We start from the raw sequence: 56,229 nt of genomic DNA, 5'->3' as shown, positions 1-56,229 counted from the left end.
AGGCAGACCTGAAGCCAGCTGCGGCAGTAATCGTGGCAACGGTGCGCGCGCTGAAGAACCACGGCGGCGTGAAGAAGGCGGACCTTAATGTTGAGAACCTTGAAGCGCTGGCTAAAGGCTTCGCGAATCTCGAGAAGCAGATTGAGAACGTTCAAAAGCATGGTGTGCCTGCGGTTGTGGCCATCAACGCGTTCCCGCTTGATACACCAGCAGAGCTCAAGTTCGTCGAAGACCGCTGCAATGAGCTGGGCGTCAACGTCGTTCTGTCCGAAGTCTGGGCAAAGGGCGGCGAAGGCGGCGTAGAGCTTGCGAAGAAAGTCGTCGAAGTGGCAGAGAGCGGCAAATCCGCTTACGCGCCGCTGTATGACCTGAGCCTCACGGCAGTGGAGAAGATCGAGAAGATCGCAAGAGAGATCTACGGTGCGGACGGCGTAGAGTTTACGTCCAAAGCACTTAAAGATATCAAGAAGTTTGAAGAAGACGGCGTAGGTCACCTTCCAATTTGTATGGCGAAGACGCAGTACTCCTTGACAGATGACCCAACGAAGCTTGGAAGACCAAGCGGCTTCAAGATCACCGTGCGCGAAGTCAAGGCGTCCGTAGGCGCGGGCTTCCTGGTAGCCCTTGCGGGGGAGATCATGAGAATGCCTGGTCTGCCTAAGGTGCCATCCGCGAACCACATTGACATCCTCGAAAGCGGAGAAATTGTAGGCCTGTTCTAAACTATTGTCCAACCATTTAAAAGGAGGCGTCAAATTAACATGAAGTATGATTTAATTGTCAAGAACGCGCTAATTCCAGCAATGAATGGAAACGACACCCTGATGACCAATATCCTGGTCAAGAATGAGAAAATCGCAGGATTCCTGGAGTCTGTCGAGGGCCTTGAGGCAGAGCGTTATGTAGACGCTGGCGGAAAGCTTGTCCTCCCTGGCTGTATTGATTCCCACACGCACTACATGGATCCGGGCTTTACACACCGTGAAACCTTCCTGACTGGTACAAGCCAAGCAGCGGCGGGTGGCCTGACAACCATTATTGATATGCCTTGCTGCTCTTTCCCAAGATCTGTTCTGGATGTCGATTCCATGAACGAGAAGCTCGACGCTATCAAGCCGCAAGCTATTGTCGACTTTGGCCTCTGGGGCGGCGCAACGGGCGACATGGTTCGAGACGGCAAGCTCGCGGATGTCCAGGCTCAGGCTGACGCCGGCGTCCTCGCCTTCAAAGTCTATATGACCCCTTCCGTTCCAACCTTTAACCGCGTTACTGACCCTGAAATGCATGAGGTTTTCAAAGCAGTTGAAAAAACTGGCGTTGCAGTCGGCGTTCACGCTGAAAACTTCGCAATGTGTGACTACTATGTCAGAAAATATCAGGCAGAAGGTCGCCTGGACGGACCAGCATGGTCAGAAGCAAGACTCGAGCTCGCTGAAAAAGCAGCCATCCAGCTCGGGATCGCGTTCGCTGAAGAGACGGGTGCGCGTTACCACGTCGTTCATATGTCCACAGGTATGGGCGCAAGACTCATTGGAGAAGCTAAAAAGCGCGGCCTGAAGGTTACTTCAGAAGTTTGCCCGCACTATCTCGTCCTCAATGCGCCAGAAGCTATGTCAGAATACGGTGCTTACGCCAAAATCGCGCCGCCGCTCAGAACCACTCAAGACAACATTGAGCTCTGGGAAGGCCTCGCTAACGGCAGTGTCGACTTCGTCGCTACGGACCACGCGCCGTATAAGATCCAGGCCAACAAAGACAATGATGATGCCGCTGTTGAAAAAGACGCTCCTGGCATGAACATCTGGACAGCGTTCCCTGGCATCTCAGGCTCTGAGACAATGGTCAACATCATTATCAGCGAAGGCTACAATAAAGGCAGATTGACCCTTGAGAGAACGGTCGAAGTACTCAGCAAGAGCGCAGCAATCCACTACGGACTCTATCCTAAGAAGGGCTCTATGAACATTGGTTCTGACGCAGACCTTACGATTATTGACCTCGAAAAAGAGTGGGCGATCGACAAAGATGTTTCCTTCATGAAAAATAAATATACACCACTTCACGGATTGAAGCTTAAAGGCAAGGTCGCCCATACAATTCTTCGCGGCACTTCTGTTTATCATGAAGAGCCAAATGAAGTACAAGGCAAGATCCTCGTCGAGCCTGGCTTTGGTCAGTTCGTCAAGCGCCAGAGCATCCAGGTGCTTCCTAACAAGCTCCAGTTCGAGAACTACAAAGCGATTGGTGCTGACTTCTTCAACAACTATCACAGAAGAAACATCAACAACGTGATTGACTAAAATTTATACAAACCGCTTTGTGTTTGAACTCGGCGGGAGCGGCAGGCTTTTTGCCTGCCTGCTCTCACCGGATCACATAGGCTACTCAAAAATTATTATTGACAGAAAAGGAGACTGAAAAAATGCCAAGACATGGAATCGTCGTTATCGACATGCTCAATGACTTTATTGGTGAAAAAGCTATGCTGCGCTGCCCGGGTGGGGACGACATCATAGCGCCACTGCAAAAACTGTTTGCGTGGGTTCGCGAGCGCAACGCCCAGGGCAATGATGACATTCAGCTGATTCACATCCAGGAAGCGCACAGAAAGAACGACGCAGACTTTCGCGTTCGTCCTGTCCACGCTATCGCAGGCACTTGGGGCTCTGATTTCATCCCTGAGCTTTATCCAGAGGGCGAAGAGTACAAAATTCCAAAGCGCAGACACTCCGCGTTTCAGCACACAGACCTCGACCTTTATCTTAAGGAAGAGAACCTTGATACAGTCGTCGTCACTGGCGTCTGGACAAACGTCTGCGTCCGTTCCACAGCTGCTGACGCTCTTGCGAACGCATACAAAGTCATCACCCTCAGCGACTGTGTGGCTTCCAAAACGGAAGAAATGCACGAGCATGGCCTAGTCGACCTCTCTATCTTTACAAAAGTCATGACCCTTGATGAGTATATGGCTGCTTGGGAAAAAGGTGAAGATCCATGGCTCGGCGGCGGCGACGCTGAGAATAAAGTCGAGTAATTCACTTGACTAAACGGCTCATAATTGGCATTACGGGCGGCAGCTGCATGATCTATGCAGTTGCCCTCCTTAAGGCCCTGGAGCAGATGGGTGTTGAGACCCATGTCGTCGTTTCCAAAATGGGCGCTTACAACCTGAAGCATGAATGTGACTTCAGTCTGGAGGAGGTCAAGGCACTTTCTTCATACTATTACCAGAATGATGATTTGGCGGCCGCCATCGCCAGCGGCTCGTTCAAAACAGACGGGATGATCATTGTGCCATGCTCCATGAACACCTTGGCTGCGACAGCAAATGGCATCAGCAGCAATTTGATCCACCGCGCCGCGGACGTAACGATCAAAGAAGGACGTAAGCTGGTACTCGTAGCAAGAGAAACACCCCTCAGTGCCGTTCATCTCGAAAACATGTTGAAGCTTGCAAGACTTGGCGTAACCATCATGCCGGCATCACCGGGATTTTACCATCTTCCTGAAACCATTGCCGACATTGTGGACATCATGGTCGGGCGGATCCTCGATCAGCTTGACATAGATTCGAAGCTGTATGAGCGCTGGCATTAAAACTATCCCCTCACGAGGAGGTGCTGCATTTGGAAAAACAAATGCTCAGAGCGTGCCTCGGCAAGCTTCGGGACCAGTATGGACTCCTGGAGTGCAATGTTGAGGCGGACCCAAAATTTGAAATAGGCGGCATTCTTGAAAAACTGGGAAACACGACGCCTGTACTCTTCAATCGCGTCAAGGGACATAAAATGCCTATCATAGGCGGTATGTTCGGCGACCGGGAAATGTTTTATGATTTCACGGGAACGACCCGGGAAGAGCGCATTTTCAAGTATATGAACGCAGTCAACCGGACAATTCCCCCAAGACTGCTTTCTGATGGTCCGGTAAAAGAGAACATAATAACGCGAAATATTGACATTGGCAAGATCTTCCCGCTTCCGACATTTCACGAGCTTGACTCATCCAGTTTTATAACCGCTGGTGTTATGGTTGTTCGTGACCCGGATGATGGCAAGATCTATACGTCTATTCGGCGCTTTCAATTTAATGGTGGCAATAATATCAGCGCGCTGGTGACGTCGCCCTTTTTAAGTGATAAAATAAAGCAGGCGCGTGCGCAGAAAAAGAATCTGGAAGTCGCAGTGGTGCTGGGCTATGATTATTACTTCTGTTTAGCGTCGCAGCTGGGCAGTGATTTGTACGGCGTAGACAAGTATGACTATGACGGCGGACTCAGAGGTGAGCCTCTTGACGTTGTCAAATGTCATACCATAGACCTTGAAGTACCTGCCTATGCGGAGATTGTTATTGAGGGTGTCATTCCGTATAACGAGGAAGTGACGGAAGGGCCGTTTGGTGAGCTCATGGGCTATTATGGCTCTGTAGCCAAGCATCCTGTCATCCGCGTCAGCGCGGTGATGCACCGGAACCAGCCAATTTTCCAGATTTCAGCACCATGCAAGGAAGAACATCTGAGCAACGGACTCATTCGCGACATTGAAGTCTACGCCCACGTTTCGCGAATCGTCAAAGTCAAGGATGTCAATGTGACCATAGGTGCGGGCTGCAGGTTCCATGCCGTGGTTTCCATCAACAAGAAAAGTCCTGGGGATGGCAAGGCAGCAGCCATTGCTGCTCTTGGCAGCAGTAAGGATATCAAGCATGTCGTCATTGTGGATGATGACATTGACGTCTTTGACCCGGGAGACGTAGAGGGGGCAATTGCCGCCCGCGTACAGGCATCAAAGGATGTCTTCATCATAGCAGGCGCGAATGGGACGGGACTTGATCCTTCACATCTGCTTGAGATGACGTCAGACAAAGTCGGCATTGATGCGACCAAACCTCTTGGAGAACTCGGCAAAGGCTTCGAAAAGGCCCGTATTCCAGGGTATGAAAGCATTGATCTGAAGAAATTTTTCCCCAATCTATAAGCGTTGGAGGAGGCATAATACATGAAGAAAGCACTCGGATTTTTTGAAGTCCGTAGCCTTGTCGCCGCCATCTACGCTGCGGATGTCATGGTTAAAGCAGCCAATGTCGTAGTTAAGGATTTCAACGTTGTTGGATCCGGCGTTGTTGCGGTTATTATCGAAGGGGATGTCGCGGCTGTCAAAGCAGCCGTCGAAGCCGCCAGAGAAGAAGCGGGCGGCATGGGACAGGTCATTGGCATCAACGTGATTCCGCGGCCTGAAGAGGGCATGGACATGCTCTTCAACTGATGTGAGGTGTTGAAATGGCAAATATTTTGACGAAACAAATCATGGACCATATTGTTCAAAAATGTGCCAAAGACCTTGTGGACGCTTCACCTGGGACAAAAGAAGCTTCCGGAGTCTCGTCCAGCTCGCATCTGACAGAGCGTCAAGCGGCAATGCTGTCTGATATTTTAAACAAGAAAGGCCAGGCAGCGGACAGAACCAGTGACAGAACCAGTGACAGGGCCACTGACAGAAACACTGACAGAACGGTCAAGGCCATGGATCTGAACGCGGTAGCTCAGGCAAGAAAAGGCGGGCAGACCAAAGCTTCAAAACCGGTAGCAGATAAAAACTCAAACGTCGTCCATGGTCGGGCAGTATCGCTGGACGAGCTGCTTGGTCGTCTCAAGTAATCGATTACGTCCCATGGAGGTGTTAATGTGAAAACTGGAGGAGCACTTGGCTTAATGGAGACCGTAGGGCTGACAACGGCCGCGGCTGCCCTGGACGCAGCTATCAAAGCGGCGGAGGTGCAGTGCGTCGGTGTCGAGAAAGTCATAGGTGTCGACAAGATCATCAGTGTGACCGTCAGCATTGTCGGTGATGTCGCAGCCGTTCAGGCTGCTGTAGACGCAGGGGTTATGGCTGCCAGCGCTGTTGGCAAAGTCGTTTCATCCCACGTCATACCGCGTCCCCACTCTGATGTGGACAAGCTGATTGAAATGTTCAGAAAAGATAAAGGTGAATCGCCTCAGGAGAAGGCTCCGGAGGAACTGGATGAAGCTGCGGCAGACAGCGGGCTGAAGTCGGAGACTGAAACGTCATCTGAGGAGCCGTCTGAGGATCTCCGCGCTCGACGCGCGTAAACACATAAAAAACCCACATTTGAGGAGGAAAAAGTATGAGTCAGGCATTGGGATTAATTGAAACTAAAGGTCTCGTAGGCGCAATTGAAGCAGCAGACGCTATGGTTAAAGCAGCTAACGTTACAATCGTAGGATACGAAAAAATTGGCTTTGGTCTCGTTACAGTTATGGTAAGAGGCGACGTAGGTGCTGTCAAAGCTGCTACGGATGCAGGCGCAGACGCCGCTGCCCGCGTTGGCGAGCTGTTCTCTGTCCACGTTATTCCTAGACCGCACTCTGAAGTTGAGCGCGTCATTCTCGGCAACGTTTAGAGTGAACTCAGCGGCTGATTCATCAGCCCTGAAAGGGAGGTATCACATTGTCCAATAAAGAGCTTATGAAAAAAGTCTTTCAGGACATGGCGCTCCCGGTCTTTGAAGGCTCGTCCGTTAAACCGGTCGACCTGGAAGCTTCGGATCTGAAAGACCGTAAAATTACTGTCCTTCTGCTTGGCAGTGACATTTCCATGGACAGTGCATTTAAAAGCCTCGTAAAGCTCAGAGAAAGCGGTTATTTGCTGACGGTGGTCATGTCTAAGGCGGCAGAGCATCTGGTGGGCAAAGATACGGTTGAGTCAGTGGTTCAGCCCTATAGGCTGATCACGGGCGACTGTTACGAGGGTGTACAAGGTCTGGTCCGTAATACGGATGTTGTCATTTTGCCGAATCTGACGCAGAATACCCTTGCCAAAGTGGCAGTGGGTGTTCAGGATGATTTTCCATCCATGCTGCTATGGCAGTTTTTACTGCAGAAGGTTCGAGTCATTGTCAACACGGATTCGATTCGACATGCCTGGTTTTCCATTGATGGCAATCCAAAGATGAAAAAAGTCATGGAAGGTCATATCAAAACGCTAGCGGAATACGGTGCCTCAATAATCGAGCATCATGATTACGACTCGGTTCTCATGAGAGATCAGCTGCCGGCTTCCAAGAGGGGCAGCGCTGGTAATTCTGAGGTGAGACCAAGGCACCAGAAAAGCAGTCTTACAGTCAGCGAAGAGACACCTCGCGTGATCACGGAAGCGTGGCTCAGGTCGCTCTCAGCCACGAACCGTCAGATCGTCATTGAAAAGGGCATGATGATTACGCCCCTTGCGAAAGATCTCGCAAAGTCTATGGGTGTTGAAATCGTCGACAAAAGGCAGCGTTAGGGGAGATTACAGGTGAAAACAGCCATTGTCATTGGTACGATTGTTGCAACACGAAAGGAAGAGGGCCTTGTCGGGAGCAAGCTCCTTCTGACACAGCCTGTGAACATGAGCAAAGAACCCATTGGTGAACCGTTTATTGCTGTGGATACAGTGGGCGCGGGCATTGGTGAGTTTGTCATGTATTCAACAGGCACTGCATCAAGAAATGCCGCCAACAAACCAAAATCCTCTATAGACGCCGCAATCGTTGGTATTATAGACGGTTACGACATACGGACGGATTTGTTCGACGATAAAAAATAAGGTGGTGACACATCCGACATGATGGATCCAAAGCTGATCAAACAAGCAATGGAGTACCGCCAGATGATCGACGCTCTCATGGGAGATTTCGAATTCGCAGACGTCGTCCTTCTGAACGGTAATATTGTCAACGTCATCACGAGAGAAATATATAAATCCGACCTTGCGATCAAGGGAAAGTACATTCTCGGCGTCTGTGACTCAGACAAGCTGATCGGACCCAAGACACTCGTGATAGACGTTACCGGCCGCTACCTCGCGCCGGGCTTTATTGATTCACATATGCACTTTGAGAGTTCCATGCTGACGATTTCAGAGTTTTCGAGACTTTCGATCCCGTCTGGTACGACGACGCTGGTTGCCGACCCTCACGAGATTGGGAACGCCCTTGGCGGCGTAGGCATGAAAGCCATGGCAGACGAAGCGGGCGTCGTCCCGAACCACGTCAGTCTCGTGGTGCCTGCACTGGTACCGGATTGCCCGTCGCTCGAAACCGCTGGGGTGGACATTTCCTCCAAGGATATGGTGGATCTCTTAAATTATCCCAACATTATAGGCGTTGGTGAGCTCCAGGGCTTCAGCAACGCTCAGCACGTGTACAACAATACGCCTGACATCATTACAGACCTCGTCGCTTCCACGACTTATGCGAGAAGCATTGGTAAAGTTGTGGATGGCAACGCGCCGGAGCTGTTTGGCCGGGAGCTGGCAGCCCATATCATAGCGGCTGGCGGCACGTGCTCCTGCCATGAGACAACCACTAAGGCTGAGTCTGTCGAAAAGCTCCGCCAAGGCGTCTACGTCTTTATGCGTGAAGGTTCGACCCAAAAGAACATGGCGGAATGTATCCGGGCTATTACGGAAGAGAAAATGGATTCGAGAAGAGCGGTTCTCGCGACAGATGACATGGTTGCGGAAGACCTTGAAAAGCTCGGTCACATGAATGAAATAGTCAAAAGAACGATTGCCCAGGGTGTCAATCCGGTGGAAGCGATTCAAATGGTCACCATCAACCCGGCAACTTACTTTAAGCTGGAAGACCGGGGCGCGCTGCTTCCGGGCAAACTGGCGGATATTGCTGTCATCAGCGACCTTCAGAACATGGTCGTCGACGCTGTCTTTATTGATGGCAAGCTGGCTGCGGCCAACGGCGAAATGCTGATTGACATTCCTAAATACACTTATCCTGATACCGTAAAGAATTCTGTCAAGTTCAAGACCATGTCGGCTGCAGATCTTGAAATCAAGGCAGAAGGCTCTAAAGCCAAGGTCAATGTCATAGGTCTCATTCCAGACCAGAACCTGTCAGATGCCCTCGAGGCGGAGTTGCCGGTGAAAAATGGCGCTGTCCAGGCGGATACGAAGCAGGACGTCGTTCCACTGATCTGCATTGAGCGTTATGGACGTAACGGAAACATCGGCAAAGGCTTTGTGAAAGGCTTTGGTATTGAGAACGGCGCCATGGCGGAATCCATTGCCCACGACACCCATAATCTCCTCGTCATGGGGACAAACTATAATGATATGGCCATTGCGGCTAACCGCGTCAAGGAAATTGGCGGCGGGATCGCCCTCGTTTCAAATGGCCGCGTGATCGATGAGCTCAGACTGCCGGTGGGCGGACTGATCACGGACGAGCTAACGGGTCATGAAGTCAGTGACAAGATCCGGGAGCTCGAGGACAACGCGAGAACGAAGCTGGGCTGTAAGGTCCACGCGCCGTTCATGCACCTGTCCTTCCTGGGGCTGTCCACGAGTCCGAAGTGGAAGATCACGGACATGGGCATTGTCGACGTCGAGAACTTCAAAGTACTCAGCGCAGTTCAAGAATAGGAACCTTGAAAATACAATTGAATGTAGTTAGTGCCCGGTAAAACCATTACAGGGCACTTGCCGCAATTTCTGCTTTTTATTGTTTTTCATTTTTCAAATCATACAATTCCAGAGGTAAGGAGGGTAGATGTAAAAACTCTTTTTTACAAATCATGGGGGGTAACGAAAAATGACCAATAATTCAGGATTTTTCGAGAAGTTTTTTAAACTCTCGGAGCACGGCACCAACGCAAAAACTGAAGTACTTGCAGGGATCACCACATTCATGACCATGGCGTACATCTTGATCGTCAACCCACTGATCCTGGCTGACGCCGGCATGGACTTCGGCGCCGTCTTTACGGCGACCGCACTCGCTTCACTCGTCGCAACGCTGGTTATGGCTTTCTACGCGAACCTGCCGTTCGTACTCGCGCCAGGTATGGGCCTCAACGCCTTCTTTGCCTACACGGTCGTCCTGACCATGGGCTACTCCTGGCAATTCGCGCTCACTGCAGTTTTTATTGAAGGTATTATTTTCTTAATTCTCACGTTCTTCAATGTGCGTGAAGCCATCATTGACAGTATCCCACAAAATATTAAGAAAGCGGTTTCTGTTGGTATTGGTCTGTTCATTGCCTTTATTGGTCTCTACAACTCCGGAATCGTCATTCAAGGCGCTGGCGTTCCTTTATCACTGGGTGACTTTGTCGCCAACCCTAACACTCAGGTTGCCCTCGCAGGCCTGGTCATCACCGGCGTGCTCCTGGCGCTGAAGGTTAAAGGTGCAATTCTCCTCGGTATTATCATCTCTACCATTCTTTCCATTCCTCTGGGCGTCGCTCAGCTTCCGGGCTCCATATTCAGCATGCCGCCGGCTATGAACGTCTTCGCGTTCGAGTTCGACAAGATTCTGACGGCGGATATGTGGATCGTTCTCGGTACGTTCCTGTTTGTCGACATGTTCGACACGATTGGCACACTGATTGGGGTTTCTACAAAGGCAAACATGCTGGACGAAAACGGCAAGCTTCCAGGGGTCAAGAAAGCGCTCTTCGCGGACGCGATTGGTACGACTTTTGGCGCTATGGTAGGTACTTCCACCGTTACGACTTACGTTGAGTCTGCATCCGGCGTCGCTGAAGGCGGCAGAACGGGTATGACCGCTCTGGTCTCCGCGGGTCTCTTCTTCGTAGCACTCTTTATTTCACCACTTTTCATCATGATTCCAGGTGCCGCTACGGCGCCGGCGCTGATCATTGTCGGTCTCTTCATGATGTCGCCTATCAAGGAAATTGATCTGGATGATTTCACGGAAGCAATTCCGGCGTTCCTGACCATCATCATGATGCCGTTTGCTTACTCGATCGCGGAAGGTATCGTTTTCGGTATCGTTTCTTACGCGCTGATCAAGACGCTTGCAGGTAAATCCAAAGAAGTTCCAATTGTCACTTACGTGCTCGCCGTGTTGTTTATCCTTAAGGAAATCTTCGCATAGAGCGTGTATCCGGAAAATGCCCCCACGCGCTGCTTGGGGGCATTTTCTTTTTAGGAGGTGTGAGATCAGATGAAAGTGGAAAAAGTCATCAAGGCCTTTTCTCTGAAGGAAGCTCTGGCAGCTTTGAAGGAAAATGAGGGAAGGGCAGAGCTGATCGCTGGAGGTACGGATCTTCTGGTCAAGATCAGGGAAAATCACAACAAAAAGCCAGTTATTGTGGACATTTCGGATGTGCCGGAATGTCGGGGAATCCGCTTTGAAGCGGACTATATTGCCATAGGTGCCTGCGCGAAGTATAGTGAGCTGGTAGAATCTGACCGGGTCATGCGTCAGCTGCCGGGTTTATGGGAAGCTTCAAAATCAGTAGGGGCGCCGCAGATTCAAAATCTTGGAACCGTGGGCGGCAATATTGCCAACGCTTCTCCAGCGGCAGACGCTGTTCCGCCGCTGCTGGCTATGGAAGCGCTGCTTGAAATTGTTTCGAACGAGGGCTGCAGGACAGTGGCGCTGAAGGATTTCTTCAAGGGCAAAGGCCAGGCGGACCTGAATGAGGGGGAAATCATCACCCAGATTATCATTCCAAGGCCGGGGTCCGCGCATATCAACGTTCAGTTTGAAAAGCTGGGGCTTCGCAATGCGCTCGCTATTTCGCGGCTCAGCGCGGCGGCAGCGGTTGAGCTGAGCGAGGATAAGGTCATTGAAAAGGTTTGTGTCGCGTCTGGGTCCATTGGTCTGACGGGCATGAGGGAGCCTGAACTGGAAGCGTTTCTGACAGGCAAAAAGCTGGACGAAGCTTTAATTTCGTCTGCCTGCGACCTGTTCTCCGAGGTGGTCAGCAGCCGTCTCAGTGGTCGGGGTACAATGCCGTTTAAGCGTGAAGCTGTTCGTGGCGTCTTTGGCAATGCACTGAAAAAAGCGCTTCGGGCATCGTTATAGCAACAGGGGGGCAATATCATGATAACGTTGAATTTGAATGTGAACGGTAAAGACCATAGGCTGGAAATTGAAGATCATATGAGGTTGTTAGATGTCATACGGGGGCCTCTGGGGCTCACGGGGACAAAGGAAGGCTGCGGGGAAGGCGAATGCGGCGCCTGTACGGTCATTTTGGACGGCAAGGCTGTAGATTCGTGCCTGGTGCTCGCGGCCCAGTGTGAAGGGAAAAAAGTCGTGACGATTGAAGGGCTTGAGACTGAAAATGGCCTCGATCCTGTTCAACAGGCGTTTTTAGATAACGGCGCGGTTCAGTGCGGCTACTGTATCCCAGGGATGGTGCTTTCGGCGAAGGCGCTTCTGGACAAAAACGCAGCGCCAAACGATCAGCAGATCAAGGAAGCCATCAGCGGCAACCTCTGTCGCTGTACGGGCTACGACAAGATGGTGAAGGCCATCAAAACCGCGTCTGAGGTCATGCAGGAACGGGGTGAGAAGAAATGAACACCTTAAAATCTGTAGGCCAGCGGATTCAGCGCAAGGATGCCCGGGCGAAGCTGACCGGGGAGGCGCTCTATCCTCAGGACATTGAAATGGAAAACTGCGTCTATGGGGCAACCGTCAGGTCAGAAATTCCCCATGGCTTTTTTACACTGGATCTGTCCGAGGCTGAAAAAGCGCTGGGGGTGATCCGGATCTTTACGGCAGCGGACGTGACGGGACACAACGTACACGGGGTTCTGTTCAAGGATCACGAGGTTTTATGCGCGAAAAAGGTCCGCCGTGTTGGGGATCCCGTGGCCTTTGTGGTTGCGGAGACTCAGGCGCAGGCAGACGCGGCGGGTGCCATGGTCAAGGTGAATTACGAGCCATTGCCAGCGGTATTCGACCCCAAAGAGGCTATGCTGCCAGATGCACCCCAGGTTCATGACGGCAAATCCAATCTGATTTACCACTACAAGTGCCGCCGGGGGGACGTGGCCAAAGGCTTTGAGTCATCCGCAGTGGTCATTGAGCGGGAGTACGTTTCACCTTTCGTGGATCACGTCTTTCTTCAGCCGGAGAGCGGTCTCGCTTATATGGAAGGCGACAAGGTCGTTGTGGTGGCGTCCACACAGTATCCGCACTTTGATCAGATTGAAGTGGCAGAAGCTATTGGCTGGGAGCTGGAGCAGGTGGTCATTCTGAATCCTGTCGTCGGCGGCGCCTTTGGCGGACGCGAGGACATCAGCATGCAGATTCACCTGGCACTGGCGACGATTGCCCTTGGCCGTCCGGTGAAGACGACCATGGCCAGGGAGGAATCCTTCTATGCCCATTCCAAACGGCACCCGGTTTATATGCGACTTAAAGTTGGGGCGGCTGAGGATGGCAAGCTTCTGGCGCTGGAAGCGGAGCTTCATGGCGACACGGGGGCCTATGCGTCCTGGGCCATCAACGTCATGCGTAAAGCTGGTGTTCACATCACCGGTCCTTATGAAATCGAAAATGTTCACGTGGACAGCTACTCCGTCTACACCAACAATCCATATGCCGGGGCTATGCGGGGCTTTGGGGCGACTCAGGTGCCAGTGGCGTATGAGCAGCATATGGACATACTGGCGGAGGCATTAGGCATGACGCCTTATGAAATCCGCATGAAGAACCTTTTTAGAGTGGGTTCAGTGACGGCGAACGGTCAGGTGCTGACGGAGTCGGTGCCGCTTGAAGAATGTCTCGAGATCCTGAATCAGGCTATGAATGGCAGTGATGCTGGTGCCGGTGCCGGGGCGACTTCTGCGGCGAAACCGGGTAAGCAAACGGAGGTGGCGGAGCATGCTTAAGCGCGGAAGAGGTATTGCACTAAGCTGGTACGGTACGGGCTACGGCAACGGCTTCCCGGATGTTTCCGTGGCGACCGTGGAGCTCGCGGAAAATGGTGAGGTTTTACTTCGCGTTGGGGCCACAGAGGTTGGTCAGGGGGCGAAAACCATAATGCCCCAGGTATGCGCGGAAGTGCTGGGTATGCATTCTGACCAGGTGCACATGATCTGCGAGGATACCAGAGAGTTTTTGGATTCCGGCACAGCGGCGGCCAGCCGTCAGACCTATAACACTGGAAATGCGGTCCTGAAGGCGTCGGAGTCTTTCAAAAAGGCTTTGCTGGAAGAGGCGCGCGTCAATCTTAAACTCAATTCTACTGCAAGCCTCGAAGTGGAAGATCAGAAAATCTGGTTGCCCATTTTTCCGAGCCGCCAGACGACCTTTGGCGAAATCGCAAAGCAATTGAAGTCTGAGGGCCGCGTGCTGGCGGTGACGGAATCGTTTACGGCTCAGACTGTAGGCATGGACCCGGAGACGGGGGAAGGGGTGCCTTACTGGCCATATACCTTCAACGCCTATGGCACGGAGGTCGAGGTGGACACAGAGACGGGAAGAGTTCAGGTGCTGCAGGCCTGGTGCGTGCAGGACGTGGGCAGGGCTATCAACCCGGACCTGGTGGAAGGGCAGATTGACGGCGGTTTTGTTATGGGCCTTGGGTACACCCTGTACGAGGACCTGGGGGTCAAGGACGGCGTCATTAAGAATAACAAGTTTGCGAAATATATAATTCCAACGGCTATGGATATCCCGGCGATTCACAAGTATATTGTGGAGGACCCGGAGAATACGGCACCTTATGGGGCGAAGGGTATTGGCGAACCGACCATGGTGCCGGTGGCCCCTGCGATCCTGAACGCGATCTATGACGCGATTGGGGTCCGGATTTATACCCTCCCTGCGACCCCGGACGTTGTTTTGAAAGCCATAGTTGAGGACAGAAAGGCGAAGGCTGCCGCGAAAGGGGCCGGTGCCAATGGCTAAGGTTCAGGACTTTGGTGGGGGACTGGGCCGGGCTGAACGCCCGGCCCAGAAAGCGAGGATCAAAAGCCGCATAGACGTGGCCAGCGGCCGGGTCAAGGCGGACCTCGTCCTGAAAAACGCGCGGATTGTCAGCGTCTTTACGGAGGAAATTCTGGAAGGGGATGTGGCCATTGTGGGCGGTGAGATCGCCGGCATTGGCCAGTATGAAGGGGTCGAGGAGATTGACCTCGGTGGCCGTTACGTGGCGCCGGGGCTCATTGACGGCCACGTGCACATTGAGTCCTCCATGGTGACGCCGGCGCAGTTCGCGAAGACAATCCTACCCCGGGGTACGACGACTATAATAGCGGATCCCCATGAAATTGCCAACGTCTGCGGTCTTGGCGGCATTCAGTATGTGCTGGACAACAGCGAGGCGGCGCACTTGCCGCTGGACGTCTTTGTCATGCTGCCTTCCTGCGTGCCGTCCACATCCTTTGAAAACGCCGGTGCGAAGCTGCTGGCGGCGGATCTGGAAACACTGATTGACCATCCCCGGGTTCTGGGACTTGGGGAGATGATGGACTATCCGGCGGTGGAGAGCGCCTCGCCGGAGGTCATAGATAAGCTGGCGATTGCTGATGGAAAGCTCATTGACGGTCACGGCCCCGTCATCAAGGACAAGGGGCTCAACGCCTATGTGGCGGGAGGCGTCCGAACAGAGCACGAGTGCACCACCGTGGAGGAAATGATAGACCGCCTCCGTCTGGGAATGTATATTCAAATTCGCGAGGGCTCTGCAGCCCGCAACCTGGCTGAGCTGGTGGCCGGGGTCAACAAGGACAACGTGCGGCGGATCTTCTTCTGCACGGATGACCGGCACCCGGGGGACATCCTGGTGGAGGGCCACATTGACAACAACGTCAGGCTGGCGATCTCCAGGGGCCTGCCGCCCATCACCGCCATCAAGATGGCAACGCTGAACGCTGCAGAAGCCTACCGCCTCTATGACCGCGGCGCGGTGGCACCGGGCTATCAGGCGGATCTGATCGTTTTTGACGATCTGAAGGCGTTTAATGTTGAAATGGTGTTCAAGGCGGGCCGCTTAATGGCGGAGCGGGGCAAGGCACTGTTTGAAGTGTCGGAAATTGTTTCTGATGCGGTTGTGAACACGGTGAATTTTAAGCCGGTGTCGACCGAGGATTTGAAAATTCCTATGGAAACCGACTTTGCCCGGGTAATCCGGCTGCTGCCACATTCTCTGGTGACGGAGAGCGCGGTGCGCAAGGTGGTCACAGAGGATGGCTATTTTAAGTATGATGAGCGTCTGGATATATTGAAGCTCCTCGTCATTGAGCGTCACCACGCCACAGGCAATATTGGGCGGGGCCTGGTGGAAGGCTTTGGCCTGAAGGACGGCGCCATTGCCACAACCATAGCCCATGACAGCCACAACCTGATTGTCATAGGGGATTCCAACGAGAATCTGATGGCGGCTATTGATGAGATTCGCCGTATTGGCGGCGGGATCGCCATGGTCAAGGGTGGCGAGGTCGTGGCCTCCATGCCGCTTCCAATAGGCGGACTGATGTCAGATGAGCCTATTGAGCTGGTGGATCAGAAGCTTAAGGATTTGCTGGAAGTAGGCTACAGTCTTGGCGTCAAGCGGGTCTATGATCCCGTAATGACGCTGGCATTTCTGGCGCTGCCGGTGATTCCGGAGATCAAGCTGACGGATGTGGGACTGTTTGATGTTAATAAGTTTGAGTTTGTACCATTAAGCGTGAAAGAGTGATAGAGGGACAGCAGGGCGCCGGTGGGTGCCCTGCTGTTTTGTGGTTTGGGGGAAGCAAGTGGCATATGGGGCAAGTGGTGCCTGGGAGAAGCGGTTTGCGTTGGGCCGGGCTCCTGTTCCCTCAAGGTCATGAGGAAATTGTATCAGGTAACTTTTCCCTTCTTGCAAATTCTGGTTAAAAACGTTACAATTTCTTAAGATGTGTGAGGTGGATAGAATGACGGTCCTCGAAAGCAAGGTGGAAAATTCAGCAGCTGCTGAGGGCATCAGGCTGCCCGGCAAGTACTTCAATCTTGAAAAAACCTTCGAATGCGGTCAGGCGTTTAGATGGCGCAAAATTGATGTCGCGGCTTTGGGTGAAGCAGAATCAGGATTTGAAGGTGTCGCATCCGGTCGGTATTTAAGAGCCCTGCAGCTCGCGGGGGATGTGATCCTCGAAACCTCCCAAGACGATTATGAAAGCTTCTGGAAGAGCTATTTTGACCTGGAAACGGATTATGCGGCCATTGAGCAGGTTTTACTGGAAAGGGATCCGAGCTCAGCCATGGCCTGCGCAGCAGAATTTGGCAGGGGCATCCGTATTCTCAGGCAGGACCCCTGGGAAATGGTTATCACCTTCATCCTCTCAGGCAATAATAATATTCCAAGGATCAAGGGAAGTATTGAGGCGCTCGCTGACCGGTTCGGCAGTGAAATTACGGAGGCTGGCAGCGCGCGGGTTCCTCATGAGAAGATGAAAGGATTTCCAGCACCGGAGATCTTGGCGGGACTTAGTCTGGATCAGTACAGGCAGGCTGGAGCAGGGTATAGGGATCAGTATCTGCTGGCTACGGCACAAAAGGTGGCCAGTGGTGAGGCGGACCTTGAGGCCTGGGGGCATCTGGAGGACACAGCGCTAATGAAGGCGCTGCTGACGCTTCCGGGGGTTGGAGAAAAAGTCGCGTCATGCATCATGCTGTTCGGATACGGACGCAGGGCAGCGTTCCCGGTAGATACCTGGGTCGCGAAAATGATGCGGCAGCTGTATTTTAACCACGAAGCCAGCGCCAGGGAAATCAAGACTTTCGCAGAGTCGCGTTTTGGTGATCAGGCAGGGTATGCACAACAATTACTGTTTCATTGGGGCAGAAATTCAGAGATGGAGGCGTAAGCAGTATGATTTTGTCAGGTACAATTGCAAATGCGGTGGCGGTATTAATTGGGGGCGTTTTGGGCCTTTTGATTGGAAAGCGGATGCCGGAGAAGTTTGGTCAGGCCATCATCAAGACCTTGTCCCTGGGGGTTATCATTATAGGAATTTCAAGTGCTTTGACGGAGTCCAACATTTTGGTGGTGCTTCTGAGCCTGGCGCTGGGAACGGCCATTGGTGAAGGGATCAATATTGAGCAAAAACTCGAAAGTATGACCCATGCCGTTGAGCGAAGATTTATCAAAGGAACTGGCGGATTTACAAAGGGTTTTGTCACCGCGACATTGCTTTTCTGTGTGGGATCCATGGCAATCATGGGGGCTCTTGAGGGTGGCTTAAGCAACAGTCACCAGACCTTGTACGCGAAATCTGTCATTGACGGGATTGTTTCAGTGATTTTCGCGGCGACGCTTGGGGTTGGCGTTGCGTTTTCGAGCATCAGCGTCTTGCTGTACCAGGGAATTATTGCCCTGACGGCAGGGTCGGTAAAGGATTTTCTTAGTCCGGAGGTTATTGGCGCTATGACGTCTGCCGGCGGTATGCTGATCATGGCGCTGGGCTTTAAAATGCTGGTGGATGCGGACCTCAAAGTGGGGAATATGCTTCCGGCGGTATTTTTGCCAGTGGCGCTTGTGCCGTTTTACAACTGGGTCGCGGGTTTGATTGCGGTACTGTAGGGAAAGTGGGCGGAATTGGTGTTCAAGGGCCTGTGAAGAGGGTCTTGGATATCGATTCCTTTTTTTTGCAATTTGAGTGATGGTAAAAAAGATAACTCTTTTTTACACTGAATGGTGATTCTGGGGCTGTAATGTTGACGCAACTTAATTTCGTTACTTTCCCAAAGATAGTGAAACCCAAGGTTTCAGCGATTGGAACGATTTTTGGAAAACCTGTGGAAACTTGGCGGGAATTTTGCATGCAATATTAACAAGAAACAATTCTGGGGGAGTGTTGCATAGTGCTTGACCATCTCTTTTTCAACGGTAGGATTCAATCTATGGATCATGAGGAAACTTTGTATGAAGCCATAGGCATAAAGGACGACAAACTTGCGTTTCTTGGAACCAACCAGGAAGCAGAGCGCCTGGAAGCGCTGAGGCGTATTGACCTTAATGGGAAGCTCGTGCTGCCGGGTTTTGTGGATACGCACCTTCACATTCTTGAGTACGCGGTTTCCAAGATCACAGCACCATTTTTTGACTGCACCTCCGCGGAGCAGGTTGTAGCGCGGGGCAGAGAGTATGCTGAGAAGCAGGGGCCTTACCGCGGGTGGCTGCTGGGCTGGGGCTGGAACCAAAACAGCTTCACCGGGGAAAAAAGCTTCATTACCAAGGCGCTGCTGGATCAAGTCTCGACAGAGCTGCCGGTAGTCTATACCCGGGTATGCGGACACATAGCAGTGGCCAACAGTGTTGCTTTGGAGAACATAATGAAAATGGAGGAAGCTAAGAAGCTCAGCGCTTATATTGATCCTGAGACTGGCGTTCTGCAGGAGAGCGCGGCATTTCTTCACAAGCTGCTGCTGGAGCCCCTGACGGAAGAGGCTGTCACAGCGCTGATGACTATGGGACAGGCGGAGCTCAACAAAGAAGGCATCACTTCGATCCACTCCACAGACTTTATGGGCATGCCGGATGGGCAGTGGCGTCAGGTGGTGCATGCTTTTAAAAAGATGGATAGGGAAAACGCTTTGACAGTCAGGGTTTATGAACAGTGTCTGTTTAATAGTATAGAAGAATTTCAGGCCTTTCTTTCTGAAGGTTATACGACTGGAGTGGGCAGCCCCTATTTTAGAGTGGGTCCGCTGAAGCTGTTTACAGATGGCTCTCTGGGTGCCAGAACGGCTTTGCTTGAGCTGCCGTACAGTGATGATCCGAAAACTTGTGGAATTCAAAGCTTTGAAACGGAAGCGCTGAGAGAATTCGTGAAGCTGGCAGATCAAAATAGGATGCAGATCGCGGTGCATGCGATAGGTGACGGCGCGATAGCGTTGACTGCAGGCCTACTTTCTGAGGTAATAGAAGCGCGCAGGGAGGCCGGCGAGGCTCTCAATCCACTGAGGCACGGTATTATTCACGCCCAGCTCACAACGCCAGAGCTGCTGGGAAAAATGAAGCGAGCGGATCTTGTTGCCTACATCCAGCCTATTTTTGTCCCTACGGACATGGGCAGTGTTGAAGCGAGGATTGGCCGTGAGCGCATGGAGAAAGTCTATGCCTGGAAATCCATGCGGGATATGGGTATTCGCACAGCGGGCGGCTCTGACGCGCCGGTGGAAAGCTTCAGTATTTTGGGGAATATTTATGCTGCCGTTGAGCGGGCGGACCTGAGCGGCGTGCCTGAGGGCGGGTGGCTGCCAGAGGAAAAGCTTTCTGTCATGGAGGCCGTGCGGCTGTTCACTTCTGACGCGGCATATCCATCCTTTGATGAGGACCGTCTTGGTACATTGGCGGTTGGGAAGCTTGCTGACCTTGTTGTCCTTGACAGGAATTTGTTTGATTTGAAGAGCAGGGAGATTCTTGAGGCCAAGGTCGCTATGACTATGGTTGGCGGGCGTGTGGTTTATAAGATGTAATTTGGTTGGGGACAGGCACCCGTGGCGGGTGCCTGTCCCCAACCACGCAATTCTCTTGACGAGCGCCTCAATGAGGCTTATAATTTAATTGAACATATGAACAGATATACATACGTTCAATCGTAAAGGAGAGTAAACCATGACTTTTGAGGTTACAAATGAGTATAAATGCGACTGTGCCATAATCCACGAAGATGTGGTTGAAAAGGTTCGGGCGGATCAGCACCCAGAGGAACGGCTGATCGATCTGGCGGACTTCTTCAAGGTTCTGGGGGACTCGACGCGCATAAGGATTCTAAGCGCACTGGCCCACTCAGAACTGTGCGTCTGCGACATTGCCCACGTCCTCAATATGACCCAGTCTTCCATCAGCCATCAGCTGCGCATATTGAAGCAGGCGCGTCTGGTGAGAAACCGCAGGGAAGGCAAAGTGGTCTATTACCGACTGGACGACGAGCATGTCTCCGCTATCATGGACGCCGGCCTGGTTCACCTCAGCCACGAATAGCGCAAGGGGACAGCCGCCAAGACTGACAACAGGGCTGTAGCTCGGACAGGCGCAAAGTCAACACATAGCAAAACAGCCCTTCATAATGACAATTAACCAATATTTCCAGGAGATGAGACCATGAGCATAAGCCAAACCACCCTTGAAAATAAAGCACAAAAATATCAATATGAGCTGACCGGTCTCAACTGCGCCAGTTGCGCGGCCAAAATAGAAACAGCCGTCAACGCGCTGCCGGAGGTTGAGATTGCGACCCTGAGGTTCGCCACCAAAAAGTTGATCATCAAGACCTCTGAAGGCGTGGCAGCCACTGCCCCAGAACTTATGACCGACAAGATCTCAGAGGTCGTCCACCGCTATGAACCTCACGTTGGTGTCAGAGATTTGTCCAAAGCTCAAGCCCAAGATCAGGAAAACAGCGATCACAGCCACGGCCACAGCCACGGCGGCAATACAGAAAAGCGGGAAAAGGCAGAGCTGCTGATTGGCGCGCTGCTCTATTTTGGTGCCATGCTGGGAAGCCTGGCCGGTTTCCTGCCTGAGCCTGTGAAAATTGGAATCTATCTGGTGGCTTATATTCTGGTTGGCCGTGGTGTCCTGCTTGGCGCTTACCGAAACATCAGGCAGGGCAACTGGTTCGAGGAAAAGTTCCTCATGTCTGTAGCCACTTTTAGCGCCTGGGGCATTGGCGAATATCCGGAAGCGGTGGCGGTTATGCTGTTCTACAGAGTAGGGGAGCTGTTCGAGGATTACGCTGTCAACAAGTCCCGCCGCTCCATTGCAGGGCTCATGGACATTAAAGTAGAAAAAACCCACTGGATTGTGGAGGCGCAAAGCCAGGCGTCAGAGCAAGCTCCAGCCCTCGGGGTTACTGGTGAGCCTTTTGGTCAGCCTTTAACCCAGCCATTCGTACCACAGATCAAAGCCACCACCCAGGAAGAAATCCGCGACATTGACACCGAATTCGTCAAAAGCGGCAGTCTCATCCTCGTCAAGCCCGGCGAGCGCATTCCGCTGGACGGCGTGGTTGAAAGCGGCACCGCCGTGCTGGATACCTCCGCTATCACCGGCGAATCCCTGCCGGTAGAAGCCGCGCCGGGCTCCACAGTCTACGGCGGCAGCATCAACAAGACCGGTGTGCTCAGGATCCGGACCACCGCGGATTACGAGTCTTCAACCATAGGCAGAATTCTTGAGCTGATTGAGTCAGCCGCTGACAAAAAGGCGAGCACGGAGCGCTTCATCACGCGCTTCGCCAAGGTGTATACCCCTGCGGTCGTCCTGATTGCCGCCCTGATTGCCATTATTCCCCCATTGGTCACCGGGGACAGCTGGACGACTTGGCTGTACCGGGCATCCATCTTCCTCGTCGTCTCCTGCCCTTGTGCACTGGTGATTTCGGTGCCTCTTGGCTATTTTGGAGGCATTGGCCGTGCGTCATCCAGGGGCATTCTTATAAAGGGCGGCAACTACCTGGAAGCGCTGGTAGGCGCTGACACGGTTTTCCTGGACAAGACGGGCACCATTACCGAGGGCAGCTTCAAAGTGGCTAAGATCCACGGACAGACCCGGGAGGCGGCCATTCTTGAAGGCGCTGCGGCGCTGGAGCACCTGTCGAACCATCCCATAGCCCGGGCAATCACAGAAGCTGCAGAGGAACGCGGCATTGCCTTTGGTATGATTGAGGATTATGAGGAGCTTCCGGGACGGGGTGTTAGAGCGACCTATGATGGACGCCTCTGGCACGTAGGGAGCAGCCGATTGTTGGAAGACCAAAACATCACCCCCGGCATCAGCGGCGGCCAGCTCACACGGGTTCACGTGACCGTAGATGGCGCATGGCTCGGGGCCATTGACGTCAGTGACCAGATCAAGGAAAGCTCGGCCAAAGCCGTGGCCGCAATGCGCCGTGAGGGCGTAAACCAAGTCGTCATGCTGACAGGGGACCGCCGGGAAATCGCAGAAGTAATTGGCAAAGAAGCTGGCCTGGACCAAGTGCTCAGCGAGCTGTTGCCGGACGGCAAAGTCAAAGCCATTGAGGACGCCAGGAACCGCGGCCGCAAAGTCGTGTTTGTAGGCGACGGCCTCAACGACGCGCCGGCGCTGGCCATAGCGGACGTAGGCATTGCCATGGGCGGCCTGGGGGCTGACCTCTCGATCGAAGCTGCGGACATTGTCATCATGAATGACGACCTGGAAAAGGTCGCGGAGGCCATCCAGATCAGCAAGAAGACAAATGCCGTGGTGCGCCAGAACATTGCCCTGGCCCTTGGGATCAAGGCGCTGGTGCTGGGCCTTGGCACATTGGGCCTGGCCTCTATGTGGCAAGCGGTTTTTGCCGATGTTGGCGTTGCCCTGCTGGCTATCCTGAATTCTATGAGGGTGCATAGGTGATGGGGTGCTTCGCTCGCTTATAGCATGCGCCCTATATAAACAGAAGTGTCCCTCCGCGTCCGAGAGCAAGCTCTCTTTAGCGGCGGTTGACAAATTTACTTCTCGTGTTTTGGTTTTGATTAAGTTACACCTCATGCAAACAGACGTGCACCCTCGCTTCGCTTCGCTGCGCTTCGGTCACGGGCTTGCTTCGCTCGCTTATAGCATGCGCCCTATATAAATAAAAACAACCCCATACTTCCGAGAGCAAGCTCTCTTCAGTATGGGGGTACTTTTATTTATGCACGTCTTTTAGCCTTCGCGTTGTTAGCACTCTTGTTTAAGGAGTGCCAAAAAACTATTGATAAATCTCTCAAAATATATTATCATAAGGGCAGAGCGTTAGGTTTATTGCTCTCGGCGCTCTCTTTCACAAGAAGTACCGGGAGTTTTTCATCTCAATTATATGAACAGGAGGATTTTAGCATGAACATCAGACCTTTAGGCGAGCGCGTTGTCATTCGTAAGCTCGAAGCCGAAGAAAAAACTAAAAGCGGGATCGTTCTCCCGGGTCAGGCTCAGGAAAAGCCTCAGATCGCGGAAGTCGTCGCAGTTGGCCCAGGCGGCATTGTGGACGGCAAAGAGATCACTATGGAAGTCAAAGTTGGCGACAAGGTTATTTTCCCTAAATACGCCGGCACAGAAGTCAAGATCGACAATGAAGAGTATACCATCATTGAGCAGTCCAAGCTTTTGGGTATCGTTGAATAATTAAATAAGTAAACAATCAAATTATCAAAACACTCACTACAGGAGGTTAACCTTAACATGGCTAAAGAAATCATGTATTCAGAAGAAGTGCGCCGCAAGTTGGAAGCCGGCGTCAACAAGCTTGCAGATACGGTTAAAGTCACCCTCGGCCCTAAAGGCCGCAATGTCATTCTCGACAAGAAGTTTGGCGCACCGCTCATCACAAATGACGGCGTCACCATTGCCAGAGAGATCGAGCTCGAGGACGCTTACGAGAACATGGGCGCTCAGCTCGTCAAAGAAGTCGCGACCAAGACAAACGACGTTGCCGGCGACGGTACCACTACCGCAACACTGCTGGCTCAGGCCATCATCCGCGAAGGCGTGAAGAACGTGGCAGCTGGCGCGAACCCTATGATTCTCAAGCAAGGCATTGAAGCGGCGGTCAAAATTGCTGTTGAAGGCCTCAAGGACATGAGCGTCAACATTGAAACGCAAAACGACATCGCTGACGTCGCGTCAATCTCCGCTGGAGACAGCACTATTGGTGATCTGATCGCAGAAGCTATGGAGAAGGTCGGCAAAGATGGCGTCATCACTGTAGAAGAGTCCAAGACCATGAGCACACAGCTCGAAGTTGTCGAGGGCATGCAGTTTGACCGCGGTTACATCTCCGCGTACATGATCACGGATCCTGACAAAATGGAAGCGGTCCTCGAAGACCCATACATCCTGATCACGGACAAGAAGATCTCCAATATCCAGGAAGTCCTTCCAATTCTCGAGCAAATCGTTCAGCAGGGCAGAAAGCTCCTGATCATTGCTGAGGACGTTGAAGGCGAAGCACTCTCCACGCTGGTGGTCAACAAGCTTCGCGGCACGTTCGAGTGTGTGGCAGTCAAAGCCCCTGGCTTTGGTGACAGAAGAAAAGCCATGATGGCAGACATAGCGGCAGTCACAGGCGGCACGGTGATTTCCGAGGAGCTCGGCTATGAGCTGAAGTCCGCGGACGTTTCCCTCCTTGGCCGTGCTAAGTCCGTCAAGGTCAGCAAGGACAACACGACAATCATTGACGGCGAAGGCGATCACAACGCTATTCAGGAGCGTATCCGTCAGATCCGCGTTCAAATTGAAGAAACCACTTCTGACTTCGACAAAGAGAAGCTCCAGGAGCGCCTTGCGAAGCTTGCTGGCGGCGTAGCGGTCATCCAGGTTGGCGCTGCGACAGAAGTTGAAATGAAAGAGAAGAAACTCCGCCTTGAGGACGCCCTCAATGCGACCCGCGCAGCTGTCGAGGAAGGTATTGTCCCAGGCGGCGGTACGGCGCTCATCGGCGTGCTTCCTGAGCTTTGCAAGCTGATCGACAGCCTCGAAGGCGACCAGAAGACCGGCGCGAAGATCATTGCCCGCGCCCTTGAAGAGCCAGTCCGTCAAATCGCAATGAACGCTGGCCAGGAAGGTTCCGTCATTGTCGAGCACGTCAAGAACTCTGACAAAGGCGTCGGCTTCAACGCCCTCACTGGCGAGTATGTCAACATGATTCAGGCGGGCATTGTCGACCCAACGAAGGTCACACGCTCCGCAGTCCAAAACGCGGCGTCCATTTCCGCAATGTTCCTCACCACTGAGGCAGCGGTTGTCGACATTCCTTCCAAGGATGCAGCGCCTGCCATGGGCGGCGGCATGCCGGGCATGATGTAAGGCAAAAGCCATACAAAAAGCCGCACAAAAAGCCTCACAAAAAGCTACACACGCAGTCACATGAAAATTGAATCCGTACACTAGGGGAGCAACTGCTGAGAGCGGCCATAAGCCGCGACCCTTCGAACCTGATCCGGGTAGTGCCGGCGTAGGGAAGTGTGTTTAGAGTCTTCTGAAGATCCTGTGCACACCCTGTACAGGATCTTTTTCTCGTTGACATAAAAAATGAGAGGAGACCTCGAGAAACATGAAAAATAAACTCACTGTCAAAATGCTGGTCGAAGGCGGGGTCATGCTGGCCCTCGCGTATGTCCTCAGCCTGGTGGTCATCTTCCAGATGCCAAGCGGAGGCTCCATCACCGCCGTCAGCATGCTGCCCATCCTGATCTACGCGGTGCGCTACGGCGCTGGTCCGGGCCTGTTCGTGGCCATAGTCTACGGGACGCTCCAGTTCATACTTGGGCCCAAGTGGTCCTTCCACCCGGTGTCCATCCTGTTTGACTACGTCCTGGGCTTCGGCTTCCTGGGACTGGCGGGCCTGTTTGGGAAGAAGCTTCTGAACGCGACTTTGGGCATTGTCCTTGGCATAGCGCTGCGCTTTGCCTCCAGCGTCATTTCAGGCGTCGTGGTTTTCGCGTCCTACGCGCCGGAGGGCCAGGATCCATTGCTTTATTCGCTGATCTACAACGCCTCTTATATGCTGCCGGAGATGCTGCTCACCACTTTGGCGTTTGCGTTTGTGTACAAGCGTTTGATCCAGCCGCTGGCGGCCGCTGAAGCTGTGAATTGATTTGAGTGTGAAAACAGATGACCATCGGCAAAAAAAGTCTTTTGAAGCCTTTAAAAAGCTTCAAAGTACTTTTGCCGATGGTCATTTTCACAGCAAGATTATCTTAGGATAGCACGGTTATGGCACAGAATAATACACTACCACTCTTCTATTCGCTTCAATAGATCTTCTATCATTTCGTCTATATCATCATACCCTCTATAGTCATCAGGATGCATTTTCATCTTCTCTGTTTCCTGGATCGCCTCAATGGTTTCAGCATTTGGAATACTACTTATTTTGACATTGATGGTGGCCACAATATTAACTCATGTGAAGAAAAAGTTGTCACAGACAAATGAGGGCTTGTTTTTTCCTCAAAAAAGAAAATCAAGGGTGGCACGGGGGCCCCCTCGATAAAAGTGTCGAACACTTTTGTTCTTCAAATTAATTATAAGGCTTATTTGCAAAATGGTCAATGACCATTCTCACAAAACGATAGCTTTCGATGATCTCAATATTATTCCTGTAGAATTTAGAGTTTCTTGACATTCTTACTTTGAATAACTTTTCCAATTCGCTCATTGTATGAGTTTTTACCTTAACGCTGCTAACAATATTATCAAAGACAAAAAGCAAACATACAAAGTCATGAATCACAGGATTACTCATCATCTTATGTCTAAGAGCTTTAGGGATATGATCAATGTTTGCGGCATAATTACTAACTTCTTTTGTTTTTCTTTTGAGCTTGTATGGAGTTTTCAATGAGTTAATTAAGCAATTATTGTGCGCTGCTGCATTTCTGATACACTTGACAGGAAAAATCAAATTGCTCATCGAACTTTTATCTGGATACTTAATATAGTAGTAATGATATAACTTGGCAAAATCCCCAAAAGAAAGTACTTCGACAATGTTCCATAACGCAAAGTCATTCTCATATTTCCGAATAAGCTCTGAGCATATACTGTTGAATTTCTTTTTTGAAAGATCGCTTAGAACCTTGGGGTTATTTATTAGCCACTCATGCACAAATTTATACCCATCTTCAAAAGGATTTTTAGATACAGCATTTAAGAGCCTGACTTTTAAGAAATGTTCAATATCAAGTGAGGATTTAATGATAAATTTTCTTAAGTGCATGTCTATTGTAGATAAATCCTGTAAGTAAGCAAATTCAAGATCTATATAATTTCCACATTTAGCACCTGTCGCGTATTTTTCAAAGTTTTTTGCATAAGCTTTCAACTTAAAATAATAGGTGCTATTCAATAAGAATAAACGTGCTTCATTTTCGGTAACAAGGTTGAATTTTATGCCGTTTTCATCGCGCATATGTGCAATTTGTTCATCGATATTTAATTTTAGGCGCTTCAATCTGTTCCTCCATGTGTATAGTATTTCTCTCATCTTACCACAAGTTCAAAATATTACAAAATATGGATGTTAATTTAATATTCATGGTTTACTCCCACCCCAGCAGCACCACTTCCCGCGGATTGAACAGCCTTGGGAACGGGATTTTGTTGCCCAGCCCCCGGCTGATGACGAGCTGTGTGTTGCCAAATTGATGCAGGCCCTGCGCCAGATCCGGGAAAAAGCCCTGGTGCGGCGACAAAACGGGACCAATGAACGGCAGCCGGACCTGTCCGCCGTGGGCATGGCCGCTGACCACGAGGTCAAAGCCTGCCGCGGCGTATTCACTGGCATACTCCGGACGGTGACTGAGGAGGATCTGGTACTCAGAGGCGTTTCGAAGGCGGTTCATAGTCAGGATATAGCTGCGCTCCGAGGCAAAGCCTATCCGGTCATCCAGGCCGCTGAGGATTATGGGCGTGCCGTCCACCTCCAGCACCGCGCTGCTGTTTCGCAGCACGAAAATGCCAAGGTTCTCAAGCCACCCAAGGGCCGCGCCCCGGTCAATATTTCCAATTTCATGATTGCCAAAGCTGTAATAGGTAGGGGCGATGTCCGGCAGGGCCTCCATCAAAGCCCGGGCCTCAGGCCAGTAGCGCTCCCGGCGGTCCACCATGTCTCCCGGCAGCAGGATGGCCACCGGGCGGGCTTCCCGTAGTGCCTCAAGGAGCCGGGCCGCGTTGTCCTCACTGATGTGGCCGTGGAGGTCGCTGAGGACCGCAATGGTTTTTCCTTTTAAGGCTTCGGGGACAGCGAGGCTGGTGGCTGCTTCAAGCTCGGGCGCAGCTTGTGCCAACGCCGCCCCAGCGCCGGTTGGGGCCATTTCAGTTGGGACCATTTCGGTTGGGGACAGGGACATCCTGGAGATCTCCAGCTGCTGTCCCTGGTAAGTGCCCATGCCGATAGTCACAGCAAGCAACACTCCCACCGCGGCAGCAAACGCTATTTTTAGCTGCTTTTTTGATTCAGGAAAAAGCTTTCGCATAATCATTCACCTCATACATAACCGTCATACCTCCATTGTACGGATTTTATAGAGAATAATAGTCAAGAAAACATGACAATCTCTTTATAATTACAAAAACACGAACAATAAAATAAATAAACAGATAAAATTTCGCAATTTCGCCGAAAATATCTCTCGATTCTGTTGACAACGTCCCAAATATTTGTTACCTTATAGAAAATCATCAACTTAATGCGGACACTCATATATCGGCGGTAATAGGGACTGCCAGTTTCTACGGGAAAACCGTAAATTTTCCTGCTATGAGTGAAATCTGAAGGCGTCTTTCGTCTTTGAAAGCCATGCCATCAATCTCGATTTCACTCCAGAAATCGGGATTTTTTTGATGCTTGTTCACATCTCTTCATTCAATTCACGGCAGGCGGGTCTTGGTCGGCCCGCTTTGCCACCCCCCCCCTCTCATCCACACCTTTAACGCTTTTCTTTTAATGTAATAAACCAAACACTTAAGCCTCGAAGCTGGGGCTCGTACCGTGAATGCGTCCATCCATCACTCCCGGACTGGCGAATAAAAGACCAGAATCCGGGCAAATTAGCGAAAGGGGACCTACTGCTGCATGTCTATTATCTCGATTAAAGAAGGCTTGACCTATGATGACGTCCTGCTGATGCCACAGCGCTCAGAGGTACTGCCAAGCGACGTCTCCGTCAAGACGCGCCTCACCAACAAGATTGCCCTGAACATGCCCATTCTCAGCGCCGGCATGGATACCGTCACCGAGGCCAACATGGCCATTGCCATTGCCCGTGAAGGCGGCATAGGCATCATCCACAAGAACATGACCATAGAGCAGCAGGCACTGGAGGTCGACAAGGTCAAGCGCAGTGAGCATGGCGTTATTGTCGATCCTTTTTATCTCTCAAAGGAGCACCACGTCAGCGACGCCCTTATGCTGATGGAGCGCTACAGGATTTCCGGTGTGCCGATAGTGGACGAAAACCACATCCTCGTCGGGATCATCACCAACCGCGACATCCGCTTTGAGACGGACAACACCAAGCCCATTGACGAGGTCATGACCAAGGAAAACCTGATCACGGCCCGCGAAGGCATCTCCATGCAGGACGCGGAGAAGATCCTGCGCAAGTGGAAGATCGAAAAGCTCCCACTGACAGACGAAGAGGGCCACTTGAAGGGCCTCATCACCATTAAGGACATCCAGAAGGTCGTCATCTTCCCGAACCGAGCCACGGACGACAAGGCCAGACTCCTCTGCGGCGCGGCCATAGGCCTGGGTGCTGACATGATGGACCGTGCGGCTGCCATGCTGAAAGCCGGTGTCGACGTCCTCACCCTGGACTCCGCCCACGGCCACAGCAAGAACGTCATTGACGCAGTGGTCAAGCTCCGTGCGGCGTTCCCTGAGGCCCAGATCATTGCCGGCAACGTTGCGACGGCGGAAGCGACCTATGACCTCATTAAGGCCGGCGCGGACGCCATCAAGGTCGGTATAGGCCCTGGCTCCATCTGTACGACACGCGTTGTCGCGGGCATTGGTGTCCCACAGTTCACCGCGGTTATGGACTGCGCGGAGGTTGGCCGCCAGTACAACATCCCAATAATTGCCGATGGTGGCATCAAGTACTCCGGTGACATTGTCAAGGCCATCGCAGCCGGCGCCGACACCGTCATGCTGGGCTCGCTCTTCGCGGGTACAGAGGAAAGCCCGGGCGAAATCGTCATGTATCAGGGCAGAAGCTACAAGACTTACCGCGGCATGGGCTCCGAAGGCGCCATGAACGCAGGCAGCAAAGACCGCTACTTCCAGACGGATTCGAAGAAATTCGTGCCGGAGGGCGTCGAGGGCCGCGTTCCTTACCGCGGTGTGCTGAAGGATATGATTTACCAACTCGTTGGCGGCCTCAAGTCCGGTATGGGCTACTGCGGCACGCCGGACCTTCCGACACTCCAGAGGGAGGCCAAGTTCATCCGCATCACGAACGCGGGCCTGATTGAAAGCCATCCGCATGACATTCAGATCACCAAAGAATCGTCGAACTATACACCAAGCAAGCATGATTAATTTTATTTCTTAAGACTACAGGCGGCCCTCTGTACAGGGTCGTCTGTGTTCTGTAGAATGGGATTGGATCAACATTTTTATCTAAGTGGAGGAATATGTATAATGATGCATATCGAAAACGAAAAGATCATCATCATTGACTTTGGCGGCCAGTACAACCAGCTGATCGCGCGCCGTGTCCGTGAAGCGGGCGTCTACAGCGAAGTCGTCTCCTACAAGACGCCCCTCAGCGCCATTGTGGAGAAAAAACCGAGCGGCATCATCTTTACCGGCGGCCCGAACTCCGTGTACCTGGAGGGCGCGCCTTCTGTGGATCCGGGGATCTTCGAGCTGGGCATTCCGGTCCTTGGCATCTGCTACGGCATGCAGCTCATGGCCCACCTTTTAGGCGGCAAGGTCAGAAAGGCAGATCAGCGGGAGTACGGCAAGATCAGCCTGAATTTAGCCGAGGAGAGTGCGCTATTTAGCGGCGTCGAGTCCGGGTCGACCTGCTGGATGAGTCACTTTGACTACGTTGAAAAAGAGCCGGAGGGCTTTAAGATCAGCGCGACCACGGACAACTGCCCGGTGGGCGCCATGGAGTCTGTGGAGAAGAAGCTCTATGCCGTTCAGTTCCACGCCGAGGTGGAGCACACCCCGTTTGGCCGTACCCTGATTCAGAACTTCCTCTATGAGATCTGCGGCTGCGAGGGCCGCTGGAATATGGGCTCCTTCGCGGAAGAGAAGATTGAACAGATTAAGAAGATTGCCGGCAACGACAAGGTGCTCTGCGGCCTGTCCGGCGGCGTGGACTCGTCTGTTGCGGCACTGATGGTGCATAAGGCTATTGGCAACAACCTGACCTGCATCTTTGTTGACCACGGTCTCCTCAGAAAGGACGAGGGCGACGAGGTCGAGAAGGTCTTTATGGAAGACTTCCACATGAACTTCATCCGCGTCAACGCCCAGGAGCGCTTCCTTGGCAAGCTTTATGGCGTGTCTGATCCGGAGACCAAGCGCAAGATCATAGGCGAGGAGTTTATCCGCGTCTTTGAGGAAGAGGCGAACAAGCTGGAAGGCATCAAGTGGCTGGTTCAGGGCACCGTTTATCCGGACGTCATTGAGAGCGGCACGGATACGGCACAGGTCATCAAGAGCCACCACAATGTGGGTGGCCTTCCGGACGACATGCAGTTTGAGCTGATTGAGCCGCTTCGCGACCTCTTTAAGGATGAGGTCAGAAAAGTGGGCCTTGAGATTGGCCTGGACGAGAATATAGTCTGGCGTCAGCCGTTCCCGGGACCGGGTCTTGCGATCCGCGTCATGGGCGAGATCACGGATGAAAAGCTGAAGATCGTTCGCGATTCAGACGCGATTCTGCGTGAGGAGATCAAGAAGGCGGGCCTTCACAGGGACGTCTGGCAATACTTCACAGTTCTTCCGAATGTCAAATCCGTGGGTGTTATGGGCGATGAGCGCACGTACAGCCATTTGGTGGGTATTCGTGCGGTGACGTCCATTGATGGCATGACGTCGGATTGGGCGAGACTGCCTTATGAGGTGCTGGATAAGATTAGCTCCAGGATTGTCAATGAGGTGGATCATGTGAATAGGATAGTGTATGATGTGACGTCGAAGCCACCGTCGACGATAGAGTGGGAATAGCCAGCAGGGCGCCGTAGGCGCCCTGCTTTTTTCTGTCCGGAGGACAGAAAAACCCACCAAGCGGAGGCTTGGTGGGAGGCTATTCACGATGTTCCGCGAAAGCTAACAGACGTGCATAAACGAAAATGATCCCGTGCGGAAGAGAGCTTGCTCTCTGACGGGTGGGATCGTTTTCGTTTATATAGGGCGCAGCCCGCGACCCAGAGCGCAGCGAAGCGGAGCTCTGGGGGCGCGACTGTTAGCGAGGTGTTGGTTGAGGCGGGGGATTGCTGGAGTTGGGGTAATGAAGAGATGGGAGATTTATAACTAGTGAAGGAGGAAAAGGGTGTGAGCGCAGCGGTATCCGAGGGATTGTACATCTTACAAGAGAGCAGGTAGAAATGGGGTGACACCCTGCTTTTTTTGCTATTCACGATTATTCACCTGGAAGTTTCTCGATATGTATGTGAGTGATGAGAGTTGTTATTAAATGATCTTTTGTCATCTTTTTACGCTACCGTAAAGTAAAATCTCAAAAAAACTGCTGGTGATTCCCTGACGATCTTTGATCTCTGGAATTGTAAGTAAAAAGGATTTGGAGAGTTCAATCAAGACTTCTGGATTAATTTGTTCGTTAAAAACACCATTGGTGATGCCGTCATTATAAACCTGAACGATCATGTTTGAACTTTCCCCTATATAATTGTGGATTATCTGAGCTGAAGAAGGGTAATATCTCTCAATTTCTTCGATGTTTGTTTTATAGAATTCAATTGGGTAGGGAAGATAATGATAACAAGCAATTTTCAATTTTTCGATGTAGGTATTTGCGTTATTAAGTTCGTTTGCTAAAATACGCTGGTTCTCGCTAATATATTCATGAATTGTTTGATATATCAATTCATCTTTACTATTAAAATGCTCATACAAGGTCTTTTTGCTAATCTTTAAGCGATCTGATAATCCATCCATAGTCATTTTTTTTAAGCCAGTTTCAAGTGAGAGACTCTGGACTTCCTTAATAATTTTATCTATCATTGTTAGCCCTCCGGTAAATTTGTAGTTTATTATACCATAGATTGGATCGAAGAAAATTCGGATAAAATGAAAAGAATGTAATTAAAAAACTAAAATAAAGAAGTCGGTTTATGATCAAAAAATATAAAAACTATTTTAAAAATAATCGTTTTGTGTTATGGTGATTTTAGCAATAAATGCTGTAAATGAATTTGGAAAATCTTTTTATTGTGTATTTTTTTGCTTTAAATTATATGATAAAATTATTTTGATTCATTTGCTGTGCAACAAAGAAACTTAAAAATCAATAATAGTTTCTAAATCAGAGGAGGTTAGTCATGAGTAACGAAAGAAAAAAGAACGGCGGAATTCTGAATACAATTGAAAGAGTAGGGAACCGTCTGCCACATCCAATTTTCATCTTTATCTTTATGGCTTTACTGGTTGTAGTGATCTCAGTGTTTACTTCTGGGACAGAGGTTGTTCATCCAGGCACAGGTGATGTTAAGGTAGTACAAAGTCTTTTGTCCAGAGAAGGAATTGTGTGGATATTATCAAGTATGGTTTCCAATTTTACTAAATTTCCGCCATTGGGCATGGTATTGGTAATGATGATTGGCTTGGGATTAGCAGAGGAAACGGGTTTACTTAGAACAGTAATTAGGAAAATGATCGTTGGAGCACCTAAGCATCTTGTAACATTTATCATTGTTTTTTCTGGAATTATGGGGAATATTGCTGGCAGTGCTACTTTTGTAGTTATCCCACCTCTTGGAGGGCTGATTTTTAAAGCACTGAACAGACATCCAATGGCAGGTATTGCTGCCGGATTTGCCGGCGTTGCAGCTGGGTTAAGTGCTAACCTTCTAATAACACCTACTGATGTACTTTCTGCAGGAATTACTGAAAAAGCTGCGCAAATTATTGATCCTGCTATGCTTGTGCATCCAGCAGTTAACTGGTATTTTATGATTGCATCAACAATAGTACTCTCTATTATTGGTACATTGACAGTTGAAAAAATTGTTGAGCCACGACTTGGAAAGTATGATGCTTCATTTGCCAGCGGTGAAGATCATTCAGGGAATGTTGAACTTGTTAGTATTACCAACGAAGAGAAAAAAGGTCTTAAAAATGCAGGTATTGCCACTATTTTATATATAGCGTTAGTCGCTTTCATGGTGGTACCACAAAATGCATTGCTTAGGCATCCTGAAACAGGTACTATTGTGCCCTCTCCATTTTTGTCTTCAATGATATCAATACTATTCTTCTGGTTTATTATAATTGCCCTTGCTTATGGTTATGGTGCAAAAACTATCAGGAACTCAGACGACATTGTAAAGCATATGACTGAGTCTATGAAATCCTTTGCTGGATTTATTGTACTTTGCTTTTTCGCAGCACAATTTGTAGAGTTTTTTGCTTATACTAACCTGGGCTTATTGCTTTCCGTAAAAGGTGCTGATTTTCTCAAAACCACAGGCTTTGTTGGGGCACCTTTAATTATTGGATTCGTAATTCTTGTTGCGTTAATCAATTTTCTTATCGGTAGTTCCTCTGCGAAATGGGCACTGCTTGCTCCAATCTTTGTGCCTATGTTCATGCAAATTGATTTGTCGCCAGCTTTAACTCAAGCTGCTTATAGAATCGCTGACTCAGTCACTAACAGTATTTCGCCACTCGAACCATTCATGCCATATATTATAGTCCTTGCTCAAAGATATGATAAGCGATCAGGACTTGGCACGGTTATATCAGCTATGATACCTTTAGCGTTGGCATTCTTAATTTCATGGGTAATTCTTTTGTTGATCTGGTATTTTGTGAATATACCTCTTGGACCCGGTGCTGGTATTGGAATGTAATCAATTTGCTAATTTGAAAGGAGCCTTAGATGTCGCATATAGATGAAATTAAAAACAAACTGGACGCTAATATTAATGCAATAGCGGATCAATTAATCGACGCATCAAGAGAACTATGGTTGCATCCTGAAATCGGACACGAGGAATTTTTCGCCCACAAGATGCTCACAGAGATGTTGGAAGCTGATGGATTTATCATTGAAAACAATCCAGCTGATATGGCTACAGCATTTATCGCTACTAAGGATACTGGAAAGCAAGGCCCAACTATTGCGTTGATTTCAGAATATGATGCACTACCAAAGCTGGGACATGCATGTGGCCATAATTTGTTTTCTGTTTCAGCAGTGGGCTCAGCGCTTGCCTTGTCAAAAATGAAGGATCAACTCAACGGGAAAATAGTAGTCATTGGTACACCCGCAGAAGAAGGTGTAGTGCCTAAAGCAGGTGGAAAAGCTTACCTCGTAGAAGCTGGCTATTTTGACGAGGTTGATGCTGCGATGATATGTCATGCTGAAGGGAGGACGATTATCAAACGAAATCTGATCGCTTCTGCCTCGATGGATGTCAAATTCAAGGGTAAGCCAGCACATGCTGCAGGTTCGCCGCAGGAAGGTATTAATGCTTTAACGGCTGGTGTGCTTACAATAAATAATATCAATGCTCTTCGACAACACTTTCTGCCGAGGACAATCGTCAATGCCATTTTAACCGAGGGTGGAACCAGTCAAAATACAATTCCAGATTGTTGCGTCATGCAAGTTAGTATTCGTGCTGAAAAGAGAGACGTGCATCAGTCTGTGATTGCGCAGGTTAAGCGGTGTATAGAGGCTGCTGCTTATGTTACAGGCTGTAGTTTTGAAATTGGGAGTGATAGAAAGATTTATGAAGACCTTAATTTAAATGATGAGCTCGCGCATCTTTTTGCTGATGCGATTAAGTCACTTGGTATTGAATATATCGAAAATGAGAATGCCAACTACAGCTGGGATATTGGAAATGTTAGTTATGTATGCCCAACAATTGCGCCATACATAAAGATTGGACCTGATAATTTGATTGGTCATACAGATGAGTTTAGAGAAGCGAGTAATTCGGTTGGTGGGTATGAAGGAATGATTGTGGGGGCTAAGGCGATGGCAAGGGTTGCTGTTGATCTTATGTTGGATTCGAAAAAAATGGAAAATGTTAAGAAATCATTTAAGCCCAGCTCAATAGTATAAAAATTTAATTTTGTTCTATTAAAAAAGCTGCCATGAGGCAGCTTTTTTAATGGGAAAAAATAGAAATGGTCAGTATTGTATTATAGAAGTGACATAGTTTTTCGTGCGGCAATATAAGTCAAAAGCTTCAAACCATTTTGCAAAGAGGATTCATCAATATCAAATCGGTTGCTGTGACAATATTCTATAGTATCAATATTATTAAGCTTAACACCGAGGGAAATAAAGCAACCAGGGAAATGATCTGTATATTTTGAGAAACTGTCTCCAACTAAATAGGGCATTGCTAATCGTCTGTAAGATCCGTCAGGGAGATATTCTCTAGCAACTTTTTCTACGAAGAGCGCTAAATCTTCTGAGTTTATTGTCGCGTTATAACCAGCAAGCATTCTGATATCCGTCTTGGCTTCATAAGCATCTGCAATACCATTTGCCATTTTCTCAAGGAGTTTTTTAATATTATAACGTGAATCGTCGTCAACTGTTCTTAAGTTTCCTTTTAAAATAACTTTGCTGGGTATTAGTCCGTGCGTCAATTGAGGGGTCATAAATTGCGTTATTGTTAAAATTCTTGGCGTTAATGGATTTGTTTTTCTAGAAATGATATTCTGTAGCGCTAATACTATTTCAGATCCAATCACAATAGTATCAATTGACTCATGTGGGTGTGAAGCATGGCCACCCTGACCTGTAATTTCAATTTCAAATTGGTCAATACTTGCTGTGATTGGTCCGGGCTTAGTAGCAATAATGCCGGATTCAATTTCTGGATTTACATGCAAATCAAAAATCATTTCAATGTCATCTAACACGTGGGTGCTAATTATATCATCAGCACCACTCGGGGGGATTTCTTCTGCGGATTGAAATATGAGTATGATTTCCCCTTCGATTTTATCCTTCATTTTGGACAAAACATTGGCTAAACCTAATAGGATCGCGATGTGGGCGTCGTGCCCACACGCGTGCATAACTTCGGGAACTGATGAGCTAAAGCTGTGATTTACAAGCTCTTGAATTGGTAATGCGTCTAAATCAGCTTTAAAAGCTATTTTTGAACCGGGTTTATTTCCTTTGATTGCTGCTATTAAATTTGGTTCTTTAACTGGATAAAAAATAAAGTTGCCACAGTCAATTAAACTATTGCGGATATATTCTCGAGTTTGATACTCATGACTGGAGAGTTCTGGATGTTGATGAAGGTGTCTGCGCCAATCAATTAATCTATCTGCAACTGAGGAGATCTCTAAATCTAAACTTCTTTTTAGAATATTTGAATAAGACAACATGCAAAATTCCTCCAGTGTGTACAGTGAGTCTTAACATTATTATATCGTAAAAGCGGGGCAGCAAAAAATAATTTCAGAATTTATGAGGAGTACAAGTTGTTTTATTCTTAAAAATATTTTGAGGAAAAAGACACGTATTTGGAATCTGTAGTGAAGTTGTGGAAGTTGTTTGTGCGATAATCTATATATAGTAAGGCTTTCAAAAAATAATAATTAGAAAACGTGGCGATCTGTTCCAATTACACTCGAAGAACTTTAGATAAAAAAGGGAGTATTTCGTTATTTCCAATTTTTGATTGACAACTACATCTTTAAGAAAAATTCAGGTATAATTAAATTGTCAATCAATTTCCATTCGTACGCGATAGGCTTGACGTCGATATGTACCTATCGCAACCAGCAAGTACATAAAACAATAAAGGATGAGAAAAATAGTCGGGACTTATAATGCAGCCCGAGTTATGAGGAGCGGATCTGATGAAGTCGAATTTCGAGTTTCTCAACCAAGCTTTCCCAATGCTGTCGAATCTGGGGGAAACAGCGGAAAACTACCTGTATACCGATACCAATTCCTGCATAATAAAGCTGGGTTTATTCGGCGAGACCGTTGTGAACTTAATGCTTCAGATCGACTGTATAGAGCCTCCAGCCTATGAGAACACACATGCAAACCGGATTCGTCTCCTCAAAAAAGAAGGCTTGATCTCCCAGGGCATCGACGATATTCTATATGCCCTCAGAACCAAACGCAATAAAGCTGTTCATGAAAATTACGATTCCTTTGAGGATTGTGTGACGCTGCTTGAAATGGCTCACAATCTTGGCATTTGGTTTTCTCAAACTTATGCCGATGGTCACGAAAAGCCTGCCCCATTTCTCCTGCCAGAAGATCTCAGCCAACAAAGTGGCTTTGAATCATTGCTGAACGAAAAAGAAGCGCTGATCCAGCAGCTCACAGAACAGTTAAAGAGCTTTGAGTCATCAGGCACAGGAGCGTTGACTCTTCAAGAGCGCGTTAAGCGTGCATCTACTGCTTCAGAAAGAATGAAACTCTCTGAAAAAGAAACACGTTATCTGATAGATGATCAACTGAGAAAAGTTGGTTGGGAAGCGGATAGCGTCAAACTAAGATATTCCAAAGGAACCAGGCCTCAGAAGGGCAGAAATTTAGCCATCGCGGAATGGCCAACCAATTCCAAAGTGGGCGATCACGGTTCTGCGGACTATGCACTCTTCATTGGCCTTAAGCTCGTGGCTATTGTTGAAGCCAAGCGTATGATGATGGATATCCCCTCAGTGCTGGACTATCAATGCAAAGATTATGCTTCGACAATAAAGGAGGAGCATGCTGATTATGTCGTCAACCATTGGAATGACTATAAAGTCCCGCTGCTATTTGCCACCAACGGCAGAAAGTATTTAAAACAGATCGAGACCAAATCAGGTATTTGGTTTCTGGATGTTCGTCAGCCCTCCAATATTCCAAAAGCACAGCAAGGCTGGATGAGCCCAAATGGCATTATGGAACTCCTGGAAAAAGATATTGAAGCCGCAAATCAATCCCTGAAAGCGATGGAGTATGATCTTTTGAGAGATCCTGACGGCTTAAATCTGCGGGATTATCAGATCAAAGCCATAGAAGCCGCAGAGAAGGCCGTGATTGGTGGAAGCACCACCGCGCTGCTGTCCATGGCAACCGGAACGGGGAAGACCAGAACTGTGCTTGGTATGATCTATAGATTCCTAAAGACAAATCGGTTTAAGCGGGTTTTATTCTTGGTCGACCGATCCGCCCTCGGAGAACAGGCACAGGATGTTTTCAAAGAAGTTAAAATTGAAGATCTAATGACGCTGGATGAGATCTACAACATCCGAAACCTTGAAGATAAAGATATTGAAAAGGAAACCAAGATTCATGTTGCCACCGTTCAGAGCCTGGTCAAACGCATCCTCTACAATGAAGACACTACAATGCCTGCCGTTTCAGATTACGATCTGATCGTCATTGATGAGGCTCATAGAGGCTATATTCTTGATAAGGAAATGGATGACGAGGAGATTCTCTACCGCAATCAGGAGGACTACGTCAGCAAGTATCGAACCGTCCTGGACTATTTTGAGGCGGTTAAAATTGCGCTGACTGCGACCCCCGCCTTACATACCAGCGAGATTTTCGGAAAACCAGTCTTCAACTACTCCTACAGGGAAGCGGTTGTCGACGGGCATCTAGTGGATCATGACGCACCGCATACCATTGTGACAGAACTCAGCAAGAATGGCATTGTTTACGAAAAGGGTGAAACCGTCGCAATCTATGATCCGGACACCGGGGAAATCATAAACAGTGATGAGCTTGAGGACGAGCTCAAATTTGATGTGGAGAAATTTAACCGACAAGTCATTACTGAATCCTTCAACAAGACCGTCCTTGAAGAAATCGCCAATGGTCTCGATCCTGAAGGAGATGGCAAAACCTTGATCTACGCTGTGGATGACAGCCATGCGGATTTGATTGTCAAGCTCCTTAAGGAACACTATGAGCCCCAGGGTGTTGACAACGAGGCAATCATGAAAATTACCGGTAGTGTGGGCGGCGGCAACAAAAAGAAAGTTTTGGAAGCCATCAAGAAATTCAAGAACGAAAAGTATCCCAATATTGTTGTCACTGTCGATCTTCTCACAACAGGGATTGACGTGCCGGAAATCACCACGTTGGTTTTCTTAAGGCGTGTGAAATCCAGAATATTGTTTGAGCAGATGATGGGGCGTGCGACGAGGCTTTGCCCGACAATTAATAAAACGCACTTTGAGATTTATGATCCTATTGGGGTCTATGAGTCCTTAGAGCCGGTCAGTACCATGAAACCAGTTGTAGCGAATCCTGAGACCACTTTTGAAGACTTAATCCACGGACTGACAACGCTGACGTCTGAAAAGCAGGTCGAGAAGCAGATCGACATGATCCTCGCCAAGCTGCACCGCAGGAAGCGAAGCATGTCCGAGAAGGCCATGGCACATTTTGTGGATCTGTCTGGCGGACTGAGCCCTACGCAGTTTATTGATCAGGTCAGAGAAATGCCTGCAGAGCTCGCCAAAGCCCATCTATTAAAGTATCAGCAGTTGTTTGACCGCTTGAACGAAGGCAGCACAGATCCAAGGCGCGCTGTCGTCATCTCAGACAGAAAAGACGCGATGCTCAGCCATACCAGAGGCTATGGTGAAGGTAAGAAGCCCGCAGATTATCTTGAGGAGTTTAGGGCGTTTATCACAGAGAACATGAATAAAATCGCAGCGCTGCACATTGTCTGCACTCGACCAAAGGAACTCACCAGAGAGAGCTTAAAGAGCCTTAGATTGGAACTGGACCGGCACAATTTCACGGAGCAGCAGCTGAACACAGCCATGAAAGAACTGAAGAACGAGGACATTGCGGCGGATATCATCAGCTTAATCCGACAGCAAGCTCTTGGATCTTCTCTTTTAAATCACGAAACGCGCATCGCGCGTGCTGTTGAACGGCTGAAGAAAAATCACAGCTTCAACAAAATGGAGCTGAACTGGATCGACCGCATAGAAAAGAATCTCATACAGGAAAGCATTATTGACCGAAGTACTTTTGATGCCGGCTCATTTAAAAGCTCAGGTGGCTTCGACAAGATCAACAAAGTGTTTAAAAATCAGCTCAACGAGATTATTGGAGAACTCAACGATTATCTCTATGACGACGGAGGCAGCGTAGCGTAATGAACAATCAGGAAATCGTAGCAAAGCTTTGGAATCTGTGTAATGTACTCAGAGATGACGGGATCACCTATCATCAGTATGTCACTGAGCTCACTTATATTCTCTTCCTGAAGATGGCGAAGGAAACGGGCACCGACGGTGCCATCCCCGAAAGCTACAGATGGGAACAACTTGTCAAAAAGCAGGGCGTGGAGCTGAAAAAGTTCTACAATTCCCTGCTGACGCATCTTGGTGAGGAATGTACCGGCAGAATTCGCGAGATCTATGCCGGCTCCAGATCTAACATAGACGAGCCCAAAAACTTAGAAAAAATTATCACTTCCATTGATGCCCTCGACTGGTATTCAGCCAAAGAAGAAGGTCTGGGAAACCTTTACGAGGGTCTTCTCGAGAAGAATGCGAATGAGAAGAAATCCGGCGCGGGTCAATATTTCACACCCCGTATCCTCATCAACATCATGACCAGACTCATTGATCCAAGGCCTGGCGAGCGCTGCAATGATCCGGCTTGCGGTACCTTTGGCTTTATGATAGCTGCAGACCGTCACATTAAAGATCAGACGGATGAATTATTCGATTTACCACTGGACTTGCAGGATTTCCAGAAGCATGAAGCCTTCACAGGCTGTGAGCTTGTCCATGACACCCATAGACTGGCACTTATGAACGCTATGCTGCACGACATTGAGGGCAAGATCCTCCTGGCAGACACTCTGACCAACCACGGCAAGTCTATGAAGGACTTTGACGTCGTCCTGACTAACCCACCGTTTGGCACGAAAAAGGGTGGCGAGCGCGCCACACGGGATGACCTGACCTATCCGACCTCCAACAAGCAGCTAAATTTTCTTCAACACATTTACAGGAGTCTGAAATCGGATGGCAAGGCCAGAGCCGCCGTCATCCTGCCTGATAATGTGCTTTTCGCCGATGGTGACGGTGCCTCCATCCGCGCAGACCTCATGGACAAATGCAACCTGCACACGATCTTAAGGCTGCCAACGGGCATCTTCTACGCACAGGGCGTCAAGACAAACGTCCTCTTTTTTACGAGGGGCAAGACGGAAAAGAACAACACCAAAGAAGTGTGGTTCTATGATCTCAGAACCAACATGCAGAACTTTGGAAAAACCAATACTTTGAAAGAGGCGCATTTTGAGGATTTTATCAAAGCCTATACCGCTGAGGACAGAACAAAAATCCAGGATGAGCGCTTCTCTTGTTATACAAGAGAACAGATCTCTGCGAAGAACAACAGCTTGGACCTAGGTTTAATCCGCGATGACAGCATCCTCGATTATGAAGACCTTCAAGACCCTATTGAAAGCGGCGAAGAGATCATTGCCAAGCTGGAAGAGGCCATAGACCTGATTCAAAGCGTGGTAAAAGAGCTCCGGTCGTTGGAGGGTAGATAGGGATGGGGAAGAAGAAGTCGAGGGAATTGACACAGGAAGAATGGTTGGAGCAGGCATTGGTGCCGGAGAGTGAGTGGCCTTACAAGGTGCCGGGGAATTGGGTTTGGGTTAGGGGAGAACATATTTTCAAACCAATGACTTCGAAAAAACCTGAAGGTGAATATTTTAGTTATATTGATATTGAATCGATTGACAATTTAAATCAACAGGTAAATAAAGTGAAAAAACTCAAGGTTTCTGATGCTCCGAGCAGAGCGAGTAGAGAATTGTATGAGGGGGACACTTTGTTCTCTTTAGTTCGTCCATATCTTATGAATATTGCATTCATTACTGAAGAATTTGCGCAAAGTATTGCCTCAACCGGGTTCTATGTATGTCGGCCAACATCGATTTTAAATAATAGATATCTATTTAGATTGATGACGTCAAATTATGTTGTTAATGGATTGAATTCATATATGAAAGGAGATAATTCGCCGTCTATCCGAAGCTCGGATATTCAGGGATTCTATTACCCGATCCCTCCAGTTGCAGAACAACAGCGAATTGTTGACCGCATCGAAAGCCTTTTCGAAAAACTCGATCAAGCCAAAGGGATTATTCAAGAAGCACTTGATTCATTTGAAAACAGAAGGGCTGCCATTCTTTATAAAGCTTTTAGTGGGGAGCTCACGAAAAAGTGGCGGGAAGAGAATGGGGTTGGGATGGAGAGTTGGGAAACTCTAAAATTACGACAATGTGGCAATTGGTGTGGGGGAGGTACACCTAGCAAGAGCCGGAAAGACTACTGGGAGAATGGTAATATTCCATGGGTTTCTCCTAAAGATATGAAGTCAATGTACATTGATAATGCAATTGATAAAATAACTCAAACTGCGATAAATGAATCAAGCACAAGACTTGTTCCTGAAGGTGCAATTCTAATTGTTGTAAGAAGTGGAATACTTAGAAGAATACTTCCTATTGCAATAACCAGGACACAAGTGACATTAAATCAAGATATGAAAGCCCTAATCCCAAAAGGTATAAATGCAAAATACCTATATTGGCTATTCGTTTCGAAAGAAGCGTCTATAAGAACTAAATGTGCAAAAAGTGGCACAACAGTGGAAAGCATAAGCTCCAAATTGTTGTATGAATATGAAATTACAATACCACCCATTCATGAACAAGTGCAAATTGCGCAAATACTTGATGATATTTTTGATAATGAAATTAACGCTCAGACTTTAATGGATGCGATTGAGGATGTTGATGTAATGAAAAAATCCATTCTCGCCCGCACGTTTCGTGGTGAACTTGGTACAAATGATCCTATCGAAGTAAATGAAATATTCGAAATGTGAGGGATAGATACCAACTTGATGAAATCATCTAAATATTTTTATTCTGAAAGGATTGTTTGAATGGTGCTTTATGAAATGGCCAGAGATGCTATGAAGTTACTTCAAAAGTCAGACAATATTGAGCTTATTCAAAAATTAATGGATATTCAAAAAGAAAGTTTGGAAATGTTTGAAGAGAACATACGACTCAAAGCTGAAATTAGAGCATTTAATGAGGTTAAGACTTTAGATGAAGATCTTGAATTTAGAGACAACTGTTTTTTCAAAATATCAAATGGCGAAGGGCCCTTTTGCATAACCTGTTGGGGAAAGGACCGTAAGTTGATCAGAATGCAAATTGCTGATGACTTTGCGCTTTGTAATGTTTGTAAAACCGGCACATGTTTTACAAACGAATAGACATTCCAGATACGCGAATGTTCTGCTCTAGTACATATACCTACGATTCGGGACCAGTCAGCACGAGTGAAATTGATGAAGTCGTTCTGCAGCTTCAGCCTTAAAGTATGTCTTTTGTCGATGGTTGTTTTGTCTGTGTTTGCAGGATTATGACAATCGGCATAGACAGCTTTTATGGTTGTATACGGACCTTTTAGTCAGATAGCGCTAAACATAGTACATCAATGAAAAAATGCCTGAGGTGAGCCAATGGGATCATTGTACCTAAGTGACATATTGAAGCGAAACAATCTAGAACCGGATAGAATAAAGCTCCTGAGGCACTCAAAGAACCACTCAAGATTTAAGAAGTGCTATGATTCAGAGTGTATGGATGTATATCAGAGCATTCAAAATAAGGGATTCTTCGACAAATTCGATTATGTCTTGTCCTTCGTTAGTGAGCCGGGGACCAGTGCAAAGTTTGTAGGTTGCTATTCAATTGGGTTAGGTGAACCCATAAATGCTTCAATGATGCCAACGGGTTTTCCGGTTCCGGAGATGTTTGTTGAGGATAGCTACTTTTATGATCTCCAGCCTACTGAGCTGCTTGGAGATCTTAGAGAAAGGTTGATCATCGATTGGGGTAAATCAGTGGTTTCGTGGCACCAAAAAGCGACGAATGAAAAGGCTGTCTTAGCGATTCAAGCGAATCCCAAAACAGCTTTCACTGGTTATGAAAATGCAGTTTTATCATTTAAAGAACTGAAAGACATTATTGAGGACAAGACATTGTATGAGAATTGGCATACCGCACTGTCATCCATCTATTCGATCTATCTGATCACGGATGTTTCAACGGGCAGACATTACATAGGTTCCGCTTATGGGAAAGGTGGGCTGTTGGGTAGATGGGAACAGTATGTTAAAACCTGGCATGGAGGTAATAATGGATTGAAAGAGGTTTTAAATATTGATCCTGAGGGATATAAGAATTTTCAGTTCAGTATTCTGCAGATCCTTCCTAAAACAGTTACTGAGGATGAGGTTGTATTGATTGAAAACCTGTATAAGAAGAAGCTTGGGAGTAAAGTGATAGGCTTAAATAAGAATTAAAAACGATTTGGTTTCGGGCGGATTGACCATCGGTTGAACTTATTGGAATGACCATGATCGCCTGTAAATGGTAACACCAGTGAAGTTGGAGAAGTTGTTAGTTAAAGATTTAAATATATGCAGTGAAACTGGCATCGCGAGTGAAATTGATGAAGATGTTTTTGCTGAAATGGAGCAATTTCAGACTTCTCAAAATAATTTAACAACATCGTTCCGAAAACTGTATTAGATCCGGGTGTGATTGGAATTTTGCTTAAACTGAGTATTCCGTACTATTTTGAGCCACGTGTCCGGTACAGTTGAGCCGCAGGGAATGCGGACAAGAATATTCATAATTTCTAACTTAAGCCATTGGCTAGTTGACACGCCTTTTGCGGTAGAACTTTGTATAGTCACGCCAATTGTCATGTGGGGGGAGGGATACAGCGTAAGTTCGCCTCTCGTTAATATGACAGTTAGAGAAAGTCGGAAGTGAGGAACAATAAGTGAAAAAAATAACGATAAATCTTGAGAACTGCTATGGTATAAAAAGACTTCAGGAGACATTCAATTTTGAATACTTAAATAAAAAAAAAGACATTGAAAAATCAAGTTCAATTTGCATCTACGCCCCAAATGGTATGATGAAGACATCATTTGCAAAAACATTCTATAAATTGAGTAAATCAGAAACACCCAAAGAGGAAATTCATGACAAGACAACAGTATGTGAAGTCATGATTAATGGTGAACCGATAAAACCAAACGAGATTTTTGTAATTAAGTCGGCTGTAGATATGACTTCAGAACCTGAGCATGTATCAACATTGTTGGTTGATGAAGATAAAAAGAGAGAGTACGAGAGTATATTTAAGACAATTTTAGAGCTTAAGAAAACTTTTATAATAAAAATGAACAGATTGTCGGGTATTAAAAAGGAAGATGTTGAAAAAGAAATACTGAATGATTTTGGAGCTGAGGACATATACAAGTGTTTGCAATCAATAGATGTATCTTTATACAATGATGATTTTTCTGACTTAAAATATTCCGAAATTTTTGATAAAGATGTCATAGATTTTTTAAAAACAAAAGAAGTACAGGGGAACATTAAAGACTACATGGAAAAGTACAATTCGATTATTGAGGAGTATCCGTTTTTCTCTAAAGGGAAGTTTAATCTTACTCGAGCGGATAAAGTAGTTAAAACGTTATCGGATGAAGGTTTTTTTGTTTCTCAAAATTCTGTTATGTTAACAGGCGAGGATCATCCTCTTTCTGAATTGGAACTTAAAGAAAAAATTGAAGAAACCCAAAACAAGATAAATTCCAATGCTGAATTGAAAAAAATTAGGAGTCTACTAACTGGAAAGGCTAAATGCAAAAGGTTTGAAGAAATCATTGAGGGAATGGATGACGTAAGTACTTTTTTTAATGAAATTGTTGATATAGATCAGTTTAAGAAAAAAATATGGGTTTCATACTTTAAGAGTGAAGCCGTATTCAGCAGTTATATAGAAGAGTACAATGAAAACATTGTAAAATTAAATGAAATTGAAAATCTAGCAGAATTCGAGAAAACAAAATGGAAAGTAGCCATTGATAAATTCAATGACCGATTTGGAATCAGATACATACTCGATATTGAAAATAAAAAAAGTGCAATTGTTGGCAAAGAAGTACCTAGTGTTGTAATTAAAACCATGGATGAAGAAACAGGAGAATGGAAGGTATTCAAAAGAAACGAACTTAATGGATTAGATGTATTGAGCCAAGGTGAAAAGAGAGCACTTTATCTTCTTAACATCATTTTTGAAGTCGAGGCACGAAAAGAAAGCACGCAAAAGACATTATTTATAGTTGATGACATTGCAGACTCATTTGACTATAAAAATAAGTATGCAATAATTCAGTATCTACGTGAAATTTCAGAAGATCCAAATTTTTACCAAATAGTATTAACACATAATTTTGACTTTTTTAGAACTCTACAAAGTCGTTATATTAAGTACAAGGATTGTTACATTGCAGTAAAAGATGAACAAGGAATACGACTTGAAACAGCAAATGGAATTAAGAATCCATTTATCCTGGATTGGAAAAAGAATCTTAAAGATAGAAAGAAGTTGATTGCGTCCATTCCTTTTGTAAGAAATATTATTGAGTACACTCAAGGAACTGACGGAGATAATTATCAAGACTTAACATCTTTATTACACTATAAACCAACAATTAGTGAAAATATTTCAATTGAGAGAATCAGACAAGTGTTTTGTCAGGCAATCCCAAACATCATTTTCCCTGAATTTGAAACAGACACACCAAGTATCACGACAATTATTCAGACTGAAGCCGCTGAATGCTTGCATTCAGCCGAAGGCATCAACTTAGAAAATAAAATTGTTTTGTCGATTGCGCTAAGGTTGAAAGCAGAAAAGTATATGATTGATAAAATTTCAGATGATGAATTTATTGGAAGACTGTTTGAAGATTGTAAGGAACGGAATGGTTCCCAAACATATCCAATATTCAAAAAGTACTTTGAGATGTTTCCTGATGATGATAAGTGTAGAAAACTCATTGATGAAATAAATTTGACGACCCCTGAGAATATACACGTTAATTCATTTATGTTCGAACCTATATTAGATATGTCGGATGCACATTTGAAAAAGATTTATGCTCAAGCATTAGAGTTGCTCAAAATTGAAGATAGAAAAATAGTGATTTAACCGTCCTTTACAGATCCCTACGGTGGCCCGTACCTGGTAACAGCAGTGAAGTTGCGGAAGTTGTTCATAAAAGAATCCTGATATATCAAGGCTTTCAAAGGACACCTTCTAAAAAACGAGTCAATCTGTACCTGGGAAAGCTCCGAAAAACTAAATTTTTGATCGAAAAGGCAAAATTTCGATCGCTATAAGCGTTGGAAATGCTATGTTCTAAATTTTCTAAAATTGCCTATTTCAAAAAATGATGACTTTTTCCGAGGTTTCCTTGGTAAGAACAGTGAAGTTGGGGAAGTTGTTTGTGAAAGAATGTCAATATATGAAGGCATTCAAAGGACAACGATCAAAAAATGAGCCGTTCTGGACCGAGAAAAATCAAAGAAATTTCTGAAATTGACCAACGATTAAGATCGCCCGTACTTGGTACCAGCAGTGAAGATGCGGAAGTTGTTTGCGGAAGAATCCTGATATATCAGGACTTTCAAAGGACACCTTTCAAAAAACGAGGCAATCTGTACCTGGTACAGTCAAAGAAATTCCGGAAATTGATCTGCAATTAAAAATAACCCATTATCTTAAACTTGGATAATGGGTTTAAAAAGAATTCGAACTTCCATATTTTTCAATTCGTTGTGAGGATGGGGAATAGGAACCATCGGCAGAGTCTTTGCTTTGAGAAGAAGGTGGTGGCAGATTTGTATTATGGCAGCGATATTATCACATAAGTATTCCGATGATTCAGAGCCACTTAATCCAGTCCACAGAGCCACCCAATCTGATCTTGAGAGCCACCGTGTATTGGACTGTGAATCAAGCGCAGAGAGCCCTGACAGTAGCATTAAAATCCCCTCAAAAGAATGTATGAATGTGCTGCTCGTATAGCAACAATCTTCCAATTTTGGTATCCTAAAAGAAAAGCAACGAAAAGGAGACCACCATGGGTATCTTCGATAAAATGAACGGACCTGTATTTCTCAAGGAATCCAGTGATGCCAGTCAGCAGCTTGAACAACTGAATCGCCTGCATCAAAGCGCTGCAGGCAATGTGAAGAAGCAGCTCGAGCTCGATATGAAGCTGCTATCTTACGGCATTTCTGGGGAGGAAACCATTGCTTTCGAGCTGAAAAACAGCTTTATGCCGATGGTTGTCCTCCACGACCTCTTTCTTGAACATGAAGGCTTAACCGCTCAAATCGATTATTTGGTCGTGACCAAGAAAAAGGTTTTCGTTATTGAATGTAAGAATTTATTCGGCAATATCGAAGTCAACAGTAATGGTGATTTTATACGGTCGATCAGCTTTAATGGAAAGGTGAAGAAAGAAGGCATTTACAGTCCAATCACCCAAAATCAGAGGCACATGGATCTGCTGAGAAAGCTGCGGAAGGACGACAAGTCAAACCTCCTATCGAAGATGCTCTTTGATACCTTTTTCGAGGAGAATTATCAGTCCATTGTAGTCTTGGCCAATCAAAAGACTGTGATCAATATGAAGTATGCGAAGAAAGACGTTAAAGAGAAAATCATCCGGAGTGATCAACTGATTGACTATATGAAAAGGGCCAATTCTAAAAGCAAGAATGAGCCAACGTCGGATAAGAAGATGCTTGAAATTGCTGAGTCTTATCTTGGTTATCATAAAGAGAAGTCAATTGATTATAGTCAGAAGTATCAGTTGTTGACCGATGCGCAGGAAGTCGAGGACGTTATTAATTTGATGCCGACGCCTGCGGTAAGTTTGGAGGAAACAGAGGTATACAAGCGGTTAAAAGAGTATCGTTTGAAGAAGAGCAGGGAAGAGAATATCAAGGCTTATTACATTTACAACAATGTACAAATGGAAGAGCTGATCCGTGCCATGCCGAAGACGATTGAAGAAATGATGCAGATTTCTGGCTTTGGTGAGGCGAAGTGCGCGAAGTATGGGGAGGATATTTTGGGGGTGCTGGAGGGGTTTAGGTAGGGGTTATAATACTTTGAGCGACTTACTACTTTTGATTTAGTAAAAAGCTGTGATATTAAAGAAAATGCGGCATTGTGACAAAAATAGTCATCAAATGCGCCTGTTAATCTCACGGTAATAAGTCGTGAAAAGAATCAGATCTGCCCTTAAAAAAGCACCCTATACATTTTGATTTGATACTGACAAAAGCAAATTTGCTTGAAGGCATTATTTGTTGAGTTCATCCTTCGTGATACACTCTATAATATGGTAAATGCCGAAAAGATCGTTGAATCGTAGATCGTTTAATTTAATTTTGATTAAGCAGATCTGATAATATAATGATAGTTATGACTGGCGAGTGAAGGGTTGATAATGTTGAAGAGATCAACGTGGGTTATGGTGCTGCTGCTTGTATTATCCTTTTTTGCACTGGTAATCAATCAATATTTTTTACTGGCATATGATCTTACCATCTATGAGTATACACAGAGTACTATGCCATTGACAGAAGATGAAAAGGATTATCTGAAAGAACGCACACCTTTGAGGTTTGCGTCTGACAACAATGCACCACCCTTTGCTTATGTTGATCGCCAGACTGGACAGTATCAGGGACTGGTGCTTGATTATGCAAGCGCACTGTCTGTTCAGCTTGAAACGGAAATTCAATTTACACCAATGTCCTGGGAAGATGCCGTTCAAAGCGTCGTCAATGGTTCGGCTGACCTGTGCGATATGTTTCCAAGCGAAGAAAGAAAGAAAACCATGATTTTTTCTGATGTACTATACACAATAAGGGCTGTGGCGCTTGTAAATATGGATTCTCATATTGCCGAGTTTGAGCATGAAATTATGGATATAAGCGTTGCTGTTCCTGCTGGAGATTATGCTCTCGAGTATTTGGCTATTCATATGCCAAAAGTTGAAGTGGTGGAAACAACGGACATTCAGCAGGGGATTAGATTGCTTTTAAATGGTAAAGTGGATATGGTCGTCGGAGATGAACCTGTTGTGCTTTATCATATTAATCAAATGGAAGTCGATTCGTATGTCAGAATATTACCCTCTATGGTTTATGAACAGGATGTGTGTTTGGCTATTAATCCGGAGGAAACTACTCTAAAAACCATAGTAAATAAAGGTATTTTACAGTTAAAGAAAACGCGTTTCTTAGAAAAAATACAACAAAAATGGTTTGGCATTTCTGCGCCGATTGAGAAGAATGTTATCCCTGCAAATCTTCTTCTTTGGACACTTGTTATAGTCAGCTTGCTTGTGATTGGTGTGTTAGTTTTTACCATATGGACCAACACACTAAAAAAAGAAATTCGAAAACGCACGATAGAGTTAACAAAGAGTAGAAATGACCTTGTCAGCACTATAAATTCCTTGTCGGATGCGATCGTGGTTGTTTCTGACAGAAATAAAATTCGGTACTCCAATCAAGCATTTAGACAGCTTGTTGGGAATGAAGAGAAATTGATTGAAGAAGAGGAAGCTGACAACTTCCCTATATTGGTGAATATTCTAGCAACAAACAAATATTCAAATGAGTTTTTATATAAAGGACATTACTACATAGCAAGTTTAGTTTCAATGGAAATGGATGAGGATCTAAAGCTCATTAGCATTAAAGATATAACAGATATGAAAAGCAGCCAGCAACAAATGCTTCAACAGGGGAAAATGATTGCGATTGGACAACTGGCAGCTGGTGTGGCGCATGAAATACGAAACCCGCTCGGCATTATTAGAAATTACAACTATATTCTTGAGTCCAAAACAAGAGGTCAGGATCCTATCATAGATAAGTCGATTCAATCCATTAATAGTGCGGTGAGCCGAGCAGTAAAGATTGTGGAAGCGCTGCTGAATCACTCCAGGATTTCAGATGACCAATTAAGCGATTTTGTACTGAGAGAACAAGTAGAGTCGATCTTGGCACTTGAAAGTGACATACTTAAGAAAAACAGAATAGAAACGTCAGTGGATTGCCCTGAGAATTTGCATATCAAACTCAAAAGTCAGTCTTTGCATCATATACTCATGAATTTGATATCTAATGCAGTTGATGCAATGCCAAACGGGGGAGAGATTCGAATTAGTTGCCGCCTTAATGAAGATAAGAACATTGAGATGATTTTTTCGGATACCGGAGAAGGCATTCCTGAGGATCGAATAGATTCAATTTTCCACCCGTTTTTTACCACTAAGGAAGCAGGTAAAGGAACGGGTCTTGGGTTATATATTGTGTATAACGAGGTAACTAAAAATGGCGGCACCATTCGTGCAGAAAGCATCTTAGGCATAGGAACGACATTCATCATTAGACTTTTTATGAGGGAGGCTGAAGAGCGTGTCTAAATTTAAAATAATGATCGTAGATGATGAAGCTGAATTCCGTGATGTTTTTCAGCTTATTCTAAGTGATCAGGGTTTTGAAGTGGTTTCTGCCTCCTCGGGAGATGAGTGTTTGAAGCTATTTAAACAAGATCCGGTAGATCTTGTTGTCACGGACCTTAAAATGCAGGGAATGAATGGCATTGAGCTTCTTGAACACTTAAAAACTTTGGATCCAGAGTGCGCAGTAATAATCATGACAGGTTACGGGACTATAGACAGTGCTGTTCATGCTATGAAAATAGGCGCTTTTGGTTACATCATTAAAGGTCATTCTCCTGAAGTATTGCTTTTGGAAATACAAAAATTGGTCAAAATGAATCGACTTGAGAAATCAAATCGGAGAATGTTGGATTGCCTTAACACGCTGCCTTGGCTTTTGGAATCAAAAAGCGAAAAATTTAATCAAGTACTTCAGCTTGCTAATAAGGCCGCTGTAAGCAATGCGAATATTTTAATCACGGGCGAGTCCGGAAGTGGAAAAGAAGTTATCGCGAACTATATTCATCATTTAAGCGAGCATCGGCAGGGGCCTTTTGTGGAAGTTAATTGTCAGGTGTTTTCAGAGAACACAATAGAGTCAGAGTTATTCGGGCATGAAAAAGGGGCCTTTACCGGTGCGCTCGATAAACGGATTGGAAGATTTGAAGAGGCAAATGGTGGAACACTATTTCTTGATGAAGTCGGAGAACTGTCGCCTGCAGTACAGACAAAATTGTTGAGGGTACTAGACAAAAAATCATTTGAAAGAATGGGAAGCAATAAGAAGATGACAGTAGATTTCAGACTGATATGTGCTACAAACAGGGAGCTACGCATAGAGGTTGAAAAATCAAACTTCAGAGAGGATTTATTTTACCGATTAAACACCATTATGATTCATGTCCCGCCGCTTAGGGAGCGTCGTGAGGATCTTCCGGAACTGATTCAATTCTTTTTGGAGCGGTTCAAGCTCGAAACGAAAAAGAGAAACCTTGAAATTGATCAGTCTATGTATGATACTCTGGTTCAGTACAGTTATCCGGGGAATATACGAGAATTGAAAAATATTATTGAACGTTTAGTGGTACTTAGCGAGGATGGTACGATTTCCGCAGGAATGAATAATATGATCGGTATATCAAACGATTCAGCGAGAGAAAGTATTCCGATGGAGTACCAACCCAAACCTCTAAGGGTATTTAGAAAGGAAACTGAACGGCGACATATTGCATCGACCATTGATTTCTGCCAAGGTGATTTAAAAAAGACAGCGGATACACTTGGAATCACCCGGCGCCAATTGTTTAATCTGATGAGGGAGCTATCATTGTAGGTTAAACTTTGTATTGCGATCAAAGGATTCAATTTAATGTTTTTACATGAAACAGAGAAGAGGAAATAAATTTCCGAGCAAGCAGGAAATTTATTTCCTCTTTTTGAGTTTTTAGGTTTTCATCAAATGTAACAGAATTTGCTGCAATTACTTAAAGCAAGCAGGTTGAAGGCTTAAGCAAAAGTATTCAGATATGTTCTTTACTTGGCGTGAATATTGCATTTAAATAATTTATCAAATATGGAGGAGGTAGTTATATGGAAAAGATTACTCAGATTAATGATTTTCTGAATGGTCTGGTGTGGGGTCCTTATATGATTGGGCTTATACTTTTTACTGGTGTATTGTTGACCGTCAGGCTTGGTTTTCCACAAGTTGTAAACTTTAAGTACATCATTAAAAATACACTGGGCAGGATGTTCAAAAAGCCTGAGGCTGGTGAAGGAGACATATCTTCAGGGCAGGCGGGGTTAACTGCAATTGCGGCAGTCGTAGGTACAGGTAATATTGCAGGTGTTGCAACTGCTATAGCTATGGGTGGTCCGGGCGCCGTTTTTTGGATGTGGGTTTCGGCATTCTTTGGAATGGCCACAAAATTTTCCGAAATAGCATTAGGCATTAAATACAGAGAACGCCGCAAAGATGGTACTTACAGCGGTGGTGCGATGTACTATCTTGACAAGGGTTTAAACAGTAAGTTTATGGCAGTTTTTTTCAGCGTCATGGTTATCATTACATATTTTATTATTGGTGCAATTGTCGATACAAATTCAATGGTGTTATCCTTAGAAGAGCAATGGGGGATTGAACCTTTAATCAGTGGTATAGTGCTAGCTGTACTTGCGGGAATTGTTATTTTGGGTGGAATCAAACGCATGGGTCAGGTTTGTGAGATTCTTGCACCTTTTATGGGTGGTCTGTACATATTGGCAGGTATAGCTATTTTGCTGTTAAACATTACTGAGGTTCCAGCTGCAATTTTAACCATTATAAAAAGTGCATTTAATCCAGTAGCTGCTACAGGCGGATTCGCTGGATCAGCAATTGCTACAACTATTAGAATGGGTTTCGCTAGAGGTATGTTTTCAAATGAAGCTGGTATGGGAAGTTCGCCAATCATTCATAGCAGTGCGCGGGTCAATCATCCGGTAGAACAGGGCATTTGGGGTGTTGCAGAGGTCTTTGTAGACACAATGCTAATCTGCTCAATCACGGGTATCGCTATTGTACTTTCTGGTGAATGGATGACGGGTATTTCCGGCCCTGCACTTACGATGAGAGCATTTGACAGCACACTGCCAGGAAATGTTGGCAGCTACATTGTTATGGGGTCTGCAGTATTATTTGGATATTCATGTCTAATATCTGCTAACTTTTATTGTGAGCGCGCTGGTGAGTATTTGTTCGGTCCTAAAGCAATACTTCCGATCAGGCTGCTTTGGATCGTGTTCATAGTCATTGGTTCAATTGGTGGTCTGGAGTTTGTTTGGGCTTTAGCTGACACCGCAAATGGACTGATGGCGATTCCTAACCTCATTGGTCTTATACTGTTGAGCAGTACAGTGGTTAGTTTGAAGAAGGATTACTTCAATAGTGAAGAGAAGAATAGAATTAATAAGGTTGGATAAATAGGGCATGAATCATTTTAATGACCATCGGCAAAGAACTGTGGCCCTTAAAGGTGCGGTGAAGTGAAGTGCCCCCCGTCAAGTAGACAGTACAAAAAACAAAAGCATTTGATGCCGCTAACCCTTTTATGGTTGGCGGTATTTTTTATGCTGCAATATTTGATAGATATTGCCTGTATTCAAGCGGTGTCATACAATCCAGTCGCTTCTGATACCGCCCGTTGTTATAGAAATCTATATATTCAGATACTGCGGATTCAAGCTCTTCATAGGAATCAAACTTCCTTAGGTAATACATCTCTGACTTCAACATTCCCCAGAAGGCTTCCATTGGGCCATTGTCAATGCAACGAGATACTCGCGACATGCTCTGTACCATCCCTGCGTCGTCCAGCTTCTTTCTGAAGTGTTTTG

46 protein-coding genes and 2 riboswitches are annotated in these 56,229 nt (G+C 47.0%); of the genes, 40 read left to right on the top strand and 6 right to left on the bottom strand.

Annotation, left to right across the window (positions count from 1 at the left end; genetic code table 11):
* From BLP63_RS14260 to thiT, 26 genes are all read left to right on the top strand, one after another.
* On the top strand, window positions 1-722 hold a 722-nt coding region (locus BLP63_RS14260; RefSeq protein ID WP_139159842.1), incomplete at its 5' end, for a formate--tetrahydrofolate ligase.
* A gap of 39 nt (window positions 723-761) precedes the next feature.
* On the top strand, window positions 762-2,300 hold the full coding sequence (locus BLP63_RS14255) for a dihydroorotase (RefSeq protein WP_092592742.1): 1,539 nt from the start codon (window positions 762-764) through the stop codon (window positions 2,298-2,300).
* A gap of 122 nt (window positions 2,301-2,422) precedes the next feature.
* The gene (locus tag BLP63_RS14250; RefSeq protein WP_092592740.1) at window positions 2,423-3,034 is read left to right on the top strand and encodes a cysteine hydrolase family protein; all 612 of its coding nucleotides are present in this window, start codon (window positions 2,423-2,425) and stop codon (window positions 3,032-3,034) included.
* A 5-nt stretch (window positions 3,035-3,039) separates the two neighbouring features.
* Window positions 3,040-3,597, top strand: coding sequence for a UbiX family flavin prenyltransferase (locus BLP63_RS14245; RefSeq protein WP_092592738.1), 558 nt, complete (start codon window positions 3,040-3,042; stop codon window positions 3,595-3,597).
* A gap of 20 nt (window positions 3,598-3,617) precedes the next feature.
* Entirely contained in the window at window positions 3,618-4,976 is a 1,359-nt protein-coding gene (locus BLP63_RS14240) for a UbiD family decarboxylase (RefSeq protein WP_242870928.1), read from the top strand.
* Between the two features lie 21 nt (window positions 4,977-4,997).
* Entirely contained in the window at window positions 4,998-5,264 is a 267-nt protein-coding gene (locus BLP63_RS14235; protein ID WP_092592734.1) for a BMC domain-containing protein, read from the top strand.
* A gap of 14 nt (window positions 5,265-5,278) precedes the next feature.
* On the top strand, window positions 5,279-5,656 hold the full coding sequence (locus tag BLP63_RS14230) for a hypothetical protein (RefSeq protein ID WP_092592732.1): 378 nt from the start codon (window positions 5,279-5,281) through the stop codon (window positions 5,654-5,656).
* A 27-nt stretch (window positions 5,657-5,683) separates the two neighbouring features.
* Window positions 5,684-6,109, top strand: a complete 426-nt coding sequence (locus BLP63_RS17350; RefSeq protein WP_330387173.1) for a BMC domain-containing protein — start codon at window positions 5,684-5,686, stop codon at window positions 6,107-6,109.
* 35 nt (window positions 6,110-6,144) lie between these two features.
* Entirely contained in the window at window positions 6,145-6,420 is a 276-nt protein-coding gene (locus BLP63_RS14220; protein WP_092592730.1) for a BMC domain-containing protein, read from the top strand.
* Between the two features lie 47 nt (window positions 6,421-6,467).
* Complete coding sequence (locus tag BLP63_RS14215; RefSeq protein ID WP_092592728.1) at window positions 6,468-7,301, top strand: flavoprotein; 834 nt, start codon at window positions 6,468-6,470, stop codon at window positions 7,299-7,301.
* 12 nt (window positions 7,302-7,313) lie between these two features.
* Window positions 7,314-7,604, top strand: a complete 291-nt coding sequence (locus tag BLP63_RS14210; protein WP_092592726.1) for a EutN/CcmL family microcompartment protein — start codon at window positions 7,314-7,316, stop codon at window positions 7,602-7,604.
* Between the two features lie 18 nt (window positions 7,605-7,622).
* Window positions 7,623-9,437 (top strand): adenine deaminase, encoded by a 1,815-nt coding sequence (locus BLP63_RS14205; protein WP_242870927.1) that lies wholly within the window; start codon window positions 7,623-7,625, stop codon window positions 9,435-9,437.
* A gap of 169 nt (window positions 9,438-9,606) precedes the next feature.
* Entirely contained in the window at window positions 9,607-10,914 is a 1,308-nt protein-coding gene (locus tag BLP63_RS14200; RefSeq protein WP_092592724.1) for an NCS2 family permease, read from the top strand.
* Between the two features lie 69 nt (window positions 10,915-10,983).
* On the top strand, window positions 10,984-11,850 hold the full coding sequence (locus BLP63_RS14195; protein ID WP_092592722.1) for an FAD binding domain-containing protein: 867 nt from the start codon (window positions 10,984-10,986) through the stop codon (window positions 11,848-11,850).
* Between the two features lie 18 nt (window positions 11,851-11,868).
* A complete protein-coding gene (locus tag BLP63_RS14190) occupies window positions 11,869-12,351 on the top strand; it encodes a (2Fe-2S)-binding protein (RefSeq protein WP_092592720.1) in 483 nt (160 codons plus the stop codon).
* The gene (locus BLP63_RS17230; protein WP_092592718.1) at window positions 12,348-13,670 is read left to right on the top strand and encodes a xanthine dehydrogenase family protein molybdopterin-binding subunit; all 1,323 of its coding nucleotides are present in this window, start codon (window positions 12,348-12,350) and stop codon (window positions 13,668-13,670) included. Before BLP63_RS14190 ends, BLP63_RS17230 begins: the two co-directional genes overlap by 4 nt.
* Window positions 13,663-14,691 (top strand): xanthine dehydrogenase family protein molybdopterin-binding subunit, encoded by a 1,029-nt coding sequence (locus BLP63_RS17225; protein ID WP_278278143.1) that lies wholly within the window; start codon window positions 13,663-13,665, stop codon window positions 14,689-14,691. Before BLP63_RS17230 ends, BLP63_RS17225 begins: the two co-directional genes overlap by 8 nt.
* Window positions 14,684-16,465 (top strand): adenine deaminase, encoded by a 1,782-nt coding sequence (gene ade, locus BLP63_RS14175; RefSeq protein WP_092592716.1) that lies wholly within the window; start codon window positions 14,684-14,686, stop codon window positions 16,463-16,465. The genes BLP63_RS17225 and ade overlap by 8 nt, the downstream gene beginning before the upstream one ends.
* A gap of 217 nt (window positions 16,466-16,682) precedes the next feature.
* Window positions 16,683-17,615, top strand: coding sequence for a DNA-3-methyladenine glycosylase family protein (locus tag BLP63_RS14170; protein ID WP_170829478.1), 933 nt, complete (start codon window positions 16,683-16,685; stop codon window positions 17,613-17,615).
* Between the two features lie 5 nt (window positions 17,616-17,620).
* Window positions 17,621-18,331: a DUF554 domain-containing protein gene (locus BLP63_RS14165; RefSeq protein ID WP_207646480.1), complete on the top strand. Its 711-nt coding sequence runs from the start codon at window positions 17,621-17,623 to the stop codon at window positions 18,329-18,331.
* Window positions 18,332-18,651: 320 nt separating this feature from the next.
* Window positions 18,652-20,229: an amidohydrolase gene (locus tag BLP63_RS14160; RefSeq protein WP_139159841.1), complete on the top strand. Its 1,578-nt coding sequence runs from the start codon at window positions 18,652-18,654 to the stop codon at window positions 20,227-20,229.
* 139 nt (window positions 20,230-20,368) lie between these two features.
* Window positions 20,369-20,737 carry an ArsR/SmtB family transcription factor gene (locus BLP63_RS14155; RefSeq protein WP_092592710.1) on the top strand — a complete coding sequence of 123 codons (369 nt, stop codon included), beginning with the start codon at window positions 20,369-20,371 and terminating at the stop codon, window positions 20,735-20,737.
* Window positions 20,738-20,857: 120 nt separating this feature from the next.
* Complete coding sequence (locus tag BLP63_RS14150; protein WP_092592708.1) at window positions 20,858-23,131, top strand: heavy metal translocating P-type ATPase; 2,274 nt, start codon at window positions 20,858-20,860, stop codon at window positions 23,129-23,131.
* Between the two features lie 465 nt (window positions 23,132-23,596).
* Complete coding sequence (locus tag BLP63_RS14145) at window positions 23,597-23,881, top strand: co-chaperone GroES (protein ID WP_092592706.1); 285 nt, start codon at window positions 23,597-23,599, stop codon at window positions 23,879-23,881.
* 57 nt (window positions 23,882-23,938) lie between these two features.
* Window positions 23,939-25,561 (top strand): chaperonin GroEL, encoded by a 1,623-nt coding sequence (groL, locus tag BLP63_RS14140; RefSeq protein ID WP_092592704.1) that lies wholly within the window; start codon window positions 23,939-23,941, stop codon window positions 25,559-25,561.
* Between the two features lie 72 nt (window positions 25,562-25,633).
* Window positions 25,634-25,733, top strand: a riboswitch (TPP riboswitch).
* Window positions 25,734-25,808: 75 nt separating this feature from the next.
* A complete protein-coding gene (gene thiT, locus BLP63_RS14135; protein WP_092592702.1) occupies window positions 25,809-26,351 on the top strand; it encodes an energy-coupled thiamine transporter ThiT in 543 nt (180 codons plus the stop codon).
* A gap of 137 nt (window positions 26,352-26,488) precedes the next feature.
* Here the strand turns inward: thiT and BLP63_RS16925 are convergent, their stop codons facing one another.
* The 3 genes from BLP63_RS16925 to BLP63_RS14125 form a co-directional block, all read right to left on the bottom strand.
* A complete protein-coding gene (locus BLP63_RS16925) occupies window positions 26,489-26,650 on the bottom strand; it encodes a hypothetical protein (protein WP_170829477.1) in 162 nt (53 codons plus the stop codon).
* A 127-nt stretch (window positions 26,651-26,777) separates the two neighbouring features.
* On the bottom strand, window positions 26,778-27,710 hold the full coding sequence (locus BLP63_RS14130) for an Abi family protein (RefSeq protein WP_170829476.1): 933 nt from the start codon (window positions 27,708-27,710) through the stop codon (window positions 26,778-26,780).
* Between the two features lie 88 nt (window positions 27,711-27,798).
* Window positions 27,799-28,734, bottom strand: a complete 936-nt coding sequence (locus BLP63_RS14125; RefSeq protein WP_170829475.1) for a metallophosphoesterase — start codon at window positions 28,732-28,734, stop codon at window positions 27,799-27,801.
* 203 nt (window positions 28,735-28,937) lie between these two features.
* Window positions 28,938-29,039: riboswitch (purine riboswitch) on the top strand.
* A 294-nt stretch (window positions 29,040-29,333) separates the two neighbouring features.
* On the opposite strand from BLP63_RS14125, the gene guaB reads away from it, so the two are divergent.
* Together guaB and guaA are read left to right on the top strand one after the other, a co-directional pair.
* Window positions 29,334-30,800, top strand: coding sequence for an IMP dehydrogenase (gene guaB, locus BLP63_RS14120; protein WP_092592696.1), 1,467 nt, complete (start codon window positions 29,334-29,336; stop codon window positions 30,798-30,800).
* A 111-nt stretch (window positions 30,801-30,911) separates the two neighbouring features.
* A complete protein-coding gene (guaA, locus tag BLP63_RS14115) occupies window positions 30,912-32,444 on the top strand; it encodes a glutamine-hydrolyzing GMP synthase (protein ID WP_092592744.1) in 1,533 nt (510 codons plus the stop codon).
* A gap of 480 nt (window positions 32,445-32,924) precedes the next feature.
* Here guaA and BLP63_RS14110 read toward each other — a convergent pair whose 3' ends face one another.
* Window positions 32,925-33,461 (bottom strand): TetR/AcrR family transcriptional regulator, encoded by a 537-nt coding sequence (locus BLP63_RS14110; protein WP_092592694.1) that lies wholly within the window; start codon window positions 33,459-33,461, stop codon window positions 32,925-32,927.
* 317 nt (window positions 33,462-33,778) lie between these two features.
* On the opposite strand from BLP63_RS14110, the gene BLP63_RS14105 reads away from it, so the two are divergent.
* Together BLP63_RS14105 and BLP63_RS14100 are read left to right on the top strand one after the other, a co-directional pair.
* A complete protein-coding gene (locus tag BLP63_RS14105) occupies window positions 33,779-35,308 on the top strand; it encodes an AbgT family transporter (RefSeq protein ID WP_092592692.1) in 1,530 nt (509 codons plus the stop codon).
* 29 nt (window positions 35,309-35,337) lie between these two features.
* The gene (locus tag BLP63_RS14100) at window positions 35,338-36,531 is read left to right on the top strand and encodes a M20 family metallopeptidase (RefSeq protein ID WP_092592690.1); all 1,194 of its coding nucleotides are present in this window, start codon (window positions 35,338-35,340) and stop codon (window positions 36,529-36,531) included.
* Window positions 36,532-36,611: 80 nt separating this feature from the next.
* Here the strand turns inward: BLP63_RS14100 and BLP63_RS14095 are convergent, their stop codons facing one another.
* Window positions 36,612-37,820, bottom strand: coding sequence for a M20 metallopeptidase family protein (locus BLP63_RS14095; protein WP_092592688.1), 1,209 nt, complete (start codon window positions 37,818-37,820; stop codon window positions 36,612-36,614).
* Between the two features lie 477 nt (window positions 37,821-38,297).
* Here BLP63_RS14095 and hsdR point away from each other — a divergent pair, with 477 nt between their 5' ends.
* The 10 genes from hsdR to BLP63_RS14045 all read left to right on the top strand — a co-directional run bounded on the left by hsdR (window position 38,298) and on the right by BLP63_RS14045 (window position 55,815).
* Window positions 38,298-41,564 carry a type I restriction-modification system endonuclease gene (gene hsdR, locus BLP63_RS14090; RefSeq protein ID WP_092592686.1) on the top strand — a complete coding sequence of 1,089 codons (3,267 nt, stop codon included), beginning with the start codon at window positions 38,298-38,300 and terminating at the stop codon, window positions 41,562-41,564.
* A complete protein-coding gene (locus BLP63_RS14085) occupies window positions 41,564-42,979 on the top strand; it encodes a class I SAM-dependent DNA methyltransferase (RefSeq protein WP_092592684.1) in 1,416 nt (471 codons plus the stop codon). The genes hsdR and BLP63_RS14085 overlap by 1 nt, the downstream gene beginning before the upstream one ends.
* A gap of 2 nt (window positions 42,980-42,981) precedes the next feature.
* Window positions 42,982-44,325: a restriction endonuclease subunit S gene (locus BLP63_RS14080; protein ID WP_092592682.1), complete on the top strand. Its 1,344-nt coding sequence runs from the start codon at window positions 42,982-42,984 to the stop codon at window positions 44,323-44,325.
* 60 nt (window positions 44,326-44,385) lie between these two features.
* Window positions 44,386-44,724, top strand: coding sequence for a hypothetical protein (locus BLP63_RS14075; RefSeq protein ID WP_092592680.1), 339 nt, complete (start codon window positions 44,386-44,388; stop codon window positions 44,722-44,724).
* Between the two features lie 249 nt (window positions 44,725-44,973).
* Window positions 44,974-45,819 (top strand): GIY-YIG nuclease family protein, encoded by an 846-nt coding sequence (locus BLP63_RS14070; protein WP_092592678.1) that lies wholly within the window; start codon window positions 44,974-44,976, stop codon window positions 45,817-45,819.
* Between the two features lie 485 nt (window positions 45,820-46,304).
* Window positions 46,305-48,530, top strand: coding sequence for a hypothetical protein (locus BLP63_RS14065; protein WP_092592676.1), 2,226 nt, complete (start codon window positions 46,305-46,307; stop codon window positions 48,528-48,530).
* 934 nt (window positions 48,531-49,464) lie between these two features.
* Window positions 49,465-50,490: an NERD domain-containing protein gene (locus BLP63_RS14060; protein WP_092592674.1), complete on the top strand. Its 1,026-nt coding sequence runs from the start codon at window positions 49,465-49,467 to the stop codon at window positions 50,488-50,490.
* A gap of 354 nt (window positions 50,491-50,844) precedes the next feature.
* Window positions 50,845-52,836: an ATP-binding protein gene (locus tag BLP63_RS14055; protein ID WP_092592672.1), complete on the top strand. Its 1,992-nt coding sequence runs from the start codon at window positions 50,845-50,847 to the stop codon at window positions 52,834-52,836.
* Window positions 52,829-54,187, top strand: a complete 1,359-nt coding sequence (locus BLP63_RS14050; protein WP_092592670.1) for a sigma-54-dependent transcriptional regulator — start codon at window positions 52,829-52,831, stop codon at window positions 54,185-54,187. Before BLP63_RS14055 ends, BLP63_RS14050 begins: the two co-directional genes overlap by 8 nt.
* A 257-nt stretch (window positions 54,188-54,444) precedes the next feature.
* Entirely contained in the window at window positions 54,445-55,815 is a 1,371-nt protein-coding gene (locus BLP63_RS14045) for an alanine/glycine:cation symporter family protein (protein WP_092592668.1), read from the top strand.
* A gap of 145 nt (window positions 55,816-55,960) precedes the next feature.
* Here BLP63_RS14045 and BLP63_RS14040 read toward each other — a convergent pair.
* Window positions 55,961-56,229, bottom strand: a 269-nt coding sequence (locus BLP63_RS14040; protein WP_139159840.1) for an IS3 family transposase, incomplete at its 5' end; no start/stop codon positions are given.

The sequence above is a fragment of the Acidaminobacter hydrogenoformans DSM 2784 genome (assembly GCF_900103005.1).
GTDB lineage: Bacteria > Bacillota > Clostridia > Peptostreptococcales > Acidaminobacteraceae > Acidaminobacter > Acidaminobacter hydrogenoformans.
The sequence above is the reverse complement of the archived record's forward strand: the minus strand, read 5'-3'. Positions and strand labels throughout refer to the sequence as shown.

Coding starts and splice junctions, on each gene's coding strand:
- BLP63_RS14095 (WP_092592688.1), bottom strand. CDS start 37,820: ATGTTGTCTTATTCAAATATTCTAAAAAGAAGTTTAGATTTAGAGATC.
- BLP63_RS14165 (WP_207646480.1), top strand. CDS start 17,621: ATGATTTTGTCAGGTACAATTGCAAATGCGGTGGCGGTATTAATTGGG.
- BLP63_RS17225 (WP_278278143.1), top strand. CDS start 13,663: ATGCTTAAGCGCGGAAGAGGTATTGCACTAAGCTGGTACGGTACGGGC.
- thiT (WP_092592702.1), top strand. CDS start 25,809: ATGAAAAATAAACTCACTGTCAAAATGCTGGTCGAAGGCGGGGTCATG.
- BLP63_RS14235 (WP_092592734.1), top strand. CDS start 4,998: ATGAAGAAAGCACTCGGATTTTTTGAAGTCCGTAGCCTTGTCGCCGCC.
- BLP63_RS14170 (WP_170829478.1), top strand. CDS start 16,683: ATGACGGTCCTCGAAAGCAAGGTGGAAAATTCAGCAGCTGCTGAGGGC.
- BLP63_RS14100 (WP_092592690.1), top strand. CDS start 35,338: ATGTCGCATATAGATGAAATTAAAAACAAACTGGACGCTAATATTAAT.
- hsdR (WP_092592686.1), top strand. CDS start 38,298: ATGAAGTCGAATTTCGAGTTTCTCAACCAAGCTTTCCCAATGCTGTCG.
- BLP63_RS14200 (WP_092592724.1), top strand. CDS start 9,607: ATGACCAATAATTCAGGATTTTTCGAGAAGTTTTTTAAACTCTCGGAG.
- ade (WP_092592716.1), top strand. CDS start 14,684: ATGGCTAAGGTTCAGGACTTTGGTGGGGGACTGGGCCGGGCTGAACGC.
- BLP63_RS14045 (WP_092592668.1), top strand. CDS start 54,445: ATGGAAAAGATTACTCAGATTAATGATTTTCTGAATGGTCTGGTGTGG.
- BLP63_RS14255 (WP_092592742.1), top strand. CDS start 762: ATGAAGTATGATTTAATTGTCAAGAACGCGCTAATTCCAGCAATGAAT.
- BLP63_RS14105 (WP_092592692.1), top strand. CDS start 33,779: ATGAGTAACGAAAGAAAAAAGAACGGCGGAATTCTGAATACAATTGAA.
- BLP63_RS14160 (WP_139159841.1), top strand. CDS start 18,652: ATGGATCATGAGGAAACTTTGTATGAAGCCATAGGCATAAAGGACGAC.
- BLP63_RS14150 (WP_092592708.1), top strand. CDS start 20,858: ATGAGCATAAGCCAAACCACCCTTGAAAATAAAGCACAAAAATATCAA.
- BLP63_RS14060 (WP_092592674.1), top strand. CDS start 49,465: ATGGGTATCTTCGATAAAATGAACGGACCTGTATTTCTCAAGGAATCC.
- guaB (WP_092592696.1), top strand. CDS start 29,334: ATGTCTATTATCTCGATTAAAGAAGGCTTGACCTATGATGACGTCCTG.
- BLP63_RS14125 (WP_170829475.1), bottom strand. CDS start 28,734: ATGCGAAAGCTTTTTCCTGAATCAAAAAAGCAGCTAAAAATAGCGTTT.
- BLP63_RS14085 (WP_092592684.1), top strand. CDS start 41,564: ATGAACAATCAGGAAATCGTAGCAAAGCTTTGGAATCTGTGTAATGTA.
- BLP63_RS14250 (WP_092592740.1), top strand. CDS start 2,423: ATGCCAAGACATGGAATCGTCGTTATCGACATGCTCAATGACTTTATT.
- BLP63_RS14205 (WP_242870927.1), top strand. CDS start 7,623: ATGATGGATCCAAAGCTGATCAAACAAGCAATGGAGTACCGCCAGATG.
- BLP63_RS14110 (WP_092592694.1), bottom strand. CDS start 33,461: ATGATAGATAAAATTATTAAGGAAGTCCAGAGTCTCTCACTTGAAACT.
- BLP63_RS14055 (WP_092592672.1), top strand. CDS start 50,845: ATGTTGAAGAGATCAACGTGGGTTATGGTGCTGCTGCTTGTATTATCC.
- BLP63_RS14070 (WP_092592678.1), top strand. CDS start 44,974: ATGGGATCATTGTACCTAAGTGACATATTGAAGCGAAACAATCTAGAA.
- BLP63_RS14155 (WP_092592710.1), top strand. CDS start 20,369: ATGACTTTTGAGGTTACAAATGAGTATAAATGCGACTGTGCCATAATC.
- BLP63_RS14220 (WP_092592730.1), top strand. CDS start 6,145: ATGAGTCAGGCATTGGGATTAATTGAAACTAAAGGTCTCGTAGGCGCA.
- BLP63_RS14075 (WP_092592680.1), top strand. CDS start 44,386: ATGGTGCTTTATGAAATGGCCAGAGATGCTATGAAGTTACTTCAAAAG.
- BLP63_RS14080 (WP_092592682.1), top strand. CDS start 42,982: ATGGGGAAGAAGAAGTCGAGGGAATTGACACAGGAAGAATGGTTGGAG.
- BLP63_RS17230 (WP_092592718.1), top strand. CDS start 12,348: ATGAACACCTTAAAATCTGTAGGCCAGCGGATTCAGCGCAAGGATGCC.
- BLP63_RS14145 (WP_092592706.1), top strand. CDS start 23,597: ATGAACATCAGACCTTTAGGCGAGCGCGTTGTCATTCGTAAGCTCGAA.
- groL (WP_092592704.1), top strand. CDS start 23,939: ATGGCTAAAGAAATCATGTATTCAGAAGAAGTGCGCCGCAAGTTGGAA.
- BLP63_RS14190 (WP_092592720.1), top strand. CDS start 11,869: ATGATAACGTTGAATTTGAATGTGAACGGTAAAGACCATAGGCTGGAA.
- BLP63_RS14230 (WP_092592732.1), top strand. CDS start 5,279: ATGGCAAATATTTTGACGAAACAAATCATGGACCATATTGTTCAAAAA.
- BLP63_RS14195 (WP_092592722.1), top strand. CDS start 10,984: ATGAAAGTGGAAAAAGTCATCAAGGCCTTTTCTCTGAAGGAAGCTCTG.